Source organism: Ewingella sp. AOP9-I1-14 (genome assembly GCF_052375995.1).
Classification (GTDB): Bacteria; Pseudomonadota; Gammaproteobacteria; order Enterobacterales; family Enterobacteriaceae; genus Ewingella; species Ewingella allii.
In genome coordinates, this window is sequence record NZ_JBQSVA010000006.1 from 169,719 (window position 1) to 223,503 (window position 53,785).

At 54.0% G+C, this 53,785-nt stretch carries 61 protein-coding genes and 1 tRNA gene (2 of these 62 only partly in view); 27 read left to right on the forward strand and 35 right to left on the reverse strand.

Annotation, left to right across the window (positions count from 1 at the left end; all coding sequences use genetic code 11):
* The 4 genes from metC to ACT3RT_RS16955 all read right to left on the reverse strand — a co-directional run.
* A protein-coding gene (metC, locus tag ACT3RT_RS16940; RefSeq protein WP_485902434.1) for a cystathionine beta-lyase crosses the window boundary here: on the reverse strand, positions 1-162 show its 5' portion. The gene continues 1,053 nt to the left of window position 1, outside the view; only the first 162 of its 1,215 coding nucleotides appear in the window; its start codon is at positions 160-162; the stop codon falls past the left edge of the window.
* Positions 163-300: 138 nt separating this feature from the next.
* The gene (locus ACT3RT_RS16945) at positions 301-1,593 is read right to left on the reverse strand and encodes a TRAP transporter large permease (protein ID WP_034793289.1); all 1,293 of its coding nucleotides are present in this window, start codon (positions 1,591-1,593) and stop codon (positions 301-303) included.
* A gap of 25 nt (positions 1,594-1,618) precedes the next feature.
* Positions 1,619-2,131, reverse strand: coding sequence for a TRAP transporter small permease (locus tag ACT3RT_RS16950; RefSeq protein ID WP_485902436.1), 513 nt, complete (start codon positions 2,129-2,131; stop codon positions 1,619-1,621).
* 56 nt (positions 2,132-2,187) lie between these two features.
* Positions 2,188-3,165 carry a TRAP transporter substrate-binding protein gene (locus ACT3RT_RS16955; RefSeq protein ID WP_485902438.1) on the reverse strand — a complete coding sequence of 326 codons (978 nt, stop codon included), beginning with the start codon at positions 3,163-3,165 and terminating at the stop codon, positions 2,188-2,190.
* Positions 3,166-3,636: 471 nt separating this feature from the next.
* Between ACT3RT_RS16955 and exbB the strand changes: the two genes are divergently transcribed.
* Positions 3,637-4,566: a tol-pal system-associated acyl-CoA thioesterase gene (exbB, locus tag ACT3RT_RS16960; protein WP_353504030.1), complete on the forward strand. Its 930-nt coding sequence runs from the start codon at positions 3,637-3,639 to the stop codon at positions 4,564-4,566.
* Positions 4,567-4,572: 6 nt separating this feature from the next.
* Positions 4,573-4,998 carry a TonB system transport protein ExbD gene (gene exbD / locus ACT3RT_RS16965; RefSeq protein WP_496203384.1) on the forward strand — a complete coding sequence of 142 codons (426 nt, stop codon included), beginning with the start codon at positions 4,573-4,575 and terminating at the stop codon, positions 4,996-4,998.
* 67 nt (positions 4,999-5,065) lie between these two features.
* On the opposite strand, the gene ACT3RT_RS16970 is transcribed toward exbD, so the two are convergent.
* The gene (locus tag ACT3RT_RS16970; protein ID WP_441655954.1) at positions 5,066-5,884 is read right to left on the reverse strand and encodes a shikimate 5-dehydrogenase; all 819 of its coding nucleotides are present in this window, start codon (positions 5,882-5,884) and stop codon (positions 5,066-5,068) included.
* 118 nt (positions 5,885-6,002) lie between these two features.
* Here ACT3RT_RS16970 and alkB point away from each other — a divergent pair, with 118 nt between their 5' ends.
* Together alkB and ACT3RT_RS16980 are read left to right on the forward strand one after the other, a co-directional pair.
* Positions 6,003-6,662, forward strand: a complete 660-nt coding sequence (gene alkB / locus ACT3RT_RS16975; protein WP_485902442.1) for a DNA oxidative demethylase AlkB — start codon at positions 6,003-6,005, stop codon at positions 6,660-6,662.
* Positions 6,663-6,746: 84 nt separating this feature from the next.
* Complete coding sequence (locus ACT3RT_RS16980; RefSeq protein ID WP_353503429.1) at positions 6,747-7,226, forward strand: cold-shock protein; 480 nt, start codon at positions 6,747-6,749, stop codon at positions 7,224-7,226.
* A 55-nt stretch (positions 7,227-7,281) separates the two neighbouring features.
* Here the strand turns inward: ACT3RT_RS16980 and ACT3RT_RS16985 are convergent, their stop codons facing one another.
* The 6 genes from ACT3RT_RS16985 to ACT3RT_RS17010 all read right to left on the reverse strand — a co-directional run bounded on the left by ACT3RT_RS16985 (position 7,282) and on the right by ACT3RT_RS17010 (position 13,336).
* Positions 7,282-8,244 (reverse strand): Csu type fimbrial protein, encoded by a 963-nt coding sequence (locus tag ACT3RT_RS16985; RefSeq protein ID WP_353503428.1) that lies wholly within the window; start codon positions 8,242-8,244, stop codon positions 7,282-7,284.
* Entirely contained in the window at positions 8,241-10,814 is a 2,574-nt protein-coding gene (locus tag ACT3RT_RS16990) for a fimbria/pilus outer membrane usher protein (RefSeq protein ID WP_496203385.1), read from the reverse strand. Before ACT3RT_RS16990 ends, ACT3RT_RS16985 begins: the two co-directional genes overlap by 4 nt.
* Positions 10,815-10,831: 17 nt before the next feature.
* On the reverse strand, positions 10,832-11,629 hold the full coding sequence (locus tag ACT3RT_RS16995) for a fimbrial biogenesis chaperone (protein WP_496203386.1): 798 nt from the start codon (positions 11,627-11,629) through the stop codon (positions 10,832-10,834).
* A gap of 18 nt (positions 11,630-11,647) precedes the next feature.
* Positions 11,648-12,190: a Csu type fimbrial protein gene (locus ACT3RT_RS17000; RefSeq protein WP_496203387.1), complete on the reverse strand. Its 543-nt coding sequence runs from the start codon at positions 12,188-12,190 to the stop codon at positions 11,648-11,650.
* A 12-nt stretch (positions 12,191-12,202) separates the two neighbouring features.
* Positions 12,203-12,721: a Csu type fimbrial protein gene (locus tag ACT3RT_RS17005; RefSeq protein ID WP_353503424.1), complete on the reverse strand. Its 519-nt coding sequence runs from the start codon at positions 12,719-12,721 to the stop codon at positions 12,203-12,205.
* A gap of 63 nt (positions 12,722-12,784) precedes the next feature.
* Entirely contained in the window at positions 12,785-13,336 is a 552-nt protein-coding gene (locus ACT3RT_RS17010; protein ID WP_496203388.1) for a Csu type fimbrial protein, read from the reverse strand.
* Between ACT3RT_RS17010 and ACT3RT_RS17015 the strand changes: the two genes are divergently transcribed.
* From ACT3RT_RS17015 to ACT3RT_RS17030, 4 genes are all read left to right on the forward strand, one after another.
* On the forward strand, positions 13,335-13,511 hold the full coding sequence (locus tag ACT3RT_RS17015) for a hypothetical protein (protein ID WP_353503422.1): 177 nt from the start codon (positions 13,335-13,337) through the stop codon (positions 13,509-13,511). The genes ACT3RT_RS17010 and ACT3RT_RS17015 overlap by 2 nt on opposite strands.
* 344 nt (positions 13,512-13,855) lie before the next feature.
* The gene (locus ACT3RT_RS17020) at positions 13,856-14,659 is read left to right on the forward strand and encodes a YdcF family protein (RefSeq protein WP_496203389.1); all 804 of its coding nucleotides are present in this window, start codon (positions 13,856-13,858) and stop codon (positions 14,657-14,659) included.
* A gap of 67 nt (positions 14,660-14,726) precedes the next feature.
* Positions 14,727-15,050 (forward strand): type II toxin-antitoxin system RelE/ParE family toxin, encoded by a 324-nt coding sequence (locus ACT3RT_RS17025; protein ID WP_353503420.1) that lies wholly within the window; start codon positions 14,727-14,729, stop codon positions 15,048-15,050.
* A 4-nt stretch (positions 15,051-15,054) separates the two neighbouring features.
* Positions 15,055-15,405: a helix-turn-helix domain-containing transcriptional regulator gene (locus ACT3RT_RS17030; RefSeq protein ID WP_353503419.1), complete on the forward strand. Its 351-nt coding sequence runs from the start codon at positions 15,055-15,057 to the stop codon at positions 15,403-15,405.
* On the opposite strand, the gene ACT3RT_RS17035 is transcribed toward ACT3RT_RS17030, so the two are convergent.
* The gene (locus ACT3RT_RS17035; RefSeq protein WP_496203390.1) at positions 15,402-16,910 is read right to left on the reverse strand and encodes an MFS transporter; all 1,509 of its coding nucleotides are present in this window, start codon (positions 16,908-16,910) and stop codon (positions 15,402-15,404) included. The two genes, ACT3RT_RS17030 and ACT3RT_RS17035, sit on opposite strands and share 4 nt — an antisense overlap.
* A 116-nt stretch (positions 16,911-17,026) precedes the next feature.
* On the opposite strand from ACT3RT_RS17035, the gene ACT3RT_RS17040 reads away from it, so the two are divergent.
* The 3 genes from ACT3RT_RS17040 (at position 17,027) to ACT3RT_RS17050 (ending at position 19,130) form a co-directional block, all read left to right on the forward strand.
* A complete protein-coding gene (locus ACT3RT_RS17040) occupies positions 17,027-17,911 on the forward strand; it encodes a LysR family transcriptional regulator (RefSeq protein WP_485902454.1) in 885 nt (294 codons plus the stop codon).
* A 178-nt stretch (positions 17,912-18,089) separates the two neighbouring features.
* Positions 18,090-18,614, forward strand: a complete 525-nt coding sequence (locus ACT3RT_RS17045) for a hypothetical protein (protein WP_496203391.1) — start codon at positions 18,090-18,092, stop codon at positions 18,612-18,614.
* A gap of 3 nt (positions 18,615-18,617) precedes the next feature.
* Positions 18,618-19,130 carry a DUF5384 family protein gene (locus tag ACT3RT_RS17050; protein ID WP_485902458.1) on the forward strand — a complete coding sequence of 171 codons (513 nt, stop codon included), beginning with the start codon at positions 18,618-18,620 and terminating at the stop codon, positions 19,128-19,130.
* A gap of 4 nt (positions 19,131-19,134) precedes the next feature.
* Here the strand turns inward: ACT3RT_RS17050 and ACT3RT_RS17055 are convergent, their stop codons facing one another.
* Together ACT3RT_RS17055 and ACT3RT_RS17060 are read right to left on the reverse strand one after the other, a co-directional pair.
* A complete protein-coding gene (locus ACT3RT_RS17055; RefSeq protein ID WP_496203392.1) occupies positions 19,135-20,601 on the reverse strand; it encodes a HAMP domain-containing sensor histidine kinase in 1,467 nt (488 codons plus the stop codon).
* Between the two features lie 3 nt (positions 20,602-20,604).
* Positions 20,605-21,327 (reverse strand): response regulator transcription factor, encoded by a 723-nt coding sequence (locus ACT3RT_RS17060; protein ID WP_353503415.1) that lies wholly within the window; start codon positions 21,325-21,327, stop codon positions 20,605-20,607.
* A gap of 155 nt (positions 21,328-21,482) precedes the next feature.
* Between ACT3RT_RS17060 and ACT3RT_RS17065 the strand changes: the two genes are divergently transcribed.
* From ACT3RT_RS17065 to ACT3RT_RS17075, 3 genes are all read left to right on the forward strand, one after another.
* On the forward strand, positions 21,483-22,124 hold the full coding sequence (locus ACT3RT_RS17065; protein ID WP_485902462.1) for a cytochrome b/b6 domain-containing protein: 642 nt from the start codon (positions 21,483-21,485) through the stop codon (positions 22,122-22,124).
* Between the two features lie 9 nt (positions 22,125-22,133).
* Entirely contained in the window at positions 22,134-22,937 is an 804-nt protein-coding gene (locus ACT3RT_RS17070; RefSeq protein ID WP_485902464.1) for a molybdopterin-dependent oxidoreductase, read from the forward strand.
* 201 nt (positions 22,938-23,138) lie between these two features.
* A complete protein-coding gene (locus ACT3RT_RS17075) occupies positions 23,139-23,432 on the forward strand; it encodes a pentapeptide MXKDX repeat protein (protein ID WP_353503412.1) in 294 nt (97 codons plus the stop codon).
* 81 nt (positions 23,433-23,513) lie between these two features.
* Here ACT3RT_RS17075 and ACT3RT_RS17080 read toward each other — a convergent pair whose 3' ends face one another.
* Genes ACT3RT_RS17080 through ACT3RT_RS17090 form a run of 3 tightly spaced genes read right to left on the reverse strand, consistent with a single transcriptional unit; the run spans position 23,514 to position 26,369 of the window.
* Positions 23,514-24,653, reverse strand: a complete 1,140-nt coding sequence (locus ACT3RT_RS17080) for an aminotransferase class I/II-fold pyridoxal phosphate-dependent enzyme (protein WP_496203393.1) — start codon at positions 24,651-24,653, stop codon at positions 23,514-23,516.
* 42 nt (positions 24,654-24,695) lie between these two features.
* A complete protein-coding gene (locus tag ACT3RT_RS17085) occupies positions 24,696-25,544 on the reverse strand; it encodes an amino acid ABC transporter permease (protein WP_485902468.1) in 849 nt (282 codons plus the stop codon).
* Positions 25,545-25,547: 3 nt separating this feature from the next.
* Entirely contained in the window at positions 25,548-26,369 is an 822-nt protein-coding gene (locus ACT3RT_RS17090; protein WP_353503410.1) for a transporter substrate-binding domain-containing protein, read from the reverse strand.
* 399 nt (positions 26,370-26,768) lie between these two features.
* On the opposite strand from ACT3RT_RS17090, the gene ACT3RT_RS17095 reads away from it, so the two are divergent.
* Positions 26,769-27,422, forward strand: a complete 654-nt coding sequence (locus ACT3RT_RS17095) for a cysteine hydrolase family protein (RefSeq protein WP_496203394.1) — start codon at positions 26,769-26,771, stop codon at positions 27,420-27,422.
* 58 nt (positions 27,423-27,480) lie between these two features.
* Positions 27,481-28,248, forward strand: coding sequence for a nicotinamide riboside transporter PnuC (pnuC, locus tag ACT3RT_RS17100; protein WP_485902474.1), 768 nt, complete (start codon positions 27,481-27,483; stop codon positions 28,246-28,248).
* A 64-nt stretch (positions 28,249-28,312) separates the two neighbouring features.
* Here the strand turns inward: pnuC and ACT3RT_RS17105 are convergent, their stop codons facing one another.
* Together ACT3RT_RS17105 and ACT3RT_RS17110 are read right to left on the reverse strand one after the other, a co-directional pair.
* The gene (locus ACT3RT_RS17105) at positions 28,313-28,498 is read right to left on the reverse strand and encodes a hypothetical protein (protein WP_353503407.1); all 186 of its coding nucleotides are present in this window, start codon (positions 28,496-28,498) and stop codon (positions 28,313-28,315) included.
* 64 nt (positions 28,499-28,562) lie between these two features.
* On the reverse strand, positions 28,563-29,189 hold the full coding sequence (locus tag ACT3RT_RS17110) for a TetR/AcrR family transcriptional regulator (RefSeq protein WP_485902476.1): 627 nt from the start codon (positions 29,187-29,189) through the stop codon (positions 28,563-28,565).
* 110 nt (positions 29,190-29,299) lie between these two features.
* Between ACT3RT_RS17110 and ACT3RT_RS17115 the strand changes: the two genes are divergently transcribed.
* Positions 29,300-30,151: an MBL fold metallo-hydrolase gene (locus ACT3RT_RS17115; RefSeq protein ID WP_485902478.1), complete on the forward strand. Its 852-nt coding sequence runs from the start codon at positions 29,300-29,302 to the stop codon at positions 30,149-30,151.
* 17 nt (positions 30,152-30,168) lie between these two features.
* Here ACT3RT_RS17115 and ACT3RT_RS17120 read toward each other — a convergent pair whose 3' ends face one another.
* Positions 30,169-30,549 (reverse strand): winged helix-turn-helix transcriptional regulator, encoded by a 381-nt coding sequence (locus tag ACT3RT_RS17120; RefSeq protein ID WP_353504029.1) that lies wholly within the window; start codon positions 30,547-30,549, stop codon positions 30,169-30,171.
* 150 nt (positions 30,550-30,699) lie between these two features.
* Here ACT3RT_RS17120 and ACT3RT_RS17125 point away from each other — a divergent pair, with 150 nt between their 5' ends.
* Together ACT3RT_RS17125 and ACT3RT_RS17130 are read left to right on the forward strand one after the other, a co-directional pair.
* Complete coding sequence (locus ACT3RT_RS17125; protein ID WP_485902480.1) at positions 30,700-31,482, forward strand: SDR family oxidoreductase; 783 nt, start codon at positions 30,700-30,702, stop codon at positions 31,480-31,482.
* Between the two features lie 96 nt (positions 31,483-31,578).
* A complete protein-coding gene (locus ACT3RT_RS17130; RefSeq protein WP_496203395.1) occupies positions 31,579-32,034 on the forward strand; it encodes a carboxymuconolactone decarboxylase family protein in 456 nt (151 codons plus the stop codon).
* Between the two features lie 74 nt (positions 32,035-32,108).
* On the opposite strand, the gene ACT3RT_RS17135 is transcribed toward ACT3RT_RS17130, so the two are convergent.
* Positions 32,109-33,125 carry a zinc-dependent alcohol dehydrogenase family protein gene (locus tag ACT3RT_RS17135; RefSeq protein WP_496203396.1) on the reverse strand — a complete coding sequence of 339 codons (1,017 nt, stop codon included), beginning with the start codon at positions 33,123-33,125 and terminating at the stop codon, positions 32,109-32,111.
* A gap of 181 nt (positions 33,126-33,306) precedes the next feature.
* Between ACT3RT_RS17135 and ACT3RT_RS17140 the strand changes: the two genes are divergently transcribed.
* Both ACT3RT_RS17140 and yghU read left to right on the forward strand, forming a co-directional pair.
* Positions 33,307-33,744, forward strand: a complete 438-nt coding sequence (locus tag ACT3RT_RS17140; protein ID WP_353503401.1) for an Lrp/AsnC family transcriptional regulator — start codon at positions 33,307-33,309, stop codon at positions 33,742-33,744.
* A 104-nt stretch (positions 33,745-33,848) separates the two neighbouring features.
* Positions 33,849-34,718 (forward strand): glutathione-dependent disulfide-bond oxidoreductase, encoded by an 870-nt coding sequence (yghU, locus tag ACT3RT_RS17145; RefSeq protein ID WP_396131349.1) that lies wholly within the window; start codon positions 33,849-33,851, stop codon positions 34,716-34,718.
* A 4-nt stretch (positions 34,719-34,722) separates the two neighbouring features.
* Here the strand turns inward: yghU and ACT3RT_RS17150 are convergent, their stop codons facing one another.
* Positions 34,723-35,160: a MarR family winged helix-turn-helix transcriptional regulator gene (locus tag ACT3RT_RS17150; protein ID WP_034793198.1), complete on the reverse strand. Its 438-nt coding sequence runs from the start codon at positions 35,158-35,160 to the stop codon at positions 34,723-34,725.
* Positions 35,161-35,352: 192 nt separating this feature from the next.
* On the opposite strand from ACT3RT_RS17150, the gene ACT3RT_RS17155 reads away from it, so the two are divergent.
* Positions 35,353-36,111 carry an alpha/beta hydrolase gene (locus ACT3RT_RS17155; protein ID WP_396131350.1) on the forward strand — a complete coding sequence of 253 codons (759 nt, stop codon included), beginning with the start codon at positions 35,353-35,355 and terminating at the stop codon, positions 36,109-36,111.
* 80 nt (positions 36,112-36,191) lie between these two features.
* Here the strand turns inward: ACT3RT_RS17155 and ACT3RT_RS17160 are convergent, their stop codons facing one another.
* Positions 36,192-36,857, reverse strand: coding sequence for an O-methyltransferase (locus ACT3RT_RS17160; RefSeq protein WP_496203397.1), 666 nt, complete (start codon positions 36,855-36,857; stop codon positions 36,192-36,194).
* A 93-nt stretch (positions 36,858-36,950) separates the two neighbouring features.
* On the opposite strand from ACT3RT_RS17160, the gene ACT3RT_RS17165 reads away from it, so the two are divergent.
* Positions 36,951-37,580: a TetR family transcriptional regulator gene (locus tag ACT3RT_RS17165; protein WP_496203398.1), complete on the forward strand. Its 630-nt coding sequence runs from the start codon at positions 36,951-36,953 to the stop codon at positions 37,578-37,580.
* Positions 37,581-37,585: 5 nt separating this feature from the next.
* Here the strand turns inward: ACT3RT_RS17165 and yidZ are convergent, their stop codons facing one another.
* From yidZ to ACT3RT_RS17180, 3 genes are all read right to left on the reverse strand, one after another.
* Entirely contained in the window at positions 37,586-38,566 is a 981-nt protein-coding gene (gene yidZ, locus ACT3RT_RS17170) for an HTH-type transcriptional regulator YidZ (RefSeq protein WP_496203399.1), read from the reverse strand.
* Positions 38,541-39,740, reverse strand: coding sequence for an MFS transporter (locus ACT3RT_RS17175; protein WP_496203400.1), 1,200 nt, complete (start codon positions 39,738-39,740; stop codon positions 38,541-38,543). The genes yidZ and ACT3RT_RS17175 overlap by 26 nt, the downstream gene beginning before the upstream one ends.
* A 133-nt stretch (positions 39,741-39,873) precedes the next feature.
* Positions 39,874-40,497: a helix-turn-helix transcriptional regulator gene (locus tag ACT3RT_RS17180; RefSeq protein WP_353503396.1), complete on the reverse strand. Its 624-nt coding sequence runs from the start codon at positions 40,495-40,497 to the stop codon at positions 39,874-39,876.
* Positions 40,498-40,643: 146 nt separating this feature from the next.
* Here ACT3RT_RS17180 and ACT3RT_RS17185 point away from each other — a divergent pair, with 146 nt between their 5' ends.
* On the forward strand, positions 40,644-41,618 hold the full coding sequence (locus ACT3RT_RS17185; protein WP_396131356.1) for a threo-3-hydroxy-L-aspartate ammonia-lyase: 975 nt from the start codon (positions 40,644-40,646) through the stop codon (positions 41,616-41,618).
* A 69-nt stretch (positions 41,619-41,687) separates the two neighbouring features.
* Here ACT3RT_RS17185 and ACT3RT_RS17190 read toward each other — a convergent pair whose 3' ends face one another.
* From ACT3RT_RS17190 to ACT3RT_RS17200, 3 genes are all read right to left on the reverse strand, one after another.
* Positions 41,688-42,365, reverse strand: a complete 678-nt coding sequence (locus tag ACT3RT_RS17190) for a GntR family transcriptional regulator (RefSeq protein WP_353503394.1) — start codon at positions 42,363-42,365, stop codon at positions 41,688-41,690.
* A 122-nt stretch (positions 42,366-42,487) separates the two neighbouring features.
* A complete protein-coding gene (locus tag ACT3RT_RS17195; protein ID WP_496203401.1) occupies positions 42,488-43,681 on the reverse strand; it encodes an enolase C-terminal domain-like protein in 1,194 nt (397 codons plus the stop codon).
* Positions 43,681-45,021, reverse strand: a complete 1,341-nt coding sequence (locus ACT3RT_RS17200; RefSeq protein ID WP_496203402.1) for an MFS transporter — start codon at positions 45,019-45,021, stop codon at positions 43,681-43,683. The genes ACT3RT_RS17195 and ACT3RT_RS17200 overlap by 1 nt, the downstream gene beginning before the upstream one ends.
* 410 nt (positions 45,022-45,431) lie before the next feature.
* On the opposite strand from ACT3RT_RS17200, the gene ACT3RT_RS17205 reads away from it, so the two are divergent.
* Entirely contained in the window at positions 45,432-46,061 is a 630-nt protein-coding gene (locus ACT3RT_RS17205) for a LysE family translocator (protein WP_485902497.1), read from the forward strand.
* Between the two features lie 84 nt (positions 46,062-46,145).
* Here the strand turns inward: ACT3RT_RS17205 and ACT3RT_RS17210 are convergent, their stop codons facing one another.
* Both ACT3RT_RS17210 and ACT3RT_RS17215 read right to left on the reverse strand, forming a co-directional pair.
* A complete protein-coding gene (locus ACT3RT_RS17210; RefSeq protein WP_034793172.1) occupies positions 46,146-46,463 on the reverse strand; it encodes an RcnB family protein in 318 nt (105 codons plus the stop codon).
* A 205-nt stretch (positions 46,464-46,668) separates the two neighbouring features.
* Entirely contained in the window at positions 46,669-46,995 is a 327-nt protein-coding gene (locus tag ACT3RT_RS17215) for a low molecular weight protein tyrosine phosphatase family protein (protein ID WP_485902499.1), read from the reverse strand.
* 482 nt (positions 46,996-47,477) lie between these two features.
* On the opposite strand from ACT3RT_RS17215, the gene ACT3RT_RS17220 reads away from it, so the two are divergent.
* Entirely contained in the window at positions 47,478-48,362 is an 885-nt protein-coding gene (locus ACT3RT_RS17220; RefSeq protein ID WP_496203417.1) for a DMT family transporter, read from the forward strand.
* Between the two features lie 1,052 nt (positions 48,363-49,414).
* Here the strand turns inward: ACT3RT_RS17220 and ACT3RT_RS17225 are convergent.
* The 4 genes from ACT3RT_RS17225 to ACT3RT_RS17240 form a co-directional block, all read right to left on the reverse strand.
* Positions 49,415-49,900 carry a hypothetical protein gene (locus ACT3RT_RS17225; RefSeq protein ID WP_485902501.1) on the reverse strand — a complete coding sequence of 162 codons (486 nt, stop codon included), beginning with the start codon at positions 49,898-49,900 and terminating at the stop codon, positions 49,415-49,417.
* 4 nt (positions 49,901-49,904) lie between these two features.
* Complete coding sequence (locus ACT3RT_RS17230) at positions 49,905-52,145, reverse strand: DUF3289 family protein (protein ID WP_496203403.1); 2,241 nt, start codon at positions 52,143-52,145, stop codon at positions 49,905-49,907.
* A gap of 54 nt (positions 52,146-52,199) precedes the next feature.
* Positions 52,200-52,382, reverse strand: a complete 183-nt coding sequence (locus ACT3RT_RS17235) for a DUF2345 domain-containing protein (RefSeq protein ID WP_485902505.1) — start codon at positions 52,380-52,382, stop codon at positions 52,200-52,202.
* A gap of 571 nt (positions 52,383-52,953) precedes the next feature.
* Positions 52,954-53,029 (reverse strand) — tRNA-Phe (locus ACT3RT_RS17240).
* Positions 53,030-53,693: 664 nt separating this feature from the next.
* On the opposite strand from ACT3RT_RS17240, the gene speF reads away from it, so the two are divergent.
* Positions 53,694-53,785, forward strand: the 5' portion of a protein-coding gene (gene speF, locus ACT3RT_RS17245; protein ID WP_496203404.1) for an ornithine decarboxylase SpeF. It continues 2,071 nt past the right edge of the window; 92 of the gene's 2,163 nt are visible here — the first part of the coding sequence; its start codon is at positions 53,694-53,696; its stop codon lies off the right edge, out of view.

Genomic DNA, 53,785 nt, shown 5'->3' on the forward strand with positions numbered 1-53,785 from the left:
ATGCTTGGTGGCAAACTTCTTCTCTTCTACCGAGTTAAACACCAGAGAAGAGGCGCGCTGGATCACGGCATTGACCGAGCCTAGCGTATATTTTTTGTCGCGCCCGGCGCTGACCAAAGTGGTTTCAATTTTTTTGGAAGAGATGGCTTTCTTAGAAGACATGATGCCTGTTCACCCTGTTAGTGTTTTTAAGCTCGTGCCTCGCGGCACGAGTCTTTTTCTTTAACTTAACATGATGATTAGGCTGGATCAGGTTTTGCCTGCATGTATGAGAAAATTTCAGTCTCTTTGCGACTTGGGCTAGCCCGTATAGACCCCGAACAGCTTCGGCAGCGTCAGGGAAATAGCCGGAATGTAAGTCACCATCATCAACACGGCGAACAGCACCAGATAGAATGGCAGCATGGCTTTCACCACTTTCTCAATGCTCTGTTTACTCACCGCGCTGGCGACAAACAGCACCGACCCTACCGGCGGCGTGATCAGCCCGATCCCCAGATTAACCAGCATGATCATGCCGAAATGCACCGGATCTATGCCCAGCGAGTTGATGACCGGCAGCAATACTGGCGTGAGGATCAGGATGATTGGCGCCATGTCCATCAGCGTGCCGATCAGCAGCAGCATGATGTTGATCCACATAAGAATCACATACTTGTTGTCCGAAATGCTGGTGAAGAACTCTGTGATGCGCATCGGCAGCTGCATGTAGGTCATCACGGCACCAAAGGCAGCAGCAAAACCAATCAAAATCATCACGATACTGACGGTTTTCACCGTGCGGTACATCAGTTTTGGCAGCTCAGACCATTTGTAGTCGCGGTAGATAAACATGGTGACGAAGAAGGACCACAGGCAGGCGATGGCGGCGGATTCGGTGGCGGTGAAAACGCCGCTGAGAATGCCGCCCATGATGATGACCACGGTCATCAGGCCCCACAGGGTGTCGACGAAAATCTTTAACGCCTGCTTAAACGGCACGCGCTCGCCTTTCGGATAGCCCCGTTTATGGGCGAATACCACGCACATCACCATCAGCGTCAGGCTGAGCAGCAGCCCCGGCAGGATACCGGCGATGAACAGCGCGGCAATCGACACCGTGCCGCCCGTCGCCAGCGAGTAAATCACCGAGTTATGGCTGGGCGGCGTTAAAATGGCCTGCACCGAGCCGCTGGCGGTTACCGCCGCGGCGAAGTCGCGCGGATAGCCCTTCTTCTCCATCTCCGGGATCATCACCGAGCCGATAGAGGCCGTGTCGGCCACCGACGAGCCGGAGATCGCGCCGAAGAAGGTGGACGCGACGATATTCACCAGCGACAGCCCGCCGCGAATAAAGCCAACAAATATGTACGCGAAGCTCACCAGACGGCGCGCAATGCCGCCTTCCGCCATGATCGCCCCGGCCAAAATAAAGAACGGAATTGCCAGCAGTGAGAACTTGTTTACGCCGTTGGTCAGTTGGATCATCAAGGCTTCCAGCGGCAGATCGATCCACAGCGCGCCCGCGACGGCGCTCAAACCCACGGCGTAAGCCACCGGCACGCCGATGGCCAGCATTACCCCCAGCGTTAAGAGTAAAATTAATGCATCCACGATGTCGTCTCCAAGAATAGGGCTATCAGGCTTCGGAATTACCCATTTGCACCACCGGACGGTGGCCTTGAGGGCCGGCAAAAATCTGCTCGATGATAAACAGCACGGTGAGCGCAGAGCCTATTGGCAGCGGCAGGTAGGTCTGCCCGGCGGTCAGCAGCGGGAACTCAGCCACCGGCTGATGCCACATTTCGCTGCACAGCAACAGGCTGTACCAGAAGATGAACAGGCTGATCGCCAGCATCATTATGTCGGCCAGCAGGGCGGAGAATTTTTTCAAAGCGGGCGGCAGGCGATCGGTCACCATCGCCACCATGATGTGCGAACCGGCGCGGTACGCCACCGCAGCGCCAACAAAGGTGAAGGTCACCATGCACATAATGGCAATGGGTTCCGGCCATGACAGGGCGCTATTGAGCACGTAGCGGGCAAAAATGCCGATGGGGATAACGGCGACCATAAACAGCAGGGCAATGCCTGCCAGCCACATGGCACAAATGTAGAGAAAGTCCATCAAACGCTGATAGCTAGAAAGCATAAAACCTCCCCAAAGGGTGCGCAAAAAGCGAGGCAGGCGGGCTGCCTCATCTCAAGTTATTGAACGTCGGCAATTTGCTGCATCAGGTCTTCATGACCTTTGCCGAATTCGTCTCGCACCGACTGGGTGGCTTTGAAGTAAGGCTGAGTGTCGATCTCGTAAAACTTCACGTCACCGGCTTTCATTTTTGCCAAAGACTCGTCGTTATAGGTTTTCCACAGCACGCGTTGTTCGTCTTGCGCCTCTTTGGCGAGTTTCAACATCAGCTGTTGATCGTCTTTGGACAGCTTGTCCCACTTCACTTTTGAGTACAGGAACAGCTCAGGAATGATGAAGTGGCGGCTGTAGGTGTAGTTTTTCACTACCGGCAGGTAGTTATGGGCGATGAAAGTCGGCGGGTTGTTCTCCGTGCCGTCAATCACCCCGGTTTGCATGCCGCTGAACACTTCGCTGACGCCCATGGCGACGGGGTTGGCCCCCATGGCTTTCAGGGTGGCCAGCGCAATCGGACTGCCCTGAACGCGGATTTTCATCCCGCGCAGGTCTTCCGGCTTAACCACCGGCTCTTTGGTGATGAGGTTGCGCGTGCCGCCGTCCATCCAGCCGAGGAACACCAGCTTGGAGCTTGGGTTGTTGGTTATCTTATCGCCAATTTCTTTACCGATTTTGCCATCCAGCACCTTGTGCATATGGTCTTCATCGCGGAAGACGTAAGGCAGGGTGAAGACGTTAATCTCAGGCAGAATCGAGGCCACCGGCGTCATGGAGACGCGGATAATGTCCAGCGCGCCGATCTGCGCCTGTTCAATCTCCTGCTTTTCATCACCCAGTACGCCGCCGGGGAAGGTTTTAATTTCCAGTCGGCCATCGGTTTGTTGTTTGAGTTTTTCGCCCATCTTTTGCACGGCGACGACGTTAGGATAGCCCTGCGGATGGACATCCGCAGCTTTAATGGTTTGCGCCAGCAGGCTGTGGCTAAAAACTAGGGTCGCGGAACTCAGGCAAAGGCTGAGAAGTGCTTGCTGCATTTTCATCAGTTTGTCTCCAGGGTACTCAGTAAAAGTGAACATCAAAAAAGAGGGAATTGAATGACCTGCACGAAGACTGCCGGTATCCGGTCTATGTCTTCACAAGCAAGATACCCGATTAGGTTTGTCGGTTATTTGAGCGTTATCACAAAGTGTAAACAGTTTTGAAATGTCATTACTTAATATTTAAAACATTGTTTTAATGTTTGAATCTGGCGGCAGCGTGTTGATTTCGGTGTGGATTTTTTCTGAAAGTGTGAAGTCGGTAAGATTGTGTGGTTTTTAATCGGCCATTTGAAAGCCTTGTTTTTGGTCAAAGACAGCGCCAGCGCTAGGCGCGATAATGTAAATAATAATGAGAACCACTATCAATTCTGGCTTTTAATTTGCTATGATTTGGGGCTGTCTTTACCCATGAATAAACCCTTTAACACTGATTTTTGCTGGAGGCGACGCGTGAAAACGGCTCGCAATAATATGAAAAAAGTGGCGTCAGCTTTGATGTCCTTCGTTTTGGTAGCAGGTCTGAGTGGCACCGCGTTAGCAGCACCTTCTTCTCCTGCGGCCAACGCCGTCACGCAAACGGCTCAGCCTTCTGCAACGAACAGCAACGACGCGCCAACGGCAGTCACTCCGGTTAGCACCTCTTCTGAACCTACCGCCAATACCGCCGCGGTTCCGGTTATCCCGAAAGATCTTTCAGTTCTTGGCATGTATCACCACGCTGACGTCGTAGTGAAGACCGTGATGATTGGTCTGCTACTGGCCTCCGTCGTCACCTGGACGCTGCTGTTCAGCAAGGGCGCGGAAGTGTGGAGTGGCAAACGCCGCCTGCGCCGTGAGTTCTCCGCGCTGGCCGGTGCCCGCACCTTGGACGAAGCCGCTGAAGAAGCCGAAAGCTTCGCAGCTACCAGCATCAGCAGCCAAATGCTGCGTGACGCACAAAACGAGCTTGAGCTTTCTGCCGGTTCTACCGACAACGGCGGCATTAAAGATCGCACCAGCTTCCGCCTTGAGCGCCGTGTTAGCGCCGCGGGCCGCCACATGGGCCGGGGTAACGGTATTCTGGCGACCATCGGGGCGATTTCTCCGTTTGTCGGCCTGTTCGGCACCGTCTGGGGCATCATGAACAGCTTTATCGGTATCGCACAGACGCAAACCACCAACCTCGCGGTTGTGGCACCCGGCATCGCCGAAGCCCTGCTGGCAACGGCGGTTGGTCTGGTCGCGGCAATTCCTGCGGTGGTTATCTACAACATCTTCGCGCGTACCATTGCTTCTTACCGCCACCAAGTGGGTGACGTGGCGGCACAAATTTTACTGTTGCAAGGCCGTGATCTGGACCTGGCCGCGAGCGCGGGCGAAACGCCACGTCCTCAGGCAGACCGCCAGCTGCGCGTAGGGTAATTCATCATGGCCATACGTTTAAATGACGACCTCGACGAAAGCGGTGAAATGCATGACATCAACGTCACGCCTTTTATCGACGTGATGTTGGTGTTGCTGATCATCTTCATGGTGGCCGCACCGTTAGCGACCGTTGATGTGCGCGTCGATTTACCCGCTTCAACCGCCAAGCCTCAGCCGCGCCCTGAAAAGCCGGTGTTCCTGACGGTGAAAGCCGATAAGCAGCTCTATCTGGGCGATGACGTGGTAATCAGCGCCAACCTGACGTCTATGCTTGACCAGCGCACTCAGGGCAACAAGCAAAGCACCATTTTCTTCCAGGCTGATAAGTCGGTGGATTATGAAACGCTGATGAACGTGATGGATACGCTGCGTAAAGCAGGTTATCTGAAGGTCGGTCTGGTGGGCGCCGAGCAGACTGCTGCTCAGTAAGGCTGGATCCGCACCGCCTTAAACCCTCTCCGTAACAAGAGAGGGTTTTTTTATGCCTGTTCGTCTCTTAGCCCCGCGCGTGGGCCGCGGCTTTTTCAATCAGGGCGTCATCCGGCCTTTTGCCGGTATACAGCACAAACTGCTCGACCGCCTGTAATGCCGCGACTTCCGCGCCGGTGATCACCTGCTTGTTCTGCTCGAGCGCGTAGCGAATCAGCGGGGTTTCTACCGGCGATGCCACCACGTCGAACACCACCGAGGCGCGATCAATTACGGATTTGTCGAAAGCCAGCGCGTCGACGTCCGGGCCGCCTTCCATGCCAATTGGCGTGACGTTAACCAGCATATCCACGGCGGCGTCGCCGACCTCGCTTCGCCACTCGTAGCCGTACTCTTTGGCCAGCGCGCGGCCACTTTTCTCGTTGCGAGCAATCACATAGCCCTGGGTGAAGCCGGCATCGCGGATGGCCGCCACCACGGCTTTGCCCATGCCGCCGCTGCCGCGCAGGGCGAACACCGCGTCCTTCGGCACCTGATACTGCTCCAGCAGTTTCGCCACGGCAATGTAGTCAGTGTTGTAAGCCCGCAGGAAGCCGTCGTCATTCACAATGGTATTAACCGATTGAATGGCGGTGGCGGACGGGTCAAGCTCGTCGAGGAAGGGGATGCAGGCCTCTTTGAAGGGCATCGACACCGCGCAGCCGCGAATACCCAGCGCGCGCACGCCCTTCACGGCGGCCTCAATATCTTGGGTTGAGAAGGCTTTATAGATAAAATTCAGATCCAGAGCCTGATACAAATAGTTATGAAAGCGGGTGCCGAAATTGCCGGGGCGGCCCGACAGTGACATACAGAGTTGGGTGTCCTTATTGATTTCGCGAGCCATGATCCTTCCTTATCAGTGATGTTGAAAATGCGTAATGCTTCAACCTTAGCCAAAGCTTCCGACCGCCGCTAGGCTTATCAGGCTATATACTTAATCAATAACGTCATCGGAGGTGAACATGAATTTAGACTTGTTCGATCATCCAGATTTCCACCCACACTGGCGGGAAGAGTTAGCGCCGGGGGCCGTGGTGCTGCGCGGCGGCGCGCTGCGAGACGACACCGCGCTGCTGGCGGAAATCGACAGAATTGCCGGATTGGTGCCTTTCCAATATCGTGCTACGCCGGGCGGCTATGCGATGTCGGTCGCCATGACCAACTGTGGCGAGGTCGGCTGGGTGACTGACCGTCAGGGCTATCGTTACCAAACCACGTCGCCGGAGAGCCAGCAGCCCTGGCCGCCGATGCCCGAGCTGTTCCGCACGCTGGCAGTCGAGGCCGCCGAGCAGGCCGGTTTTGCCGGTTTCGCGCCCGACGCCTGCCTGATCAACCGTTATCAGCCAGGGGCGAAAATGTCGCTGCATCAGGACAAAGACGAGCACGACTTCGGCGCGCCGATTGTGTCGGTGTCGCTGGGATTACCGGCGATATTCCAGTTTGGCGGCATGGAGCGCAGTGATAAGACCCAGCGAGTGACGCTGACTCACGGGGATATCGTGGTATGGGGCGGGCCGTCGCGGCTGCGTTATCACGGCATTTTGCCGTTAAAAGCCGGCGAACATCCGCTTACCGGCGGCTATCGTTTCAATCTTACCTTTAGAAAGGCGGCTGGACGGTAAAGCACAGGACTTTGCACGCATTCTGCATTAAACTGCGCGCTGCAAAAATTGACATGTTGAACGATTAATTAGGCGGTAAGAGCGATGAACGGGACAATCACAACTTGGTTTGAAGATAAAGGTTTCGGCTTTATCAAAGATGAAAACGGCGATAACCGTTATTTCCACGTGATTAAAGTCACCAACCCCGAGCTAATCAAGAAAGACGCCGTGGTGACGTTCGAGCCGACCACCAACAACAAAGGCCTGTCGGCGTTTGCCGTCAAAGTCGAGCCTGAAAGCAAATACATCTTTATTGCCGGTGAGCGCATCAAAATCACCAGCATCAAGTCCTATCTGGCTTACAGCGAAGAAGTCCCTGCCGAATCGCAAATCGACAAAGAGAATGCCGTGCTCTCCGTGGGCCTGTTGATGAACCGCATTCGCCCGAAAGAAGAAGAGAAAAAGGCCACAACGCGCACCCTGAAGAAGCTGGCAATCACCACCTTCCAGAACACCACCTACATCTTCTCGGAAGACGAAATCGACGTCGACGCCACCATGAAGATCCTCAAAGGGCTGTAAGCCCGTAGCAGGCCGTTGCAGCGACATGCGCACCGGCCTGCCATGATTTCCCCCTCTAATAAGTCACCGTCACCAGCACGGTATCGCTATAGGTTCCCGGCGGTGGGTTAGCCTGACTTGGGTTAACCGTCGCGGAGTAAGCCACGTTTTGCGACGCGCCGGTGCCGGTCATTGCGGTATTGGTCGCGGCGGTCCACACCGACGCATCCCCTTTAAAGATTTGATACTGCAAATAGCTGGTCACGCCGTTATTGGTCGAGGACATCTGCCGATACTGCCCGCTGCCCGGTACCGTGCTGGTCAGGTTGACGCTATAAGCCGCGTTCAACGTGCAGCGAATGCTCAGCGAGTTGTTGGTTACTGAGGCAAACCCTGCCGGGAAAGCCGCCGAGCCGAAGTTCACATTTGGCGCATTGTCGATGTAACAGAAGTTGGTCACCGTCATATTCACCGTGACTGTCGTGCTGTCTGCGCCATCGGTATAAACACATAGCCCCAGCACCCCGACGAAGCAAATATGGTAGGTCCAGTTAATCCCCAGCGTATCGCTATAACTTCCCGCCGGTAAATTCACCCCGGTCACCGTGCGCAGGTAAAGTGGCAGCGAGCCGTCGCTGGCGTTGAATAAGCCCAGCAGGCCGAGTAGCGTGGTACTGCTCCAGGTGGTCTGATTGCCAACGTTCACCACCGTGCCGCAGCCATTGTCCTGACAAATCTGATAAGGCAGTTTTACGCCGTTCGGCCCAAGCATTGCTGCCTGATTGCCGACACCGTTGGCTGAGGTTGCAATAGTGGCCGTGACTGTGTTGGTACTTAATAAGGAGAGCAGCGAGCCGGTGCATTTAAAGCCGCTGGTCGCCGTGACCTGTTGCGCGGTACTGCCCGCCACAAAGGAGCTGAGGGTGCCAAAACTCCCCGTGCCGGGACTGCTGGAGCAGGCGGCATAGGCCGCTGGCAGGCCAACGACTAACAGAGCCAGCGCGGCCAGCGCGCGCAGCCCCATCCTGAGTAGATTCATATCTTACCTCCTGACCCTGCGTTGGGATGGCAAACCAGCGGGCCAATTTGCTCAATGCTGTGATGGTTAAGATTCAGGTCAAAGCCAACCCGACAAACCGAATTATCTTCCTGACGAATCACTAACACGTTGTGCTGCTGAAGGTTGCTGAAGTAGACCAGCCCTTCATAGCCGGACACCGTGGTTTGCTGACTGTTTTGCTCGGTAACCAGCGTGCCCAATTTGAGCGGCTCGCCGTGGATATCGTTGATTTTAATGGTGGCCGACAGCTCGCGCTTCACCGGGAACTTCACCACCACGCCGCTGCCTTCGCGCACGGAAATATTGTCCACCACGCGATTCGCCACGGCATCGGCAGGCAGAGGCAGGGTGTCAATTTCCACCTTCGCCGGGTAATAGGAGCTGACGGTTGGGATCAGCAGATGGCCTTTTTTATCGGTTTTTCCCATTTTCTGGTTTTCATACATCACCGGCACGTCGGCGTAATTGTCGGTATCCACCACCATGAAGGCGTCGTTAATCTTGTCCGACAGGAAGAAGTCATTGGCGATAAACACCACCGAGCCGCTCAGATCTGCCCAGTTGGTGTAGTTGCCGCTTTCGCCATACAGCCCGCCCTGCAGAGTGGCGTAGCGCGTTTTCCATGTGGCATCAGCCTGCTGATAGGGGTCGCTGCCGCCGGTATAAGCCAAGTTCCACCCCAGCCCGCCCTCGGTCGGCGCCGTTTTGCTGGCCCCAATCTGCTCGCGGTAGTGGCCGCCGCTGTCACGCTGCAATCCGGCATTGATGCTGGTGTTCATATCCAGCGGGATGATGAACTGAAGCTGGGCGCTGTAGCCGCTGTCGCTGAGGGTTTTATTCAGTGACAGGAACATGCTCGACTGCCCCCACAGCGAGCGGCTGTAAGAGAGGTTGAGCAGCCGCGTATGGCTCTGGTCATAGGCTTCCACGTCGTAATAACCCACCCCCACCGTGCCGCTGGACTGGCCGAAAGGCGAGGTGCTGAAAGTCACCTGATCGGCCCGGCGGCTCAGGCTGGTATCACTGGTGTAAGAGGTTAAATCCTGATAGCCCGGCGTGCGCGACGAGCGCAGCGCCGAAAGGCTAAACAGGGTGGAATAGTAGGAGTAGCCGACCGTATATTGGTTGCCGCTTTTCTCGTCGGTAACGCGGGTGGGGTCCTTCGGATTGGTGATTTCGCCGTTGTTATTGGGTATGCCGCCAATAACATTGTTCGCCGGATTATTGCCATTGATATCAAACTCACCGAGGGTGCGCGGCGCGTGGTTGGCCTGACTCTGGCTGCCAGAAACGCTGAGCGTCCCCCAGTGCCCGACCGCCAAATCAGCTCCAATGCCGCCTAATGCCAGCCCGTTGGTTGCCTCACCGTGGCTGGAGAGCGTCAGGTAATTGGTAATGCCGTAGCGATAAATGCCGCTGAAAGCCGCGTCGGAGTAGTCGCCGCTGCTGATACCATAATTTTGCCTGACCGCGCCGAGGGATAAGTCGAAATCAGACAACCCGCTGCGCAGCAGGGTGTTGGAAACATAAAACGGCACGCTGGTGGAAACCTGTCGCCCAAGGGCGTCGGTGGTGACCACCGTGGCCTCGCCCGCGCCGTTGATATAAGGCACGTTGGTCAGGGTGAAGGGGCCGGAATTCAGATTATTGGTGCTGGCCTTAAAACCGTTAAGGAACAGGTCGACGGTGGTCGGCACGGCGGCGGTCCCGCTATATTGCAGCAGCGGATAGGTCACCAAGTCCGGGCGCACGCCGAAGTTGCGGCTGACGCGCAGCCCGCCCATGCGCGCCGAGTTGCTCCAGGTCAGCGAGTTACTCACGAAGTCACCCACCTGATAGCTGATCAAGCTCTGCTCGTCCGAGTAGCGCCAGTAGGTGTCATAGCGGATATAGCCGTCGGAGGTTGAACTCTCCGAGAATCCCTCCGGCGTGTCCATATTGTAGCGCCAGGTGCCGGTGTTGGTCAGAATTCCCACGTCGCTGAACAGCCGCTGCTCCATCCAGGTGGCGATGGATCGCGGCCCTTCGTGCGGGTCAGTGTAGTAAGAGTCATAGTTGAACAGCAGGCCGTTGCTGCTCTGCGACGGCGTATAGCTCAGTAGGCTGTCGCCGCGAATATTTTGCTGCGGCAACCACGCATCGGGTACCTTCAACACCAGCTGCTGGCTGGCCGAGTTGTACTCGGTTTTCACCTCTGGCAGCGCGCTGACGTTGACTAAGCCTTGCTGCTGGCCGTTGAGATGCACGTGATTTTTCGCCAGCACCCCGGACTCGACGAACCACGCGTTGTCGCGAAAAATCACCGGCACCACCTGATTATCCGTCTGACCATTGACCATGATCGCCAGATAATAGGTCGCCTCAACCTGAGTTGGCAGGGCGCGCGGCGCGGCGGGCAAGGCGTCATACTCTGCCCCCTGTCCCGCCATGGGCAGCAGCAGCAGGCTCATGCCGCTGGCGAAGATCAGCGTCATGCCGTGGCGCGCCGTTCGGCACGCCATTTGGTAAGCCAATAGCCCCGTACTCAGGGCGAAACCTCTGGTTTCCATGCGTTGCGGCTCCGGCATTATTCGCCGCGCGGGATCACAATAGGTTCAGCGTTATCAGCGATTTGCGCATTGAGCTGCCCGCCGGGGATCATGCCCGCAGGCACCGGCCAGCGCATCTCTTGACCCGGCAACACATAGCCCATAAAGCCGGTGGTCATGGCTTTGACGCCGCGTTTGGCGTCGCCGGTCATTGACCAGAAGACGTTGCTCAGGCGGGCGTGAACCACGCCAGTATTGCGAATTCTCAGGAAAGACTTACCGCCGCCGCTCTCAATGCTCCATTTGAGAACTGGCTTGGTGGCATCCGCCAGATTGCGTTTGATATCCGCGCGTTCGTTGGTCCAGATGCCTTCGCCGTCGAGAAACAGCGGCAGCAAATAGCGCATTTGTAGCTGCAAACCGACCACGGCTTTCTCTTTACCCTGCTCGGAAGGCTGCAATGGCGAAGGAATTTCGTCGATGATGATGCGAAACGCTTTCTCGGTATTAGCCGGAACGGGGGTGTTGCGAATCAAACGAATCAGCTGGCGTTGGCCGGGAGCGACGGTGGCGAAGGGCGGGCTGGCGACCACGTCATTCTGATCCGCATAGCGCTCGTTGAAGTTTTCCTGTTTCCACGCCAGCACCCGGACCTGCAGCGAGACGGGCGCCGCGCCGCGATTTTCCAGCCACAGCGCCGAGCCGTTTTGGTCCGATTCAATAATTTGATACACCGGCCACACCAGTACCGAACTGGCCGCCCGGCTGGGGGCAGCCCCAAAAAACAGGCCAAGTGAAACCAAGCTAATCAGTGCGCGTAATAATGTTTGATACATAGTTCATTTCCTGATGGTTCAATACGTTAGGGTGACAGTGACCGTATCGCTATAGGTTCCCGCTGAGGGTAATGGGGTCACGGCAAATAATCGTGCATACACCGGATAGGTTTGGGTTGTGGCCGGGAAGTTGCTGATGGTGCGAGCCAGCGTGCCGGTGCCCCACACTTGGCTTCGTCCCGAATCTTGATACAGCTGATAGCCCAACTTTTGGGCCGCATTGCTGGTGTTCGCCATAAAGCGACCCGTTGAGGTGCCGCCATTAACGCCATAATCGATAGCGATAGTGACGTTGGCGCCGGTGGTGCAGGTCACGACGATGCTGCCTGTCCCGCTGGCGCTGGTGACGTCAACGTTATTGGTGATGGAAGACATCGAGCCAAAATTGATGGTGCCGAGGTTGGTGATTGGCGTAGCAAGTGAATTACCAAAGGCGCAGCCACTGACAATGGTGGCATTGACGGTAAAAGATGAGTTTGCCGTTGCCGCCTGAGCCTTGGGGTAAGCCAAAACGCAGAGCAGCAGCAGTAGGTGATAAGGGGTTGAAGACCTACTGATCATAGTCGGCCTCCGTTACCAACTGACCGTAACATTGACCGTGTCTTGATAGGTGCCCGCGGCTGGCGTGGTTTGTACCGGCACTCGTCCATAAACGGTATGCCACTGATCGGCACCATTGCCGACGTCGCTCAGGCCGGTGGTGTTGTCCCAAATAGTGGCAAAAGTCGCGCTGGTATAGAGGTTATAAAGTACCTTCAGCGCGGCGTTGCTGGTATTAACCATATTGCGGCTGTTCACATTGCCACTGTTGCCGCCGTCCATCAGGATTTTGTAGCTCAGGCCGTTGATACAATTGACGCGAATCGAGCCCGCCAGCTGGGCGCTAGTGGCGCTGATAATGTTGCTCAGACTGGCATAATTGCCAAAGCTCAAGGTGCCGTAAGTGGTTGAACCGCCAGTGGTTGTCCCTGCGCTACAGGCAGGAAGCAGCGTCGCCGTGACGCCAATCGTTGCCGCATGACTGGTTGGCAGTAGAGCGGGCATCAGGAGCATACAGCGAAAGGGCAGCAACAACAGCGCCTTGATATCCATGGTCTTTCCTTCCTTGAATGGCAGTAGGTTCAGGGCCGAAAGCGGCCCTGACTCATTAAGCTATTACCAGGAAATCGTGGCGACGACGGTATCGTTATAGGTTCCAGCCGGAGGAGTTGTGCCGCCAGCGCCCGTTTGGTCGCCAGGTAACACGCGGCCATAGATCGGGATATTCTGCGCGGTAGTTCCTGTGGTTAGGGTAATCGGCGTATTGATGCCAATCTCAGTAGTACGCGCTGCATCAGAATAGAGGCGATAGGAGATTTTGTTGGCATCAAAGGTCATTGCGCGCACTGCGCCGGTTGCTGCCAGCCCGCCATTGAGTGAAAGTGTTGGTGTCAGGCCAGTACTACAGGTGATAGTGACCGCGCTGCCGTTGGTGCCAGTGACCGTGCCATTGATAATGCTGGTTAAATCGGCGTAGTTACCAAAGTTCAAAGTACCCCACTGGTTGGTGCCGCCTGAAGTGGAGCCGTTACCAACAGTACAACCAGTGCTGATGATTAGTTGAACACCGACCTGACCTATCAGTGTGCCTGCTGCCTGCGCACCCAGAGGAAGGGTGAATAATGCCGCAGTGATTAAACCCAGTAATGATTGATTTTTGACGTCCATGATGACTCCCAATAACAACGAACTCATGCTGTATGTGCATGCAAAGGCGTTTGCATGTGTAATTTCTCTGGCGGCAACAACAGAAAAAAAAGGAAAAAGTCATCAGGTCAAAGCTTTGCTGGCATCTCACTTTTGGAGATTTATCACTGAGTTTTTCAGTGTTTATGATGAATAAATGAGCAAATCTTTCTTTTGAATCATGAGAAGTTTCTTATAGTTGAGTTAAATATAAGTTAATAAATTTAACTTAAGGAGAAGTTTTTAGCACTTTTAGCAAAAAGCTCAAAAATGCTGAAATTAATAATGTTTTGGGATTTAATTCTTATAATTAAATTAATGTGGATTTAAATTCTTACTGATAACACTAATTTGATTTATGTAATCCTAATTTACTGCAAATATTTTTATGGATTTTGATGTCTTTACTGACCTAAACATCAGTAATTCAGCTGTTTATCGTTAAATTTTACTTTCTGATAACATCAGAGCTTGCCCTTTTTATCACCAAACGAGAGTTTTATGCCCTTAGCTGAATCGTATCCAGCCAGTCGACTGGCTGACATTAATGCAATGGCGCAATTTTTAGCTTTTGATCAAACAGAGGGGGCTTCTCCCAGCGAGCTGGCGCGCTTTCAGGCACCTTTACTTATCCTGCTTGGCAACGCAATTTTGCCGGTCGCCGAGGGCGCTTTTGCCGCGCTCGCCAGCGGTGCTGTGAGTAAAATTCTGATCGCGGGAGGGATTGGTCATTCGACCGAGTTGCTTTATCAGGCGGTAAAAAATCATCCAAGGTACGCGTCCATTGCCACCAAAGGGCGCAGCGAGGCGGAAATTCTGCAAGATATCGCCATCAATTTCTTCGCCATTGAGCCAGCCAAGCTCCTGTTGGAGACGCGTTCAACTAACTGCGGCGACAACGCCACTCAGGCCCGACGGGTGTTGGATCTGGCGGGTGACGGCTCATCGCGCATTATCCTGACGCAAGATCCGCTGATGCAGCGGCGCACCGACGCCAGCTTCCGTAAAGTCTGGCAGGACCGGCCAGAGGTGGAATTTATTAACTGGCCGACCTTCGTGCCGCAGCTCGACAAGCTGGCAGAAGAGCTCCACTACGCAGGCGAAACGCAGCACAGCCTGTGGTCATGGCCGCGCTTCGCTTCGCTGCTATTGGGCGAGATCCCCCGCCTGCGCAATACTCCGCAAGGCTACGGCCCGCGCGGCAAAGACTTTATCGCCGCCGTCGACATCTCCCCCGAATTGGAAGAAGCCTACGCGCGACTGCTCCCTCTATTGGGGGAAAGTCATGGGGATCGGTCGTTTTAAATACAGTTAGTTGTAGTTTTGTCTTTTATAAGAGACAATCCCGTCAGGTTTAGTGATGGGGACAGGGATGTACACAACTGAACATTATCAGGATAGAAACAAGAAACAGCCGTTCAAAATTTGGATGGATAAACTCAGGAAGAAGGATCTTCGCGCCGCGGCAAAAATTGACGTTGCCTTGGACCGTGCTCAGGCCGGTAACTTTGGTGTGCATAAATTTGAGCGCGATGGGGTATGGGAGATTAAGATCGATTATGCGGCGGGATACCGGATTTATTACTCGATAGAGAACGGAAAAATCATCTTACTTCTCGCGGGTGGAACGAAGAAGAACCAAAACGCAGATATCGATAAAGCAGTGAAATACTTAGCTGATTATCAGACGAGGTAAAATCATGGTTTCAAACAAAAAAACGGCAGTTGCCCCAGAGGCAGTACCGCCATCAGTCAGCCGTGATGCGGAGATCATTGCTACACTTCGTGCCGATCCCGCCTATGCCGAAATTTATCTTCAGACAGCTTTAGAAGAGATCTATGAAGTTGGCGGCGTGGCGGCCTTTCTCACCGCACTGCGTCGCGTCATTGAAGCTCGCGGCGGCGTCACCGAAATCGCTAAAAAATCCGGCATCACGCGGCAACATATCTACAAGGCGCTGTCTGAAAATGGCAATCCAACCATCGGTACGCTAACTGAAATCACTCGAGCGGCGGGAGTCAGACTGACCCCCGCGCAACATGCTAATTAAGTGGGTTGTTCCGCCATTGTTTCTTTCCCCGCCATCGCCACCATCACCACGACGGCAGACAGCAGGGTGATCGCCGCCAGGCTTAGCAGGACGTGATGCAGGGCGGCGGCGTAAATCTGTTGCAGTTGGGCGGCGCTGGCCTGCGGCAACAGGCGGAGGGCCTGGGTTAAATCGCCGGTTGCCAGACGCTGGCTGGCGTCACTTAAGATCGGGCCTGAGAAGTGCTGGCTCAATCCACCCTGTGCGAAAGCGGCGAGAAGGGCGCCGACGGTTGCCAGCGAAAGCCCTTCGCCCGCCACGCGGGTGGTGCTGAAAATCCCCGTCGCCATGCCCGCGCGCTCCTTGGGAACCACGCTGACCGACAGCCCGTCCATCAATCCCCAAGGCACGCCAACCCCCAAACCAATCACCAGCATCGGCAGGATCATCTGCCCGGCGTTTTGCGCCTCGACGGCAAGACTCAACCACCACAGCCCAAAGGTGGCGACCAGCAAACCGGCGGTGCACAAAAGGCCGGGACTCACCCAGCGCGTCAGGCCGGCGGCGATCAGCGGCACGGCCAGCATCGGCAGGGAGAGCGCCATCATCATTAACCCGGCCTGCTCCTCGCTCATCCGCATGATGCCGATAAACTGCATCGGCAGAATGACCAGCAGCACCACAAAACAGAATCCGGTAGCCAGCGGCAGTGCCTGAACGCCAATAAAACGTGGGAAGCGGAACAGCGACAGGTCGAGCATCGGGTTGCGCACGCGCAGCTCAACCCAGATAAACAGCGCTAGCAGCAGTGCGGCGCCAGCCAGCAAACCCAGCACTTGCGGGCTTTGCAGGCCATATTGCGGAATAGCCATCAGCGCCCAGGTCAGTAAAGCCAGCATCGAAGTGAAGGTCAACGTGCCGGGCCAGTCGATGCCGGTGGCGTTAGGGTTGCGCGACTCATGCATTCTCGACGCGCCGGTTAACAGGGCCAGCAGGGCAATCACCGTGGCGGAAATAAATACCGAGCGCCAGCCGAGGTGGGCTATTAGCAGGCCCGCCAGAAAAGGCCCAAAGGCCAGACCGACGCCAAAACTGGTGCCGAGCAGGCTGAATGCGCGGGTGCGCGCCGGGCCATCAAACTCTTGCGCCAAAGCCGCCGAGCCTCCTGCCAGTGCGGCCGCCGCCGCCACACCCTGCGCGCCGCGCAGTAGATCAATCCACAGCAGGCTGCTGCTAAAGCTTTGCAACAAAGAGAGCAGGGCAAAGCCCGCGACACCAATCACAAACACTTTTTTGCGGCCAAACTCATCGGCCAGGGTGCCCGCCGCCATCAAAAAGCAGCCGAAGCTGAGCATAAAGGCGTTGGTTATCCAGCTTAGCGCCTGCGCGCTGCCGCCCAGCTCGCGGGCAATCGCCGGGGTTGCTACCGCGCCGCTGACAAAGTTGAGTGGCAAAATCAGCGCTGCCAGGCAGACGGTAAACAACACGCTTAGCTGGCCGCTCTTGGTTTGGTTAGATGGACTCATGGCTTTCTCCGAAGATGAATAGTCCAAGGATGATAAAATGTCTGCAATTTTGCCGAAATGGGCTTAAAGTCCGTAGATTGCGGACAAAATAGCTCTAATTACCTCGCGGAGTGAAGATGGAAAACCTAAACGGCATGTTGGCATTCGTGCGTGCGGCGCAGCATCAAAGCTTCGCGGCGGCGGGCGAGATCATGGGGATCTCGGCTTCGGCGATAGGTAAAAGCGTGGCGCGGCTGGAGGCAAAGCTCGGCGTGCGGCTGTTTAACCGCAGCACGCGGCGCATTAGCCTGACTGACGAAGGCCAGCTATTTTTCGAGCGTTGTCAGCAAATCGTGGCGCAGATGGAGGAGGCCGAGCAGGAGTTATCGCGGGTTTCGGCCGAGCCGCGCGGTAAGTTGCGGGTGAGCATGCCGGCGATTGGCTATCGCATGCTGTTGCCGCACTTGGCGGAATTTATGCAGTGTTATCCGCAGGTTGAGCTGGAGCTGGACTTCAGCGATCGCATGGTAGACCTGATTGCCGAAGGTATCGACGTCGCGGTGCGCAGCGGCGAACTGCCGACCTCGCAATTGATGTCGCGCCGCCTCGGGCCTTTCCATTTTGTTATCGTCGGCAGCCAGGACTATTTTGCCAGAAACCCCGAACCCCATAGCCCGCGGGACTTGGCCCGGCACGCCTGCCTGCGCTACCGTTTTCCGGGCAGCGGGCAGATCCAGCCGTGGGATATCCGCAGTGACATGGCGCTAGAGCTGCCGGTGGTGGTGAGCAGTAACAACCTCGAGGCACTGATTCAGGCCGTGCTACACGGCGTCGGCATTGCCTATATTCCCGAGTTTCTGGTGCGCGAACAGCTCAAAACCGGGGTGCTGAAATCCGTTCTCAATGACTATTTATATGACGACGGCAAGTTTTCCATTGTCTGGCCAAGCAGTCGTCATATGTTGCCCAAGGTCCGCGTATTTATCGATTTCCTGACTGAGAAACAGATTTTGGTGGAGTAATAAATAGATTCAGATAATTCTGAAGTATATTGTGAAGGTAATGCCAGTGAAGAAGTGGCTTATTTTCGGTAATAATGGAAATAACGTTAAGAAAACGTAAGAGCGATTACAATTCCTGACTTTATATTTTACCGCCTCGGCGTATTCTCTCCCTTAACAACATACACAGGGAAAGGTTATGCCACTTCAACGCAGCTTAGTAGCGAGCACTTTGCTCTCTATGTTATTTCTCTATGGCTGTCAGTCTGATGCGAATAATTATCAGGCTGACGTTTTTACTACTTCACAACTTAATACCCGACAAGAAGCAAAAACGATAAATATTATTTCCGTAATGCCCGCTAAGGTCGTGGTGGATAACACGGATAATAGGAATACGGCAGTCACCGTAGGTTTGATCATAGGCGCAGTAGCAGGGGGTGTGGTCGGGGCTGCCTTGGGCTCTACCTCCGATGGTGCGATTGCCGGCGGTGTGTTGGTCGGCGGCGCCGTGGGCGCATTAACGGGTACCTCAGTCAACGATAAAAAATATGTAGAAGGCGTATCGTTAACCTATAAAGATGACACGCGAATTTATACCTCTGTACAAATGGGATATGCCTGTCAATTCTCTCCGGGCCTAGCAATGGTTATTTCCACTAAGAGCAATGAAACTCGTATTCAGCCGAATAACGTGTGCGCGAATAGTATGAGTAAGGAATAGACCATGAAGAATATCCTATTGTTTGGGTTTATTTTCGTTACCGCATTCCCCCTTATTTCTCACGCGGCGACATTACAACAACAATTATCTGATGTCGCGCAAGCTGAACAGCAGGGGCAATCAGAGGAGCAGGCGCGTTGGGAATATTATCAGCAGGAGCGGGAATACCATTACGAGCAATATATCAAAGAGCGCAACCGCAGAATTGCGGCGGCAAATGCCCGTGCTCACGCGCGTGAGGTTGAGCGCCTGAAAGATAAAGCGAGGGATCAGGCTTATCAGGATCAGCTTCGACAGCTGCAGGTTGAAAAAGGTAAGCTTGAAGTTCAGCAGTTAGCGGGACGAACCCAGCGTAATGATGAGTTTCTTACACAGGATTTGAAAAAGCAGGCAGCTGAAACCGATGTGATTCAGTCACAGGCTGATGCCAACCGTAAAAATGCCGAGGGAAACAAGGCTTTGATGACCAGCCAAGGGAAAGCGCTGGAAGCCAAAGCCGGTAAATGGTTTAACTAACCGACTAAATCGGCACCGCGAACTGGAAGCTTGCGCCGCTGTGTGGCTGGTCGAGCAGTTCAATATCGCTGCCGTGCAGTTGCAAAATGCGGCGCACAATCATCAGGCCGAGGCCACCCGCGCGGTGCTTATTGGTGCTGAGAATCGAAGGCCGCACAAACAGGTTGGCCTTTAACTCTGGCGCAATGCCAGGCCCGCTGTCATTCACCTGCACCATCACTTCATGGGCCTGTTTCCACAGGCGAACATGGATGGTGCCGCCCTCCGGCGTGTGGCGCAGGGCGTTGTCTAGCAGGTTGGTCAGCACCCGTTCAATCATCCCCAGGTCGGCATTCACTAGCGGAATATCCGGCATGATGTCGGCATTGAGTTTCTGGCCGCGCGCTTCGGCGGCGAGTTCGAATTTCTGGAACACGTCCTGCACCAGTTCGCACAGTGAGAACGGCTCTTTCTGCGGCTTCACCACGCCATATTCCAGCCTTGCCAGCTCGAACAGCTCCTGCGCCAGACGCCCCACCTTGCGGCTTTGGGCGAGGGCGATGTCGAGATAGCGCTGGCGCTCGTCGCTGCTCAGGCGGTCGGCCTTCATCGACAAGGTTTCCAGATAGCCGTGCAGCGAGGTCAGCGGGGTGCGCAGGTCGTGGGAAATATTAGCGATAAACTCGCGGCGCTGTTGGTCCTGCGCAGTCAGACTCTGCCACTGCTGATCAATGCGTTTTGCCAGCCCGACAAACGCCTGTTGCAGCTGCGCCACTTCATCTTTCGGCTGGCCGACCGGCGGCTGGGTTTTGGCCAGAGCCTGAATCGCCTCCATGCCGCCATCGTCCAGCGTGGCGATTTGCGCGGTGAGTTTACGCACCGGGCGAGTCACCCAGCGGAAAGCCAGCGCCCCGGCCAGCAGGCCAAACAGCACCACCATCCCCATGGATCGCAGTGCCATATAAATGGCCGACTGGAACTCCGCCTTACTGGCCAACGCCCGGTAGTCGTCGCCCTGCAGCACAATGTAGACATAGCCTTTGAGCACGCCATTGGACGTCAGCGGCGCGGCGCTAAACACCTGCCGCTGGTCGGTGGTGCGCGGGTTGTCGCCATATACCGGCATGGTTTTGCCGTTAAGCAGCTCGTGCACCGGGGTTAAATCTATCTTCTGGCGCAGCAATTTTCCCGCAGGGGCGGCGTTGCCGACGATATCACCTTCGCTGTCGAGCAGATAAACCTCGACGCTCGGGTTCACCGCCATCAGCTGATTAAAAAGGTTATGTACCGCGTTAGGATCTAACCCGTTTTGGCTCAGCAGCGGGTTATTGGCGGCAATCTGCGTGGCTAGATTGGCAGACAAACGTTGAATCGTCGCCTGACTGAATCTGTCGCTCGAGCGTACCTGCATCACGCCGGAAATCAGCGAGCAGGCCACCAGCAGCAGAATAAAAACCAGGGTGAGTCGTTGCGAAAGCGTCATTTTACTCATGATTTATCCTTGCGCGTCTTCCGCTGACGACGTGAATTTATAGCCTTTTCCCCAGACGGTCAGGATGCGCTCTGGCTCAGCCGGGTTGCTCTCAATCTTGATGCGCAGTCGGTTGATATGGGTATTCACCGTGTGTTCATAACCCTCGTGCTGATAGCCCCACACCTGATTGAGCAGGCTCAGGCGCGAGAACACCTTGCCGGGATTTTTGGCGAAGAAGTAGAGCAGGTCGAACTCGCGCGGCGTCAGTTCCACCGTCTGCTGGTTCAACGCCACTTCGCGGGCAATAGGGTCAATGACTAACCCGGAGAAGCTCAGGGTCCCGGCGTCCATCTTCATATTGCGGCTCATGGCTTCCTGACGGCGGAACAGCGCTTTGACTCGCGCCACCAGCTCCAGCATAGAGAAGGGTTTCGCCAGATAGTCGTCGGCCCCCAGCTCCAGCCCCAGCACGCGATGCACTTCGCTGGAACGGGCGCTGATGATGATGATCGGCGTGTAGCGCGTCATGTTGCGGGCGCGGCGGCAAATCTCTAGCCCGTCAACGCCGGGCAGCATCAGGTCCAGAATCAGCGCGTCCCAGCCCCCTTTCTCTAAATGCGCTACGCCCAGATTGCCATCGGCGGCGTGGGTTATCTCATAGCCTTCATCGCGTAAATGCAGATTGAGCAGCTCGGCGATGTTGCTGTCGTCTTCCACGATCAAAATCTTTTTGGGTTTTTCCATCTCTGTCGAGCCTGCGGGGAGGGGAGGGTATGAGTAGCAGTCTACACAAGCGGCTTACTCAGAGTTATCACATTTTATTTAACTTTGCGTGAGGTCTTGGGGAACAAATCCGCTCAATACTGGCTTCATCGACAGGGCGAGTGAGAAACATAAACATGACGCTACATACCGACTTTTCACCGCAGAGTGAGCCGCAGAAAAACCAGGCCAAGCCAGAGATTGTCCACCCATTGTGGCTGCGTCTGTGCCACTGGCTGAATGCGTTGGCAGTGCTGATTATGGTTACCAGCGGTTGGCAAATTTATAACGCCTCGCCACTGTTTGATTTTGAATTTTCCCGCAGCCTGACCCTCGGCGGTTGGCTGGGCGGCGGCCTACAGTGGCACTTCGCCGGTATGTGGCTGTTCGGCTTTAACGGCGCGTTTTACCTGCTGATGAATATCGTCACGGGCCGGATGAAACGCAAATTCTGGCCGCTGACTCCGAGTGGCGTGCTGCGAGAATTAAGCGCGGCGCTGCGCGGCAAGCTGGCTCACGCCGACTTGCGTCACTACAACATGGTGCAGCGCGCGGCCTATGTCTTCGTGATGCTTGACGGCATCGTGCTGGTGCTGTCAGGGCTGGTGGTGTGGAAGTCGGTGCAGTTTCCCCTGCTCAGAGAGTTGCTGGGGGGTTTTGACACGGCCCGCGTGGTGCATTTTTTTGCGATGGCTTCGCTGATGGGATTTGTTGCCGTGCATTTGGTGATGGTGGCGCTGGTGCCGAAAACCCTGCTGGCGATGCTGCGCGGACGCTGAGGAAAGGTCATGAAGAACATTTTTAAAAAGAGCATCAAGCAGATTTTCACGCCTTCAGACACTCAGGTCATCGTGCAGGAGGCGCAGAAACAGATTATTCGCCACCTCGACGCCCCATCGCGCCGTCGTTTTTTGCAGCAAGGGCTGACGCTGGGCGGTATGGCGATGCTGACCGGCTGCGATATCAGCGATAACGCCGGGGTTGAGAAAGCTTTGAATACCGTCTCCACCTTTAATGACCGGGTGCAGGGCTGGCTTTTTGGCTCGACCCGACTGGCCCCGGTTTATGCCGAATCGATGATAACCCGGCCTTTCCCGTTCAACGCGTTTTACGCCGAGGACGACGCCCCCGAGGTGGATGGCAATGCCTATCGCCTGAAAATCGCCGGGCTGGCGCTGGATAAACGCGAATGGTCACTGGCGACGCTGTACCAAATGGCACAGGTCAGTCAGGTCACTCGCCACATCTGCGTCGAAGGCTGGAGTGCAATTGGTAAATGGGGCGGGGTGCCGTTTGGCGATTTCCTGCGACTGATTGGCGCCGACCTGACGGCGGAGTATGTCAGCTTTAAGTGTGCTGACGAGTATTACACCAGTATCGACATGGCAACCGCGCTGCACCCGCAGACCCTGCTGGCGCTGACTTACGACGGGCAAATCCTGCCGCGTAAATACGGTTTCCCGATGAAATTGCGTATGCCAACCAAGCTTGGCTACAAGAATCCAAAGCATATTGAAGTGATTGAAATTACCAATAAGTTCACCGGAGGTTATTGGGAGGATCAAGGCTACAACTGGTACGGCGGGAGTTAAAAAAGGCCTATTTTATTTGCCATTTTGAACCCGGGCAGTGCTCAAAATCCTCACGTACTACGTGTACGCTCCGGTTTTTCCGCGCTGGCCGTGTCCAAACTGGCTGCAACAATAACGGCCTTCGGCCCGAGTTAATTAATAAGAAGTTGAACGTGAACCTTACCTGCACAACTGTGCAACTACTTTAAAAAAGGAAATACCATGAAAAAGCTGATGACTGTTCTGATGTTCTCTACCGTAATGATGGGTTTCGCTGGCGTGACTCAGGCTGCTGACTCTATGTCTAAAGACACCATGGGCAAGATGTCCCACGACTGCATGAAGAAAGACAGCATGGGTAAAGACGCTATGGGCAAAGATTCCATGGGGAAAGATTCGATGGGCAAAGACTGTATGTCTAAAGATCACATGAAAAAAGACAGCATGGGTAAAGATTCCATGAGCAAAGATTCAATGGGTAAAGATGGCATGAAAAAAGACGCGATGAGCCAGTAAGTCCGCGTCTAACATGATACCGCTCTCCTGTGTCTGAGCGTTTCATCTCGGCCCGCCGTTCTCCGGCGGGCTTGGCTTTTTTTACTGCTTCGGTTTATCCAGCCATTCGCCCCACACTTCCAGCGCTTTACTCAGATTCGCTCGGCCAAAGCCGATACGCAGAAAATCTTCTGAAACGGCCGTTAATTCAGACGCATAGGTCACGGATGGAATGGTCATCACGCCGGTTTCCTCCACCAGACGCGTGGCGAACTGCTCCGCTCCCTCCGGCCCTTTATAACGCACGAAGGCCAGCACTCCGGCTTTCGGGGGAGCCAGCTCGAAAAGCTGTGGATAGCGCGCCAAAAAGTCGGTCAACTGGCCTAACTGCTCGCGGGAGCGTTGCATCACGCGTTGTAGAATGGCCTCGCGGGCATTGAGCGCGATGGTGGTCAGCATCTCGCCCGGCAGGGAGTTGCAGATGGATAAATACTGCTTCATGCGTTCCAGCTTCAGCAGCCATTCCGCGTCCTGACAGGCCACCCAGCCAATGCGCAGGCCGGGCAGGCCATAGGCTTTTGAGGTGACATTCAGAGAAATGCCGCGCTCATAAATGTCCGCCACCTGTGGCAGACGGTCGGCGATATCAAACTCGGTCAGCCGATAAACTTCGTCAGAAAACAGCCAGATACCGCGCTCGCGGCACAGTTCAACCAGTTCGTCTAGCTGCTGGCGGCCGATCAGCGCGCCGGTCGGGTTATGCGGGAAGTTAATCACCAGCGCCTTAGTGTTAGGGCGCAGGGCAGCGCGAACATCCCCCACGTCCAGCGCCCAGCCTTGGTCGGCGTTCAGCGCCACGCCGCTCACCGCACAGCGCGACATCGCCACGCTCTCCAAAGACTGGTAGTTCGGCGTGATGACAATGGCGTGATCGTCGGCGTCCAGCAGCGCGTGGAAGCTGGCGTAAATCGCCTCATCGGCACCGGCAAAGCTAATAATGTTTTCCGCCGTGGCCTGATCGTAGGTCGAGGCAATCGCCGTCAGTAGTTCAGGCGTACCGCGCAATGGCGGGTAGTCGAGGATCGCCTCAAGCACCGGCTGGCGGTGCTGCTCCCCGGCAAGGGCGAACAGCTGCTCGATGCTCATGGACTCAGGGTAAGACGAGGAGAGCGGGAAACGCACCGCGTGCTCCAGCTTCGACAAATAGGAGATCAAACGGAAATCTTGTGGAAAGCGCGACATGGCGTACCTGCAACGATGTTAGACCGTGTTTAACGGCGATGTTTAGCGGCGATAACCTTGGCCGAAACGGCGCTCGAGGCGGCTTTGGATCAGCTCGAACACAATCGACATAATCCAGTAAATCGCGGCGGCGGTCGCCAGCATTTCCATATAGCGATAGGTGCTGCGCCCGTAAGACTGCGCAAGGAAATTCAGCTCCCACAGGCCCATCAGCGACACCAGCGACGAATCTTTCAGCATGGAAATAAACATCGAACCGGCGGGAGGAATGATGATGCGCAGGGCCTGTGGCGCGGTGACGTGCACCGCGACGGTCCACGGCGACAGCCCGAGCGCCATCGCGGCCTCTTTCTGCCCGCGCGGCACGGAGAGCACGCCGCTACGAATGGTTTCCGCCAGATAGGCCCCGTAGTTCAGCGACAGCGCGATAATCCCCGAGCTGAGCGCGCCCAGCACAATCCCGGCCTGTGGCAGCGCCAGATAGATGATCAACACCTGCACCAGCAGCGGGGTGCCGCGAAACAGCGAGGCATAGAAAGTCGCGCAGCCAAAGGCCACGGCGTTATCTGACATGCGCCCTAATGCGGTGATTAACCCCAATAATAGGCAGAAAAACATTGAACAGGCGGTGATCAGCAGGGTTAGCGCCGCGCCCTGAATAAAGCCGTCCGGCGACAGGCGCAGGCCGAGCAGGAACGGCAGCTTCTGCTCAATCAAATCCCACTGTAGCCCCATCTTGCCGAACAGGCTGAACAGCAGGCTAAGCAGCACCAGCCAGGTGATCAGCGTTTTAATTTTGAAGGCGCGCGGCGTGGCCGACAGGCTGGCATCGGCCAGCGCCGGGTTAGATTTGTCCGCCACGATAGGTTTCACGTCAGGGAGCTGCGCCATCCGTTACGGCTCCTCTTTGGTGATGTCTTCGCCCAGCCAGTGCTGAGAAATCTTCGCCAAAGTGCCGTCGTCGCGCAGTGATTTTATGGTATCCGCCACTTTCTTATCCCACTCAGGATCGCCCTTGTCGGTAGCGACCCAGTTAGGCTCGGCGTACAGCTCGGTGACGATTTTAAACAAATCAGGGTTACGTTTGATGCGCGAATTGGCAGTGGCAAGGTCAGAGACGATGGCGTCAAGACGCACGCCCGGTCCCAAGGCTAAATTCTGGAAAGCCACTTCTTCATCGCTGGGAATGGCCTGCACATTATTGAAGGGGAAATCGATCGGCTTCGCGCCGGGGATCACCAGCGTTTTTTGCAGGTAAGTTTCGTAGCTGGAACCCATGCCGATGCCGACTTTTCTGTTGCTCAGGTCGGCGGCTGACTTGATGCGGTCATCTTTCTTATTCACTACCAACACTGCCGGTGAGCTGTAATAAGGCGTCGGGAAGTCGAGCACTTTGGCGCGCTCGGTGTTTGGCGTCATCGAGCAAATACAGGTATCCCAGCGCCCGCGCCAATTGCCGCCAATAATGGTTTCCCAGCCCGGCGCGGTGATTTCTGCCTTCACACCCATGCGTGCAGCCACGGCTTTAGCGACATCCACGTCAAAACCCGCCAGCTGGTTGTTATCATCGATAAAGCCAAATGGCGGGTAGTCATTAACAATCACATTGCGCAGCACGCCGGTTTTAGTGACGCGATCTAAGGTCGCGCCAGCGTGGGTAACAGTAGAAAAAAGCGTAGTGGCAAGCAGAGTGGCAACCAGAGCGGATAGGCGCATGACGTGGCTTTCCTTACATAACCTGAGTGGATGAATGTTAATAGATTGTCAGATTACGTTTTGGACGTATAGATGTCCAGTTTCAAATAGTGCAGTGGTTTCCCAGCCATGGATAAGCCGCTGCACGCCCCAAAATGAGGCAATGGTATTATAAAGGTGCGACGCCGATTGCCCTCGAAAAATGAAGATTTGCCCTAAGCCAAATAACGGCCGTGGCCATTTTAAAAGTATCTTAAAAGTATTGGAAAAATCACTTCTACGCCGCCTTTCATCAATTTTTCTTATTTCTAAGCCCTAAATTGACACAATTCCTGCCCTTTAGTCGCTGCTGGCATGCTCCTTGCTCATGTTCTTAATTAAATACATCTCAAAAGAAGATTTTTAATCAGGGGATACACCATGCCATTGCAGCTGCTTCCAAAAATCAATAAACCCGCGCTGATCATTGTGGATATGCAAAACGATTTTATTCGTCAGGGCGCGCCCTTTGAAGTGCCGGGCGGGCGGGAGACTATCGCGCCGCAGCAGCGCCTGCTCCAGCATTTTCGGGAGGGCGGCTACCCGGTGATTTTTCTGCAATGGGTCAGCGTGGAAAACGACGCGTGGCGCAGGCTGGAGAGCAAATTCAGCTGGACCTCTTTCCTCGACGAGCAAACCAAAGCCTGTCGCGTAGGGCACCTGCGCCGCTATGAAGACAGTGAGGTCGAGCTGGATTGTGCAGATATCATCGCTGAACTGGCACCCATCCATGGCGAAATCATCGTGCCGAAGCACGGCTTTGGCGGCTTCTACGGCACCACTCTTCAGCAGCATCTCTCCGAGCTTGGCGTTGATACGCTGGTGGTCACCGGCGTGGTGGCTGAGTGCTGCGTCGAAGATACCGTGCGTGAAGCGCTGTATCACCATTACACCTCTATCGTGGTCTCCGACGCCGTGGAGTCCATGAGCGCGCCGCGCAAAATCGAGTGTTTGGCCGTGTTAGATGAAAACTATGGCTGGGTCGCCGAGTCGGGCGAGGTCATTGATTATTTAAGTTCCGCCAACGCCTATTAATAGTTTTACAACTTGCTCGTTAACTTCATAAAAACAAAGAAAATACAGGAGTCGCACCATGCTTTCCTATTTCAGCATTCACAACATCATGGTTAATATCCCGCTCGGCAAAGACGGCTATCAATTATCTTGGATCGAGGCGATTGGCACGCTGTTTGGCTTGATCAACATCTGGCTCGCCAGCCGCGAGAAGACCATCAACTACCTGTTTGGCCTGTTAAACGTCACCCTGTTTACGGCGATCTTTTTCCAAATCCAGCTTTACGCCAGCATGATGCTGCAAGTGTTCTTCTTCGTCGCCAACGTGGTTGGCTGGGTGATTTGGTACAAAGACGATAAAAAAGAGGCACCGGCGATCAAGATCCGCTGGATGTCGCTCAACAGCTTTGTGCTGACGGCGGTGGTCAGCGTGCTGTTTATCCTGCTGATGACCTTCAACATTGACGGTATTTTCTCGTGGCTGACCGGCGTTGCCTTCGCGCTGCTGTCCAAAATGGGCGTCAACGCCGCCGCGCCGCAGCTGTTGCCGGACGCCTGGCCGTTGGCGGATTCCACCATTCTGGTGCTGTCGATCGTGGCGACGGTATTGATGATTAAAAAGTATGTGGAGAACTGGATCATCTGGTGCGCGCTGGATGTCATCAGCGTGGCGCTGTACGCGGTGCAAGGGGTGTATGTGATGTCGATTGAATACGCGATTTTGATTGGCATCGCGGCGTTTGGCTCATGGTCGTGGATCAAATCGGCGAAAGAGCACGGCTCGCGGCCGCTGCGCCCGGCCTCTTCAAGCCCGCTCGCCGAGGGGCTGGTTTCCGAGAAAGTTTGAGCATGCTAAAAAACAAAACCCGCCATCTGGCGGGTTTTTTAATGCTGGCGCAAATGGAGGAATATCACTCCGCCACTTTCTTGTCGCCTTTGATAAGCTTGCGCGCCGCGGCTAATGCATCATTGTCCGGCGTCGCGGGTTTAGCTTTATTCAAGGCGCTGCTCAACTTGGAACGGCCCCAAAGATCAAAGCCGTCGTCCTCTTGCAAATGGTCGAAGATCGACGGGGCTGGCTGCTTTTTATTGCTCATCGGCTATCTCTGTATAGTGCGAAATTCCTGCAAGCATAGCGTTTTCTGCGACCAATAAACAAACCTAGCCCAGCAAATGCCCAAAAACAAACTGCTTAAACTCCAGCAAAGGCGAGTCGTTCTTCTCCACTCGCATGCGCAGCAGCGCGCCTTCCCAAGAATTTAGAATGAAGTCACTCAGTGACTTGGCGGACAAATTACTGTCGAGCTGCCCTAGGCGCTGAGCGTCCAGCAGGCAATTTTCAATCACCTGACACCAGGCGGCGAACTGCTCCACCAGGCGCAGGCGAATGGCTTCGCTGTGGTCGGCGATTTCGGCGCTGAGATTGCCCATCAGGCAGCCTTTACTGAACTTGTTGTCGCGAAAAGCCACGATCAGGCTGTCGAAATAGGCCTCCAGCCGAGCCAGCGGCGCCAGCTCGGCATTGCCGAACGCGCTATCCAGTCTGGCCTGCGCGCGCTCGAAATAGGCATCCACCACCGAGGCGCCAAAGGTCTCTTTGCTGTCGAAATGGTTGTAGAAAGAGCCTTTCGGCACGCCCGCCTGCTCAACGATGCTCTGAATGCCCGTCGCGGCAAAGCCTTCGCGATGGAAGGTTTGCAGCCCGGCCTGAACTAGATTGGTGCGGGTATTCAGGTTGGGCTTCGGCCCACGGCGGCCTCTCTTATCAGCTTCAGCAGGGCTGTTCATCGTTGTTCTCCAATTGTCTTGACAATATAAACCGACCGGTCATATTTTATTTATAGCCGTTACGCCTTCGACTGTCAATTGATACCCCTCTTCACTACGGAGCAAGCACCATGAGCAAACCCGCCCTGAAATGGGATGTTTTAACCATTAAACGCCCTGGCCTAAGCCGGGATATTCCTGCCGGCCTCGAGTCGCTGATGTGGGTCGCTAATTCAGCCACGCTGATTTATGGCGAGAAAGACGCCGTGCTGGTCGATACCTTCCTGACCAAAGAGCAGTCGCAAACGCTGTTGGACTGGGTGATTGCCAGCGGCAAAAACCTCACCACGATCTACATCACCCACGGCCACGGTGACCACTTCTTCGGGCTGGCCCCGCTCTTGGAACACTTCCCGCAGGCCCGCGCGGTGGCGGCTCCGGCCATTGTTAAGGCGATGCATGCCCACCTTGCTCCGGCTTCGGTGGACGGTTTCTGGCGCAAGCTGTTTCCGGGTGAAATCGACGACCGGCTGATTGCCGCCGAGCCGCTGAGCAGCGACGAGTTCGAGCTGGAAGGGCACAAGCTGTTGGTGGTGCATACTGGCCGCACGGATACTGCGGAATCGACCAGCCTGTATGTCCCTTCCCTCGAGTTAATCGTGGCGGGTGACGTGGTATACAACGGCATTCACCCTTTTCTTGGGGAGACGGATAAGCAGAGTCGGCTGGAGTGGATTGCCGCGCTGGACACCCTTGCGGCGCTCAAGCCAGCTTATGTAGTGGCGGGTCATAAAGTGCCGGAAAACGACGACGCCCCGGAGAATATTGCCAAAACCAAACAGTATTTGCTGGACTTCAATCGCCTCGCCGAAGAAACCGACAGCGCCGGAGAGCTTTATCAGGCCATGCTGGCGATCTACCCAACTCGCGTGAATCCCGGCTCCTTGTGGAAAGCATCCCAGTTGACTAAGCCCATGCCGTGATCCAGCTGCAGGCCGCGCTAGTCCGCCGCCTGCGCTTCACGCAGTGCCGCCCAATTCAGCAAAGCGTCGAGCACCGGACAGAGGTCTTGCCCCCATTCCGTCAGCGAGTATTCCACTCGCGGCGGGACTTCGGGGTAGACGATGCGTTTGACGATGCCGTCACTTTCCAACTGACGCAGTTGCTGAATCAGCATCTTTTGCGAGACCGCGGGGATTGCCCGTTCAAGATCGGAGAAGCGCAGCACCCGGCCGCCGAAAAGTTGAAACAGAATGAGCAGTTTCCACCGCCCATCCAGCAGTTTAATCACCTTTTCGACGCCGATGGCGGCTGTTTCACGGGTGTACTTGTGGCCCTGGCCCTGCGGCGGGGGCGCGCTGTTTTCATTTATCGTTGTCATTTTTTTATAGTAAATAATATTGGCGCTTTTCGCCTTTAAATTCAAAAAACTTACTTTTAAGTATGTACCCGACTTAATTGTATGTACTTGTTATCAATATATTTTACCGCGATGCTTAGCTGGAAATGAACATCCACTGAGGGCATCAACATGAGTTTTGAATTAGGTTTGGCGGGCGCGAGAGTTTTGGTTACCGGCGGCACCAAGGGCGTGGGCGAAGCCGTGGTGCAAGTTTTGCGAGAAGTGGGCGCGAAAGTGATTACCACCGCGCGGGATGTCTCCCAAGCCGCGAGGGCTGATGTGCACTATATCGCCGCCGACGTCAGCACCGCGCAGGGCTGCGCCGAGGTCGCTGCCGCCACCTTAAAGCAGCTTGGCGGGATCGACGTGCTGGTTAACGTGGTGGGCGGCTCAACTGCGCCGGGCGGCGGTTTTGCCGCGCTGGATGACGAGCAGTGGCTGTCCGAGCTAAATCTCAATCTGCTGTCGGCGGTGCGGCTCGATCGCGCTCTGCTGCCAGAGATGCTCAAACAGGGCGCCGGGGTGATTGTCCACGTCACCTCTATTCAGCATCAGCTGCCGCTGCCGGAATCCACTACTGCCTATGCGGCGGCGAAAGCGGCGCTGTCCACTTACAGTAAAAGTCTGTCGAAAGAGGTGACGCCGCAGGGCGTGCGCGTGGTGCGCGTCTCGCCGGGCTGGGTGGAAACCACCGCCGCGGTGGCGATGGCCGAGCGCCTCGCCGAGCAGGCGGGCACGGATTACGAGGGCGGTAAGCAGATCATTATGGACTCTCTGGGAGGAATTCCGCTGGGACGACCGGCTAAACCGCGCGAGGTGGCCGACCTGATTGCCTTCGTGGTGTCGCCACGTGCGGCATCCATCAGCGGCACCGAGTTCGTTATTGACGGGGGCACCATCCCCACCGCCTAATCATGGTCTGGAATAATAGACACTTTATGGCGCTTTCGATGCAGGCCAAGATTCTTCATTCTGGTGTTCTCAAAACGACAACACTAAGGAAGTATCATGACTCAACGTATCGACTACGCCAAAGCCTCCCCAGAGGGTTATAAAGCCTTTGGCGCCGTGTACTCAACGCTGCTGAAAGGCAGCTTGCCGAAGGCGCTGATTGACTTGGTTTACCTGCGCGTTTCCCAAATCAACGGCTGTGCGTTCTGTATTGATATGCACTCCCGCGACCTGCTGAAGTCGGGTTTATCGGTGGAAAAGCTGGTGCTGGTCCCGGTATGGCATGAGGCGGGCGCCGTGTTCACTGCCCGCGAGCGCGTGGCGCTGAGCTGGGCGGAAAGCGTCACTCGCGTTAGCGAAACCGGCGTGCCGGATGACGACTATGCGGCGGCCATCGCCGAGTTTAGCGAGCAGGAGCTGGCCGATCTCACTTATGCCGTTGGGCTGATGAACGCCTTCAACCGTTTTGGCGTAGCTTTCCGCGCCACACCGGCCGCTGCCGCCAAGGCCTAAAGCCGTTCCTGTGTCAGGATCACCCTCAAGCAAAGCAGCGGCCTAAACCGCTGCTTTTTTTATTATTGATGAAGTTAGAAGGTGATGCAGACTTTACCCAAGTGCTGGCCAGATTGCAGGTGCAGGAAGGCCTCGCGGCTGTTCTCAAAGCGATAAATACTGTCTACCACTGGCACAATCTGCCGGGCGCTAAACCAGTTGAGCATGGCTTCAAGCATTTCGCGTGAGCCGGTCTCGATCCCCTCAATGCGCAGGTTTTTGAAGAATACCTGTGACACGTTGAAGGTCGCTTCTAGGCCGCCGGTCAGGCCGACGATGCAAATGACGCCATAATGCGCCGCGGCCTTCACTGAGTGGTGCAACGTTGAGGCGCCGCCGATATCCACTGTGACATCGGCCCCTTTGCCCCCCGTTAATGCCAGAACATCCTGGCTCCATTCCGGCCGCTGCTGATAGTTCACCGTGGCGTGCGCGCCCATGGCTTTGAGGCGTTCAATCTTTGCATCTGAGCCTGACGTCGCCAGAACTCTAGCTCCCGCAGCCAAGCCTATCTGTAAGGCGAACAGGGAAACACCGCCGGTTCCCTGAACCAGCAGCGTGCTGTCCGGGCCGAGTTTGCCGGCGCGCTGCAAGGCATGCCATGCGGTGAGCCCGGCGGTCGGGAAGGTGGCGGCCTGAGCGTCGGTCAAATAGTCAGGCGCCAGAACCAGCGACTCGGCATTCAGCACGCGATACTCGGCCAGTACGCCGTCTACCGCCACACCGCCCAGTGAGCCTCTGGAGTTTTCCTCGGTCATCGGCCCGGCGATCCAATTGGGCAAAATGGTGGTGATGACGCGATCGCCAACGGCGAAACGGGTCACGCCTTCGCCCACTTCAACCACCCGTCCTGCTCCGTCGGAACCCGGCACGCGGCCCGGCGTTGGTCGCCAGTGCCCGTTACCCGTGGCGACCAGCAAATCACGGAAATTGAGCGAAACCGCGCCCATCTTCACCATCACCTCGCCGGGGCCGGGCGATGCCGGTTTCTGGCGTTCGACAATGCGTAAATCATCCAGCTGGTAGCTGTCGGCAATCTCAAGCTGTTTCATTTTTCATCCCGTAATTTGTTATTTATAAAGAGAGTCGATGGAGATTATTATCTTCACAAAAGGGGCGGCATAATATGCAGATAGCAAGGCGAGATGGACTCAAAGATTATTTAAGTAAGGTTATTTGGCTATGAATCCTTTTTATTAAAAATAAGCGGGTTTGGTATAAGGCAAAGGAAAAATGAATATTGATAAAATCGACCGATTGCTCTTAAAACTGCTGGCGCAGGACGCGAGACTGTCGATTAAATCCCTTAGCGAGCAGGTGGGGTTATCGGCTCCGGCAACCGCCGAGCGGGTACGCAGGCTGGAAGAAAATCATATTATTGAAGGGTTTAGTATCACCATCAATCTTGAAGCACTGGGCTATCCGCTGATGGCGATAGTGCGCGTTAAGCCGCTAGCTGGGCAGTTACACTATGTGCAGAAGCTGATTCAGCAGATGCCAGAATGCAGCGAGTGCGACAAAGTCACCGGCGAAGATTGCTTCGTGATGCGCCTACAGGTCCGGTCAATGCAGCATCTCGATGAGATCCTGGATCCTATCGCCGACTATGCGCAGTGCAACACGTCGCTGGTTAAAGCCACGCCGGTAAAGCGCCGCCTGCCCCCTCTTTAATCACCTTGCGGGTGAGCACTAACTAAATAGATCAACTGCCATCATCAAGGCTATGCTCAATCTTGATGAACACCAATGAATCCTATTACAGAGGGCAGTGATCCATGTCGGAAAATAACTATCAGCCTCCAAAGGTTTGGGTATGGAATCAACAAGATGGCGGTAACTGGTCGAAGATAAATCGCCCGATTGCTGGTCCAACGCACGAGAAAGTGTTGCCAATCGGCAAGCACCCGTTGCAGCTCTATTCGCTGGGTACGCCAAACGGCCAGAAGGTGACGATTTTACTGGAAGAGCTGTTGGCACTGGGCGTGACCGAGGCGGAATATGACGCGCACCTGATTCGCATTGGCGAAGGCGATCAGTTCTCCAGCGGCTTTGTGGAAGTGAATCCGAACTCGAAAATTCCGGCGCTGTTTGATCACTCGGCAACGCCGCCGATCCGCGTTTTTGAATCTGGCGCGATCCTGTTGTATCTGGCAGAGAAGTTCGGCCATTTCTTGCCAAAAGAGATTGCTGCGCGCACTGAAACCCTAAACTGGTTGTTCTGGTTGCAAGGCTCTGCGCCTTATCTGGGCGGAGGTTTCGGCCATTTCTACAACTATGCGCCGTTCAAAATCGAATACGCCATCAACCGCTTTACCATGGAAGCGAAACGCCAGCTCGACGTGCTGGATCGCCAGTTAGCCAACCATCGCTTTATTGCGGGTGACGAGTATTCGATTGCGGATATTGCGATTTGGCCGTGGTACGGCAGCCTGGCACAGGGCGGCTTGTACGACGCCGCTGAGTTCCTCGATCTTAAATCCTACAAGCACTTCCAGCGCTGGGCCGAAGAAGTGGCCAACCGCCCGGCAGTGAAACGCGGGCGCAAGGTAAACCGCACCTTCGGTGACCCGGCAGACCAACTCCACGAGCGCCATGACGCCTCGGATTTTGATCTGCGTACTGAAGATAAACGCCAGCCTAAATAGAGACTTAGCCGTTGCGCTGCGCGATATTGTCGCGCAGCGCAACGATCTCCTGATTCAGCCGCTGTAACTCTTTCAACTCCAGATTCGAACTGCAAAACAGCGTTTCGGACAGGCGAATCGACTCTTCTTCCAGCTGCTTTCCTTTGTCCGTGATGGAAATCATCACCTGACGCTCATCCTGCGGATTGCGCACGCGCTCAATAAAACCTTCATTTTCCAAACGCTTAAGTAACGGTGTCAGGGTACTGGTTTCCAGCGCCAGGGTGTCACCAATGCCGCCAATAGACTGTTTCCCCTGTTCCCAAAGTACGTTTAGCACCAGATATTGCGGGTAGGTCACGCCCATGGCATCAAGCAGGGGCTTATACAGCCGCTTGATGGCGATGGAAGTGGAATAGATGGAATAACAAAGCTGCTCCGCCAGGCGGGGACGATGTGTCACGGGGTGCTCCTTTAGCGTCGGTCTTGGCAACATCATACCATTGTGGGTAAATAATTATCTATCGCGATAACAAATAGCTTGACACCTAAGCCAATGCTGATAGTTTTAACTTCAATTTAGTTATCGCGATAAACAATATTGCGATAACTAAATAGATATCCCTTATCCAACCCTAAAATGAAGGAAATCATCATGTTGAAGAAAACCCTGACGACTCTGGCAGCTGGTCTGGCACTGGCTTTTGCGGCACAGAGCGCGGCATTCGCCGAGCCGGTGAAAAATATCGTGTTGGTCCACGGCGCTTTCGCGGATGGTTCTGGCTGGCAGGCCGTAACCAAAATCTTGGACAAGGCTGGTTATCACGTGTCGATTGTGCAAGAACCGCAAACCTCGCTGGCCGATGACGTCGCCGCGACACGCCGCATTTTGGGCCAGCAGACGGGGAAATCTTTGCTGGTAGGGCATAGCTACGGTGGTTTTATCATTAGCGAAGCAGGGCAGGACCCGTCAGTCGCCGGGCTGGTGTATATCGCCGCTTTCCAACCCGAAAAAGGCGAAACGCTGGCGGGCCTGTCGGCAAAAATTCCGCAAGCCACTCAAGGCATTGCACAAACCAGCGACCACTTCTTATACCTGAAACCTGAGGTCTACCACGCCGACTTCGCCGCCGACCTGCCAGCCGCACAAGCCAACTTTATGGCCCGCTCTCAGGTGATGCCAGCTGCCGCTATCTTTGGCACCCCAGCTGCCGAACCGGCCTGGAAAACCAAACCAAGCTGGGCTTTAGTCGCCACGCAGGACCGCGCCATCAACCCAGATCTGGAACGCTTCATGGCAAAACGCGCCGACAGTAAAGTGGTGGAAGTGAAAGCCAGCCACGCCGTCTTCGCCTCACAGCCGCAAAAAGTCGCCGAGCTGATCGAGAAAGCTGCGCAGAGCTTGTCGAAGTAATTGGGGTGATTTAGCTTTCCCAAGGCCCCAAACAAAAAGCCCCAACTCTGGGGCTTTTTTGTGTCTTTACGCTGATGCCATCACCCTAGGCGCATCGATAATTCGACGTCGTCGGCGAAGGGGACGGAGAGATATCCGCTGTTCTCGGCGCGGATGTAGGTGAGGAACTCCGGGCTGTCTTCGGCGTCGTCGGCGATGATCAGCGAGCCCGGTTTCAGGCGGCTTTCCACCAGATTTAGGATATCCGGATAAAGTGCTTTGGCGCCGTCGAGCAGCAGCATGTCGATGCTTTCAGGCAGGTCAGCGCTCAGAGTTTGCAGCGCGTCGCCTTGACGGATATCTACCAAATCGCTGACCCCGCCAGCTTGCAGGTTTTCTCTGGCGCGCATCACTTTCGAAGATTCGAATTCGCTGGTGATCAGCAAGCCGCCGCCGTTGTCGCGCAGCGCGGCCGCGAGGTGCAAGGTGGAAATGCCAAACGACGTGCCGAATTCAACGATATTTTTGGCCTTGCTCGAGCGCGCCAGCATGTAGAGCAGCGCGCCGGTTTCGCGCGATACTGCAAGAGGGAAATCCTTCAGCATACTGTACAGATTGACGTATTCGGTTTTGCTTTGCTTGAGGCGTTTTCGCTCGTCGTCAGACATGTTGAGCAGCGCCGGATCGACTGCCGGTAAGTTTTCTCGCGCCTCGGCAAATAAGCGATCAAGTAGGGGGGCCAGTGGGGCGGAAGTCAGAGTATTCATGGCTTATTTCCAGTCTGAGATTGAGTGCGACGTTGCACGCCACTATAATATGACGAATTATTCGCATTTAACTATTCGCATTCCGAGGCCCCGATGACTGAACGCCGCGCCCCACAAATTTCATCAAGAAAACAACCACTTCAGGCGAGGTCGGCCGAGCTGGTGGCGACTATTCTGTCGGCGGCTACTCAGGTTCTGGCGAAGGAAGGGGCGCAGCGTTTCACTACCGCGCGGGTGGCGGAGAAGGCCGGGGTGAGCATCGGCTCGCTCTACCAATATTTCCCCAATAAGGCGGCGATTCTGTTCCGTTTGCAGCGCGACGAGTGGCAGCAGACCACCGATATGCTGCGCAGTATCTTGAATGATGATGAGAAAACGCCGTTACAGCGGCTGCGCAACTTGGTCCACGCTTTTATTCATTCGGAGTGCGAAGAGGCGGAAATGCGCGTGGCGCTCAATGACGCCGCGCCGCTGTATCGTGATGCGCCAGAGGCGCAGGAAGTGAGGGTGAAAGGGGACGCCATCGTCGACGTTTTCATGCAAAAAGCCTTGCCCGACGCCACCCCGCAGACGCGCGCACTGGCGGGCGACCTGATCACCAACGCGCTCAGCGCCACGGGTAAGCAGTTCTCCGAAAGCCCGCGCACAGCCGCAGAAATCGACACTTACGCCAATGCCATGGCCGACATGTTCTGCGCTTATCTGGCTAGCCTGCAAAAATAGCGCGGCTACCAGAGGTGGCCGGAGCCGAACTCGCCCGAGTCATACAGGCTGCGAATGGTGTGCTTCAGCCATTTCAGCTTCGAGCTGTAAGCATTGCGTTTATGCCAAATCATGGTGAAAGGGATTATCAGCTTGTCCTGATGCGCTTTGGCGAGGGGAATGGGCCGGGTGACCAGGCCTAAATTCAGCTGTTGGGCGTAGCGCCCGCAATAGCTCGGCGCGGTCGCCAGCATGGTATGGCCGGGCTGGGCCGCCATAAACAGCGACTGCTCGAAGCTCGGCAGGGTCAGCGACACGCTGCGCTGTGTGCCCATCTCTTGCAACACATTGTCCAACGCCCAGATCTCGCTATGTTCCCAAAAAACGCCGATATGCGCGTATTGCAGGAAGGTTTCCAGATTCCACTCTTGCTGCAAGGCCGGGTGATCCTCACGCAGATAGACCACCGGCAGGTCGCTGAATAACACTTCGAAATTGACGAAGTTGGGCAGTAAATGCAGCGACTCTCTGGAAAGTGGATGGCTCTCCCGCCCGGTGAAGCCAATGTCCGCCTCGCCGCGAATAATCGCCTCCAGCGAACCGTCATCCCAGTTTCGTACCTTGATTTTGGCCTCGGGATACTGGGCATAAATTCGCTGCGAAAGCTGGTTGAACATCAGCAGCATCAGCGGCGACTCTATCACTAACTCAAATTTCACCCCGCGTGGGATCTCATGGCCCTGCTTATCGGCAATCAGCCCGCAGAGCAGCAGCCAGTCCGCCAGTTCCGCCTCCATGCTCAGTGCCAGCGGCGTAGGCTCCAGCCCCTGTGGCGTTTTGATAAACAGCCGATCATCAAACCAGGTTCTGAGTTTATTCAGCGACTTACTGACGGTTGAAGGGGTGACGTTAAGCCTCTTCGCTGTTCTGGAGACGCTTTTTTCCTGTAGCAGCAATTGCAGGATAAACCGTAAGTTGAGATCAAGTCGCGCCAGAGACTTCTTCATGTGGTTTCGCCTGAGGGGAAGTAGGCACCCATAATATGAGGGCCGCGCTGAAAGCTCCACCGGCGATGAGGATCACCAGCAGCATGTTGAGTGCCTGAACCCCCAGCGCGCCCATCAGCCAGATATAAAGTGCCGACGTACAGACCTGCGTGATGCCTAGCAGCGAACTTGCCATGCCTGCCCGCAGCCTGAAAGGGCTGAGGGCCTGACTCATGGTCACGCCAAAACCCAGTGAGAACGCGGCGCAAATCAGCACAAAGCCCAGCAGCTCGGCGCGCACCGGCACTAAGGCTTTTTGCGCTGCCAATAGCACCACGGCTGCACTGACGAACAGCACTTGCGCGGTCAGCATCAGGTGCTTCTCTTTGAAGCGCGACAGCCAGTAAGGCGTTGAAAAAGCGGAAATCATGCTCACTAGCGCGGTCAGCGCCATCACCAGTGAGTACTGGCCGCGACTAAATCCTAGTTGTTCCATGACTAAAAAAGGTGAGGCGTTCACATAAGTCAGAATGATGGTGATGCCCAGCGTGGTGATAATTAACCGGCTGATAAAAAAGCGCTGGTTGAAATTTTCATTTGAAACCGGCTTCTGGCGTGGCGCATCGGCTTTGGCGGTGGCTCTTTCTGGCAGCGACTCGGTGAGCACCAGCGCGCAGAGCAGAAACACCAACAGCCCCATTGCGGCCATAGTGAAGAACAGGCTGTGCCACGGAAATTTCAGCATAATCAGGTAGCCGACCACCGGCGCAATAACCGGAATAATGCAGGTCACCCCGTTAATGACAGACAGCACTTTGGCGCGGCGGCGGTCGTCGAGGGTGTCGCGCAAAATCGCAAAAGCCACTACATAGCACGAGCCTGCGCCAATCCCCTGAATAAACCGGGTGAGCAAAAATATCTCACTGCTGGTCGCCATGCCCCCAGCCAGCGAGGCCAGCATAAAGACCAGCGAGCCAAAGAGTGTAAGGGGTTTACGCCCGTAGCGGTCTGCTAAACCTCCGGCAATCAGCATGGTGGCGGCCATGCCTGCCAGATAAACCGAAAAGGCGATATGCAATTGCGGCTCGGTAGCATGTAAATCCTGAGCAATTTGCGGCAGGCCGACCAAATAGAGGTCAATCCCCGTGGGATAGAGTAAAACCAGAGCAAAACTACAGAGCAAAAATCTAAGCATAGTGACCTCACAACAACGTTGTGGGGAAGATAGAGAGGGGAGCGGCTGGCGGCTAGTGGCTTTTACGACAACGGGTTTTTCCATTGGCGACATAGGTTAAGCGCGGCGAAGAATCAGCTCATTTGCCGATAGCTTACTCTTTGGCGTACAGATAAATCGAGGCGCGGGACACCCCCAAATGCTGCGCCACGGTATCCATTGATTTTTTCACTTCCAGCAGGCCATTTTCCTGCAACTCGCGCATCAGCAGTTTGCGTTCGGCGGTTTTCAGCGCGCGCGGCGTGGAGGCCAGCCGGGCAGCAAACTTATCGATATATTGCCGAATAGCCTCGGTGCCCGCCGGTCCCAGCGTCTCGCTCACGCTGTCAGTCGCGATGCTGGTGAACTGCGCCAGCGCGCTCTGCATGCCGCGAAACAGCGTCATATCGACGTTGATGCAGAGCGCGGCGATGTACTTCCCTTGCGGATCTTTAATGCCGATCGAGGTGCTTTTCGCTGGCCTGCCATCCGCGAATTTATTGGCGTAATTGGTGATAAGGCTCGGGTAATCGGGGGAAGCGATACGCGCCAGCCCCATCTCGGTGGTAGGTTCGCCAACCTGTCGGCCGGACAAATTATTGTGTACCGCAATGATCGAATGCTGCGGGTCGCGAAGATCGTGCAGCACCACTTCGGCAAAGGGCGCAAAGGTTTCTCCTAGCCCTGCGGCTACCGCGTTGAGCTGGTCGAGCAGCCACTTCTCTGACGATCCTGACATAATTTTTCTCTTGGTTTCCGGCCGAGCTGGGCTGATAAGTTATCTATAATTAGATTTTTCGTCAAACTTACAGGTTACAGATATAGACGTTATGTCTAATTTTATATATTTTGTCATTTCATCCCGCTGACCCTAGGTAGAGAAAAATGAGTGATGTTGCCTTGCCTGTTTATGCTGATGTTGCTGCCGCTGCCCACCGAATCGAACCCTATGTGAGAAAAACCCCGGTCATGACATCGCGCACCGCCGATGAAGAGCTGGGAGCCAAGCTGTTCTTCAAATGTGAAAACTACCAGCACATGGGCGCTTTTAAATTTCGTGGCGCGATGAACGCCCTGTTACAGTTTAGCGATGAGCAGAAGCGGGCGGGCGTGGTGGCGTTTTCATCGGGCAACCACGCGCAGGCCATCGCGCTGTGTGCCAGAATGCTGGGGATCCCTGCGACCATTTTGATGCCGAAGGACGCGCCGCAGGCCAAAATCTCTGCCACCGAGGGCTATGGCGGCAAGGTGGTGTTGTTTGATCGTTATACCGAAGATCGCGAGCAGATCGGCCGCGATCTGGCGCAAAAGCACGGCCTGACGCTGATCCCGCCTTACGACCATCCGCACATAATTGCCGGGCAGGGCACGGCGGCCAAGGAGCTTTTCGAGGAAGTGGGCGAGCTGGACGCGCTGTTTGTCTGTCTGGGCGGCGGCGGTTTGCTCTCCGGCTCGGCGCTGGCTGCGCGGGCGCTTTCACCAAATTGCCGGGTCTACGGAGTCGAGCCGCTGGCGGGTAATGACGGTCAGCAGTCGTTTCGCAGCGGCAAGCGGGTGAAGATTGAAACGCCGAAAACCATTGCCGATGGCGTGCAGACGCAGCAACTGGGCCATCAAACTTTTGAAATCATTCGCCGCAACGTGGATGACGTGCTGACCGTCACCGATGAGCAACTGGTGCAATCCATGCACTTCTTCGCCGAGCGGATGAAGATGGTGGTAGAGCCGACCGGCTGTCTGGGCCATGCCGCCGCGCGCACGGTGAAAGAGCAGCTTGCAGGTAAACGAGTCGGGGTGATCATCAGCGGCGGCAATGTGGATATCGCTCGCTACTGTCAGCTGTTGGCCGGGGTTAACTGAGGCTAATTCGACATTGATGAGCAAAAAAAGCGCTGAACCCAGCGCTTTTTTTGTCTCTTCAGGACAGCCTCAATACTTCTGCTGGAACATGCGCAGCAGGCCGCCGACGTGCCAGCGCAGGTGCTGCTCGGCGTCGGCGTCTCGCCCTTCGCGCAGCATGGCGACGAAATCCTCATGATCTTTTTGCGAACCCGACAGCTCCTCAGTGGTTTTCGCGAGGCGATTGAGCAGGGCACGGATGCGATTGATGATGTTGTGGTAGGCGTAAATCAGTTCCTGATTCTGGCTGAACTCAATCAGGGCCATGTGGAAGCCAGCGTCGGCGGCACGGAAGCTGTCTGGATCGCCATTTAGCGCTTTGTTGCCGAGCTTAAGCTGCTTTTCCAGCGCGGCAATTAAGCCTTCGCGGTCGCGCGCCAGCGCAATGCCTAAAGCACCGGACTCTAAAATCTCGCGCATTTTGCAGGTTTGCTGCATCTCTTGTTCATTGAACTGGAAAACGTAGGTGCCGCGCTGGGGAATGATTTGCACCAAACGCTCGGTTTCCAGCTTTTGCAGGGCTTCGCGCACCGGGGTGCGGCTCACTTGCAGCTTACTGGCAATGTCGTTTTCGGAAATCAGCGTGCCTAATTCAATTTCACCATTGACGATCAGCTCGCGGATTTGGTCCGCCATCCTGAGTGCTAGCGACTGCGGGCGAACGATTTTTTTCATGGTCCAACTGGCGGCGCTTTTCCCTGTACTCATGACGTGGTGTGCCTTAACAACAAGAATCCGAAGAGGAAGAAATACTTACATGCTTGCTTCTTATATGCAAGTTTACCCCGGCCAATATGGGCGCTAGCACCGGCCAACGCCCACATGTCAGATTAAGCGGGGAAAATCAGCGTCTCTTTGTGAATATTCTCACGGTTCAGCGCCATGCCCATCCCCGGCGTTTCCGGCACGCGAATCACGCCGTTTTCCGGCACTAATGGGGATTGCAGGAAGTGCTGGTGGATGTCATTCCACTTCACCAAATACTCCTGAAACGGCGTGTGGATTGGCGATTGGGTGACGGTGAAATGCGCCGTGGCGATGGTCGAATGGCCGTGCGGCACCATCTGTAGATCATGCATAGTGGCCGCCGCGGCGATCTTCAGCGTCTCGGACAGCCCGCCGCACCAGTAGATATCGGGCTGGATAATATCCAACACCTGAGCGTCGAAAAAGCGTTTGAAGCCCCAGCGGGTGTACTCGTGCTCGGCGCCGGCCATCGGGATACTCAGTTTGTCTTTCAGACGGCGCATGCTGTCGAGGCGGTCGGCCATCACGCACTCTTCCAGCCAGCGCGGGCGATACTGCTCGATAGCCTGCGCCAGCTCCATCACGTAAGTGACATCCATCGACTGCCAGCAGTCGAACATCAAATCATAGTCTTCTCCCACCGCATCGCGCAGCGTTTTGACCAGCTCAATGTTCTGTTTCAGCCCTTCGCGACCGCTCATGCTGCCGTGGCGAAAGAACCACTTCTGCCCGCAATAACCCAGCGATTTGTAGTATTGCGCGCGTTCGCGCACCAGCCCGAGATCTTGCACCGAGAAGCCGAGCATGGAGGCGTAAACCGGAATGCTTTCCCGCGCCGATCCGCCGAGCAGGCGATACACCGGCTGCTGCATCCACTTGGCGCGCAGGTCCCACAGGGCGCAGTCCACGGTGCTGATAGCCATCATCGCTTCACCCTGACGGCCATGCACCAGCGCGCGATGCATCTGATCCCACAGGCGCTCACTGTCGCGCGGATCCTGGCCAATCAGCAGGCGGCGCAGGTGGCTGGCGATGATCGAAGCAATAGAGCGCGGAATCGGCCCGGCCAGCCCGTCGACGCCTTCATCCGTTGCGATCTCCAGATAAACGGTGCTAATAGCAAAGCCGTCTTTAAGCTGCTCGCCCCCCTCGTGGTCATCGCGCACGCGGTAGTCGGCATAGATATCCAGCGGGCGAGCCAGCCGATCCTCCCAGATTGGGCCTTCTGTGGGTAAGACGCCTTCTAGCTGGCGCAAACGCACATCAATAATCTTCATCAACAGACTCCTTTTGGACTTTTCAATTTTTCAGCGTTAGGACTTTCATCGCGCTGGGAAGGGGTTTTCCACAGGCGGACAATCAGGGTGAGGGTCAGCACGGAGAGCAGCGCCATGGCCGCCAGCCAGAAGAACCCTGCGTTGTAATTGCCGGTTTTGTCGCGAATGGTGCCGATGATCCACGGGTTGATCACGCTGGAAAGGTTGCCGAGCGAGTTAATCATCGCGATACCGCCCGCCGCGACCGAGGCGGAAAGGAACTGCGAAGGCAGCGACCAGAACACCGGCATCGCGCCGAAGAAGCCGAACGCCGCGCCGCACAGGAAGGCCATGCGCACCAGCGGTTCGCTGAAGTAACCCGCGCCCAGCAGGCCAAACATGGAAATAAACAGCGCCAGATAGTTGGCTAACAGCCTTGAGCCGGGGCGGTCAGAAAGCTTGCCGAGCAGCAAAATGCCCGCCAGCCCAAACACATAAGGAATGATGGTGACGAAACCCGTCTGGATATGGCTCAGGCCGGTTTCGCTCACAATACTTGGCAGGAAGGTGCTGATCGCGCCGTTCAGGTTGGTCAGCCCGTAATAGGCCAGACAGAACAGCAAAACGCGCGGACTAAACAGCATTTTCAATAAGTTACCGTGCTTACGCGGCGGCAGCAGGTTGCGCTCCGCCGCCAGCGTCGTCAGCAGCCACTGCTTCTCATCTGCGGCTAAAAATTTGGCGTCTTCCGGGCGATTGGGCAGGGTGAATAGCACCACAAAGGCCAGCACAATGGCCGGTAAGGCTTCCAGCAGGAACATCCACTGCCAGCCTTTCAGCCCCAGCAGGCCGTGCATTTCCAGCAGCATGCTGGAAATAGGCGTGCCGATGATCAGCGCCACCGGAATACTGGCCATAAAGGAGGAGACGATGCGCCCGCGCCACGCAGCCGGGAACCAGAGTGTCAGGTAGAAGACGATGCCCGGGAAGAACCCGGCTTCTGCCGCACCCAGCAGGGCGCGCATCACGTACAGGCTGTTGTCATTCCAGACGAACATATGCGCGCCAGAGATGATCCCCCAAGTGAACATAATGCGGGCTATCCACCAGCGCGCGCCGACCTTCTCCAACGCCAGATTGGAAGGCAGCTCAAGCAGGATGTAGGGGATAAAGAACATCCCGGCCGCCAGCCCGAAGGTCGCTGCCGTCAGCCCGATGTCGGCATTCATGGTCAGGGCCGCGATACCAATGTTGGCGCGGTCGATAATGGCGATGAGGTATCCGGCGACCAGTATCGGCAGGAGCCGCCAGGAGAGTTTTCTAATAACCTGTTTTTCCATGGAAGAATCAGCAAGTTGCATGTTCATTACCCTTATTTTTAGGATTCTTAATTGATCCACATCTTGTATGTGAGGTACTTGCATACAAGTTTGAATAATGAACACAGATCGCTGAAGGATCAACGGGCAAAGTTGCAGATTTAGAGCTGAAAGGATTTAGCAGAAATTTAGTGAAATGGGCTGAGAGCACAAGCCTGTAGAGGCGCTGAAGGGCATGACGTTCGATTCGCACTTATTACATTCGCGGCCGGAACATATCCTGCTTATCAGCCAATTAACGGGCGCGAATCGGCGAATTACAATATCTTCATAATCCTAAACAATTGCTTATTTCCTATCCTTTATTGTCAGGGTAATGTTATCAACGAGTACCTGTTTACGTAGCACAAACACGTGACGTATTAATCGGAAAATTAGGGTGAATAATAATAATGAACAGTTATCTGACGGTGGCGGCCATTGCAGGGACAATCAGTATCGGGGCGATGAGCCCGGGGCCAAGCTTTGTTTATGTCGCGCAAAACGCGATTGCGAAATCTCGTAAACACGGGCTGGCGACAGCGCTGGGGACGGGGACCGGCGCGGCGATTTTCGCCATCATCGCGCTCTTAGGGTTGCAGGCATTTTTACTCGCCGTGCCGCTGGCATACTGGGGATTGAAGGTGTTTGGCGGGCTGTATTTGCTCTATCTGGCCTATAAAATCCTTAAACATTCTAAAGATCCTATGGTGGTGGAAACGGCTATCGCGGGGCAGTCTAAGCCACGCTATTTGAAGACCTTCCGCGACGGATTATTTACTCAGTTAAGTAACCCTAAAACGGCGGTAGTCTTTGCCAGTATCTTCACCGCGCTGCTGCCCGCGCACATTCCGGCTTACTATTATGTTGTTCTGCCTTTGGTCTCTTTTATTATCGATGCGGGCTGGTACTCCTTTGTGGCTTATGTTTTGTCGGTTGAGAAATCGCAAAAAGCCTATATTAAATTTAAGACTTTGATTGACCGCGTTGCGGGAACCGTTCTGCTGCTTTTAGGGTTAAAGCTGATCATTTCCAGCAAATAAATCCAAGATGAATAGCAGAATTAAAACAAAAAAGGCCGCCGAGTGATGCTCACTCAGGCGGCCTTTTTGTATTGATATCAGGGCTTACTGGAAGAAAATATCGCCCGATTCCGCTTTGGTAATGGTACCGTCAGAATTGGTGATAAGCGCGTAATTACCGCCGATATAGGTCCAGTGAGTGTCTGGCGTCGGCGCTGGCAGATTGCGCTTTTGCCATTCAACAATTTCATAAGGCTTGGTGCGGTAAAGCGCCGGCACTTTGCTGCCGATCGAGTATTGAATTGAGTCGCTGAAGAACGATTGGATCTCATGTGAGTTTGACGCGGCGTTGGCGGCCTGAGCGGACAACAGCGTGAAAGACAAAGCAGAAGCCGATAACAAAACCCATTTAGAAAGACGCATAGTGTATCCCGTTTAAAACCATTAACCTTGGCAATAGTCATTCGTGAAGCCGTGCTTCATCTGTAGACAGGATAATAGCGAGAAAAGCACCTCAGGACGGGGCGTTTAATTGTGTCGAAATGCAAATGCTGGTGGTGAGAGCTATCTAGTCGAGCAAAATGAAAAGCCGCCAGCTAGCCTAAAAAAGGGAGCTGGAGGATTAGTATTACTCAAGGCCGAGACGATGACTGACAGTTTCTTTCACGATACTGACCAACTCGGGATCCATGTACTGATAATCGTAAGGAATATCTAATACATGGACCGACTTGTGCTCAAGAAAACGAGGAAAATCAGCGACAAGACGACTCTTATGTTTCTGCTCCATGGTAAAAACCACGTCAGCCCACTTCAGCATGTCTGCCGTTACGCTTTTTTTGGCGTTACGGCTGGTTCCGGCGGACTTCACCGATAGACCAGGGTAATTACGCCAAACCTGTTCAGCTGTCGGGCTGCGCCATTGATCCCGGCTACAGATGAAAAGAATATTCATAGTTACCTTAAATCTCATCCTTGGCATTCAGTAATCGCTGAGCCTTGGTTATTCGTGGATATTCAATGCCTAACTGAGCTGCACGCGCCAATTTTATTGAACGTATGGGGGAATTAACTGGCTGGGCAAGGGCAATATTCTCGGCAAACAATATATGTTACAGGTGAATTACTTTAATCCACAGGTCATCGCCGCCCTCAATCACGCACAATAACGTTTCAGTCGTCACCGATTCCCTGTTCTGGCCGAAGGGGAAATTATCCTCTTCGGCTGGGTTCACGCCTTACCTTCTCGCCACTCCTTTTTTGCGACTCGACTATTATTTCCAGCTTGAGACAAAGTTTTGAGGCTTATTACGGTAAGTCAGTGTGTTATCGGGAATAATGAATCTCACCTGCGTGATGGACGCGCCGCTGAAACTGGCTAAAGGAAAGGATGTGAACAGTAACGTTTCTCTATTTACCAATAAGAAATTTGTCTGGATGGGGGCTGCGTTTTGTTGTTTGCTGTGGGGCAGTGCTTACCCGGCGATTAAAAACGGTTATGAAATTTTCCAGATAGCGACGGACGATTTGCCGGGCAAAATTGTCTTTGCGGGTTACCGTTTCATCATTGCGGGCCTGCTGCTGCTGGCATTTGCTTTTTTACAGGGCAAACCTATTGCGCGTTTATCTCGCCATCAGTATTCACAGCTTGCCATACTGGGCGTGACGCAAACCGCGCTGCAATACATCTTCTTCTATATTGGGCTGGCCTACACCACGGGTGTTAAAGGCTCGATTATGAATGCCACCGGCACCTTCTTCAGCGTGCTGCTGGCGCACTTTATTTATCAGAATGACAAACTCAGCATCAACAAGGTGGTGGGCTGCGTACTGGGCTTTGCCGGGGTTATGGTGGTGAACTTCAACAGCCAGCTGATGGATTTTAGTTTTAGCTGGATGGGCGACGGCTTCGTGGTATTAGCGGCATTTATCCTCTCTGCCGCCTCGCTCTACGGCAAACGCATCTCGCAAACCACCGATCCGACTGTGATGACCGGCTGGCAGCTGGGCATTGGCGGCGTGGTGTTGACGCTGGGCGGCTATGCCTGCGGCGGCACGCTAGAGTTTCACGGTTGGGAATCAGCTGCGATCCTCGGCTATCTGGCGCTGTTATCCTCCATCGCCTTCGCGCTGTGGAGCCTGTTACTCAAGCATAACCGCGTCGGGATGATTGCCCCGTTTAACTTCTTAATCCCCGTCTCCGGCGCCGTACTCTCGTCGATTTTCCTGCAAGAAAGCATCTTCGAATGGCGCTACGCCATCGCGCTGGTGCTAGTGTGCTTTGGGATTTGGCGAGTGAACGTGGTGCGTCAGCACCGATGAACAGCGCTTGCGCTGGCCCCGAAGGGGTGAGTCTCAGGATGAGACGAATAATCGAACCAAGGACAAGGGGGGATTTTCAAAACTCGTGCTTAAATTGGTCGTAATTTAAACAAATTATGGTTAATTTGTCGTGCTTTCTTGCGTTCTTCAACAAGTTGCTCAGGTGTCGAGATAAGAACAGGCAGTATATGTTTCCATTGCCCTATAACCTCGAAGTCGAAGTGAATCGCCACGGGTTCATAGCTCCCTCCTGAATCTGTGATATCCTATGACTAATTAAATTGCTTTAGACTTAGTTAATGATTAATTTCCATGTTTACCTGCATCAATTATTTATTATGTCTAATTAATAATTAAATCTATTTATGATGCAACATGAAAGGCGCTCTCTCTCAATGTGTTATATTAATAACAATTAGCTTATGGTATTTAGTTGCGATATTTTTTCATTTTTTTCAAAGCATCCAGATGATGGGATAAACATAAGAATTGTTTTCAGCAGTGGTAAATGCTTAACGCCACCCATTGAAAATCGAACAGAAAAACGGGAAGTTTTAGATAAGGCGTTGGTACACAAGGAGTTCGCGGATCTCCGGCGCAGGGAAATAACGATAATGTTACTGGGAAATGACGGAAGACTCTGACCGTTGATGGCAATACATAGCATTCTTGAGAAAATGAAACCGTAACTATAGTCGATTATATTCATGAGCGTGTTTTTTCATCGAATAATCATTTTAAATAAAAATAACAGAAAAAGCACAATTAAATTTATTGTATTGATGATTCCCAATTCAAGACTTTTTCTTATCATTGCTATATAACAGCACAAGATAAAAAGCACTACAGAAACAATGGGCAAAGTTAAGGCATAAATTAAGTAAAAATAGTTTTGCATAGGATCTTTAAGTACATATCCTGTTATGAAAAAAAATGATGCCATTGCAATATATAGCTGCGATAAGGAAAATACAATTTTAGAAAAAGTTAGCATGATTGTAAGTTATTCCTGTTATTGTCAGGAAAGGGGATGTCTAGCGATGCTAGGCGAATTAATTTCTGTGGCCAATGAATCTAATGTAGATTGGTTTACCGTTAATCTCTCCTGTGATATCACTACCTAAAGTAGATACCCTCAGCCCAACATAAAATAAACGATCTTCCCATGAAATACATCCTCCGATTGAGCCATTCAAGCAAATTTCATTATCGGCTATCCAAAATTTAACATCTCCGCTATGTTTGATATGTCCAATATTGTTTTTAACAAAAAGAACATCATCACACTCATCTGTAAAGGGATTCCATTTTTCGATAATTTCTTTGCTATTTTTTTGCCAGAACTTTTTTTGTGAATAATGAGAAAGTGGCACATTATCAACTAAAATAACAGTGGACTTGCAATCCTTATCCCAAATTTCGCTGTGCTCTGTAGTCTGATAAACTTTATTTATATGTCCTTGACGCATGTAGAAGGTATAGGACATATAAAATGCAACAAAAAAGAATGTAATGACAATCACTTTAAAAATTTTCATTCTGTTATCCTTCTATCCAACAACTGAATTTTGATTCATTGATGAAAGGCTTAAATCCATAACTTCTGTATCGCTGAAGAATAAACCAAGAACAAAACCAAGGAGAAAGTTCGAAGATTTTCCCATTTAAATCAGCAATATCCAATCCGAAATGATCCTGAATCTGAAATGTTAATCGTGCTTTAAAAGTCTTACGATGAAATCCACCAGTTTCAGTTTCCATAATTTCGAAATCATCAAGATATATCTTCGTTGAGTATGTATCATGGATGGTTATACCCAAGCCGTTGAACCAATCAAAATCTGTGAATTTTGGAAGAGTAACTTGCTCCGCAATGTCTGATGTAATTTTATTAATATCATTACTTTTAAAAATTTTATATTCATTGCCATGAAATATTTTCTGCATAATTTTTTTAATTACATCAACGCATTCTTTAGTAGTTTTATGCTCCAGAAATGCCTTGTTCAGCAATCCGTGTTGCATTATCCCACCTTCATTTTTTCTGAATTTTTCAAGCATGATCTTGATAAGGGGGGCATACTCACCACTTGCAGTCCAGAAAGCCATGCTGTCCATGCTGGCGAAGTGCTCATCCACTGTTTTGTTAAAATTAAACAGGTTGATCTTAAATTCTTCACCAAATACGTTTACCCGGTTCAGCTTCCCCTGCGCCAGTATCTGATCTTTGGATAAATCCCCGTAACGCATATCGTCAGCAGTAAAATCATTCATCATATTTTTTGTACTATAGATGAGTCGACGCTCTGCTTTTTGTAGCTGGATCATCAGGCCGCGAGGGTCGAAATGCCAGACCAGACCCGTTAGCTCCTTCTGAGTATCCACAGGGAGTTTATCGAAAAACGACAGCGCCTTCGCATGCTCCTTCAGCTCGGTGTAGCTCTTCTCACTCATGGGTTCAGGCAGCGAGTCATTCGGTGCTTTCAGCCATGAAAAACGTGTATCGAACGACGCAAAATCCCACTCAAGAGGGAATTTACAGACAAACCGGGTAAAGTCGGTATCCTGCTTTTCCCGTGCTTTCTTCATTGTGGCGGAATTGCACTGACCGTCTGGAGTTGCGTCATCATCAATAAGTGCCCAACCCGCCCAGTCAGGGAAATCGGCATCGGTCCAGGCATTCACCGTCGGAGAGGAGACATCCACCCATCCTTCATCGCGTAGGTAGGCCACACGTACCCACTCACTGTAGGTTTTATGTCCGCCGACTGTTGGTGTGGGTTCGCAGATATAGTCCACAGCGATGGCTGTTTCCCCGACAGGCTGGTAATTATCACTGACCTTAATCAGAGTCCGCGTTTTAGTACCTTCATGGATAACATAGAGTGCTTCTGTGGTGACGCAGCAAGGGTGGGCTGACAGCCCATAGGGTGTGCTCCCTTCATAAATAGCGGTACCTTCAGGAAGAAAGAAATAGCGATTGCCATAAGTCGGTTTTGCTCTGCCCGGCTCGCTGACATCAAGGCGACCGTAGTCGCGGCCACACAATATCTTCAGCATCTCGGAAGAGCAGCACATCTGAAAATGGTAGGCGTTGCGCCCGCTGACCATGCCGGTGGTGCCAATGACTTGGCCCCGTCTGACGCGCACTCCCGCTTTATCCTGAATTTCGGGACGTACCTGCTTCATGTGCATGGTCAGCGAATAAAACACGCACGCTACAGGCTCTTCACCAATGAGTATTTCATGGCGAATAAGTACACATCCGTTATCCGTTGGGCCATCGTAATTCAGCGGTTTTGTATCACGTTTCTCCGTGAGCGCAGGATAGCTGGCATAAACCACCACACCGTCAGCAACGGCTCTCAGAGGATTGGTTATAGCGCCGGCATCGGTATGGGGAATATGGATGCCACCGTGCCATGACTCCACCCCATTTACCGGAAAACCACGACGCGGGTCGACAGGCATCGTCCGCATGACCCATGCGGCATACTCTTCATTATTCTGGCGGGGAAACAGAATGGGCGGTGATATGTGCATCAGTGCATTCCTTGCATATGCAAATGAAAACGTGTTCAGAGCTGGAGGCAGGTCTGCCACTTTATAGTAAGAAGGCAAATCTACGGACATCGAGGCTGATGCTCCAAGATACGTGCGCTTCACTTTACGTACATAGTTCCCTGTGGTGCCATATTCTATTTTTCCTGCTCCAATTCTCAGGTAGCTGCCACCACCGATAAGTCTGAAGCGTTTCTTCCTTGCAAACAGGATATCACCCACTGCTGTTATGCTCAGTTACTGCTCTGCAAAAAGTCGCATATTGCCGTTGTATGCCTAGATATCCACCGGCCCTTCATCACTGATGAGGCTGAGTTTTCCGGTACGGGCGAACAAGCCGATTTTTTTCCCGGCCAGCAGGGTGGTGTTCTCCATAGAGCCCGTACTGATATCACCGCCAGCATTCATCACGATGTTTCTCGCCGCAGTGAATTTCAGGGCGTGCATAATTAAATCCATCAGCGGGACACCTTCCAGGGGGAGTGCAGAGCACAGCCAGTTAACACATGTAGCAAACAGGGGTTATTGTCTAATGTATGAACAGCTCAGACAATGATTTTTTGATAAACATCCTGAAAATCAGAATATTGACGCAACTGGGGGGGGCAGTCTTTTCAGTGCCGGACGGATCAGACAATGACTGGATAAGGTCATATGTTGATGAATACACTGGGGGGAGAATAATAAGCACCGGCAGTTTGCCGCCTGTCAAACGTTGGTAGCGAGAACTGGAAGCAGGAATTCCTAAGACTGGATAGAAGAGTGGGATTGTGGGGGCTAGGTTCAGCACGACCAGAAATCCACCGGAGCCCAAAGCAAAAAACCAGCTGTTAAGCTGGTTTCTCTAAAGATGGTGCCGGACTCGGACTCGGACTCGGACTCGGACTCGGTGCGCTAGCGCCGATGAACAGCGCTTGCGCTGGCCCCGAAGGGGTGAGTCTCAGGATGAGACGAATAATCGAACGCAGTTCGATGGAGAGTCCAAACGCCAGAAAGCAAAAAACCAGCCATAGGCTGGTTTCTTTAAAGATGGTGCCCGGACTCGGAATCGAACCAAGGACACGGGGATTTTCAATCCCCTGCTCTACCGACTGAGCTATCCGGGCAACGGGGCGCATTAAACCGTATTGGGCCTACGTCGTCAACGGCTTTTTTGCGTAAGCGTTAATCGAATCATCCGAATGGTGTTTTTTAATCCAATCCGACTTGGTTCGCCGCCAAGGGTGTGAAAACTCTGGGTTAGCGCCTTAGGAAATTCAGTCAAATGAATAGCTTAAAAATGTTGCATTTTGAGAGGAATTTGGCGACTTATCCAGCTTGAAACAGGGGGGGAATAGTGACATTATTGCGCCGATTTCTACGCTAAGAACTTTCCTTTTTCGCGACAGCTCATGAGGGTTGCGGCATGACCGGTTTATCACATCGCGCTTCCTGCAAGCGTCACCCATCGCTGATGAACTCCTCCGGGCGTGGTGAACGTCGCGTTCGCCGTTTTTCTACTTCAGAAGTTCCTTCCATGCGGTAAGGCTACCTTGCTTGCTGTTAGGCATGATTAAAAACAGAGTGTTCTCTGGTTTTACTGATGTCTACCAGACGTGGCTGAGCCTGACCTTCGAACCGTAATCCCTTTGCCTGCTGGCATCGCACTCGCTCGACATCACGCTTACGCACACGTCACTTTGCCGGGCTGGATCTTTGCGTCTCGATGTAAGAACCCGCCCATTGCCGTGCCGATTGGCACACCCTCTTACTTAACCGTTTGAGAGTCCTATGAAACTTTTAAAACTTGCAGCAAGTGCCTCCGTGGCCCCTTACATTGAGTCGCACCGCGCGGTGGTGGATCTGCGCCGTGCTGACTACGC

What these genes read in the sequence shown, in the direction of transcription:
- ACT3RT_RS16950 (WP_485902436.1), bottom strand. Translation starts at nt 2,131, where the DNA reads ATGCTTTCTAGCTATCAGCGTTTGATGGACTTTCTCTACATTTGTGCC.
- ACT3RT_RS16955 (WP_485902438.1), bottom strand. Translation starts at nt 3,165, where the DNA reads ATGAAAATGCAGCAAGCACTTCTCAGCCTTTGCCTGAGTTCCGCGACC.
- exbB (WP_353504030.1), top strand. Translation starts at nt 3,637, where the DNA reads ATGAAAAAAGTGGCGTCAGCTTTGATGTCCTTCGTTTTGGTAGCAGGT.
- exbD (WP_496203384.1), top strand. Translation starts at nt 4,573, where the DNA reads ATGGCCATACGTTTAAATGACGACCTCGACGAAAGCGGTGAAATGCAT.
- ACT3RT_RS16970 (WP_441655954.1), bottom strand. Translation starts at nt 5,884, where the DNA reads ATGGCTCGCGAAATCAATAAGGACACCCAACTCTGTATGTCACTGTCG.
- alkB (WP_485902442.1), top strand. Translation starts at nt 6,003, where the DNA reads ATGAATTTAGACTTGTTCGATCATCCAGATTTCCACCCACACTGGCGG.
- ACT3RT_RS16980 (WP_353503429.1), top strand. Translation starts at nt 6,747, where the DNA reads ATGAACGGGACAATCACAACTTGGTTTGAAGATAAAGGTTTCGGCTTT.
- ACT3RT_RS16985 (WP_353503428.1), bottom strand. Translation starts at nt 8,244, where the DNA reads ATGAATCTACTCAGGATGGGGCTGCGCGCGCTGGCCGCGCTGGCTCTG.
- ACT3RT_RS16990 (WP_496203385.1), bottom strand. Translation starts at nt 10,814, where the DNA reads ATGGAAACCAGAGGTTTCGCCCTGAGTACGGGGCTATTGGCTTACCAA.
- ACT3RT_RS16995 (WP_496203386.1), bottom strand. Translation starts at nt 11,629, where the DNA reads ATGTATCAAACATTATTACGCGCACTGATTAGCTTGGTTTCACTTGGC.
- ACT3RT_RS17000 (WP_496203387.1), bottom strand. Translation starts at nt 12,190, where the DNA reads ATGATCAGTAGGTCTTCAACCCCTTATCACCTACTGCTGCTGCTCTGC.
- ACT3RT_RS17005 (WP_353503424.1), bottom strand. Translation starts at nt 12,721, where the DNA reads ATGGATATCAAGGCGCTGTTGTTGCTGCCCTTTCGCTGTATGCTCCTG.
- ACT3RT_RS17015 (WP_353503422.1), top strand. Translation starts at nt 13,335, where the DNA reads ATGATGACTCCCAATAACAACGAACTCATGCTGTATGTGCATGCAAAG.
- ACT3RT_RS17010 (WP_496203388.1), bottom strand. Translation starts at nt 13,336, where the DNA reads ATGGACGTCAAAAATCAATCATTACTGGGTTTAATCACTGCGGCATTA.
- ACT3RT_RS17020 (WP_496203389.1), top strand. Translation starts at nt 13,856, where the DNA reads ATGCCCTTAGCTGAATCGTATCCAGCCAGTCGACTGGCTGACATTAAT.
- ACT3RT_RS17025 (WP_353503420.1), top strand. Translation starts at nt 14,727, where the DNA reads ATGTACACAACTGAACATTATCAGGATAGAAACAAGAAACAGCCGTTC.
- ACT3RT_RS17030 (WP_353503419.1), top strand. Translation starts at nt 15,055, where the DNA reads ATGGTTTCAAACAAAAAAACGGCAGTTGCCCCAGAGGCAGTACCGCCA.
- ACT3RT_RS17035 (WP_496203390.1), bottom strand. Translation starts at nt 16,910, where the DNA reads ATGAGTCCATCTAACCAAACCAAGAGCGGCCAGCTAAGCGTGTTGTTT.
- ACT3RT_RS17040 (WP_485902454.1), top strand. Translation starts at nt 17,027, where the DNA reads ATGGAAAACCTAAACGGCATGTTGGCATTCGTGCGTGCGGCGCAGCAT.
- ACT3RT_RS17045 (WP_496203391.1), top strand. Translation starts at nt 18,090, where the DNA reads ATGCCACTTCAACGCAGCTTAGTAGCGAGCACTTTGCTCTCTATGTTA.
- ACT3RT_RS17050 (WP_485902458.1), top strand. Translation starts at nt 18,618, where the DNA reads ATGAAGAATATCCTATTGTTTGGGTTTATTTTCGTTACCGCATTCCCC.
- ACT3RT_RS17055 (WP_496203392.1), bottom strand. Translation starts at nt 20,601, where the DNA reads ATGAGTAAAATGACGCTTTCGCAACGACTCACCCTGGTTTTTATTCTG.
- ACT3RT_RS17060 (WP_353503415.1), bottom strand. Translation starts at nt 21,327, where the DNA reads ATGGAAAAACCCAAAAAGATTTTGATCGTGGAAGACGACAGCAACATC.
- ACT3RT_RS17065 (WP_485902462.1), top strand. Translation starts at nt 21,483, where the DNA reads ATGACGCTACATACCGACTTTTCACCGCAGAGTGAGCCGCAGAAAAAC.
- ACT3RT_RS17070 (WP_485902464.1), top strand. Translation starts at nt 22,134, where the DNA reads ATGAAGAACATTTTTAAAAAGAGCATCAAGCAGATTTTCACGCCTTCA.
- ACT3RT_RS17075 (WP_353503412.1), top strand. Translation starts at nt 23,139, where the DNA reads ATGAAAAAGCTGATGACTGTTCTGATGTTCTCTACCGTAATGATGGGT.
- ACT3RT_RS17080 (WP_496203393.1), bottom strand. Translation starts at nt 24,653, where the DNA reads ATGTCGCGCTTTCCACAAGATTTCCGTTTGATCTCCTATTTGTCGAAG.
- ACT3RT_RS17085 (WP_485902468.1), bottom strand. Translation starts at nt 25,544, where the DNA reads ATGGCGCAGCTCCCTGACGTGAAACCTATCGTGGCGGACAAATCTAAC.
- ACT3RT_RS17090 (WP_353503410.1), bottom strand. Translation starts at nt 26,369, where the DNA reads ATGCGCCTATCCGCTCTGGTTGCCACTCTGCTTGCCACTACGCTTTTT.
- ACT3RT_RS17095 (WP_496203394.1), top strand. Translation starts at nt 26,769, where the DNA reads ATGCCATTGCAGCTGCTTCCAAAAATCAATAAACCCGCGCTGATCATT.
- pnuC (WP_485902474.1), top strand. Translation starts at nt 27,481, where the DNA reads ATGCTTTCCTATTTCAGCATTCACAACATCATGGTTAATATCCCGCTC.
- ACT3RT_RS17105 (WP_353503407.1), bottom strand. Translation starts at nt 28,498, where the DNA reads ATGAGCAATAAAAAGCAGCCAGCCCCGTCGATCTTCGACCATTTGCAA.
- ACT3RT_RS17110 (WP_485902476.1), bottom strand. Translation starts at nt 29,189, where the DNA reads ATGAACAGCCCTGCTGAAGCTGATAAGAGAGGCCGCCGTGGGCCGAAG.
- ACT3RT_RS17115 (WP_485902478.1), top strand. Translation starts at nt 29,300, where the DNA reads ATGAGCAAACCCGCCCTGAAATGGGATGTTTTAACCATTAAACGCCCT.
- ACT3RT_RS17120 (WP_353504029.1), bottom strand. Translation starts at nt 30,549, where the DNA reads ATGACAACGATAAATGAAAACAGCGCGCCCCCGCCGCAGGGCCAGGGC.
- ACT3RT_RS17125 (WP_485902480.1), top strand. Translation starts at nt 30,700, where the DNA reads ATGAGTTTTGAATTAGGTTTGGCGGGCGCGAGAGTTTTGGTTACCGGC.
- ACT3RT_RS17130 (WP_496203395.1), top strand. Translation starts at nt 31,579, where the DNA reads ATGACTCAACGTATCGACTACGCCAAAGCCTCCCCAGAGGGTTATAAA.
- ACT3RT_RS17135 (WP_496203396.1), bottom strand. Translation starts at nt 33,125, where the DNA reads ATGAAACAGCTTGAGATTGCCGACAGCTACCAGCTGGATGATTTACGC.
- ACT3RT_RS17140 (WP_353503401.1), top strand. Translation starts at nt 33,307, where the DNA reads ATGAATATTGATAAAATCGACCGATTGCTCTTAAAACTGCTGGCGCAG.
- yghU (WP_396131349.1), top strand. Translation starts at nt 33,849, where the DNA reads ATGTCGGAAAATAACTATCAGCCTCCAAAGGTTTGGGTATGGAATCAA.
- ACT3RT_RS17155 (WP_396131350.1), top strand. Translation starts at nt 35,353, where the DNA reads ATGTTGAAGAAAACCCTGACGACTCTGGCAGCTGGTCTGGCACTGGCT.
- ACT3RT_RS17160 (WP_496203397.1), bottom strand. Translation starts at nt 36,857, where the DNA reads ATGAATACTCTGACTTCCGCCCCACTGGCCCCCCTACTTGATCGCTTA.
- ACT3RT_RS17165 (WP_496203398.1), top strand. Translation starts at nt 36,951, where the DNA reads ATGACTGAACGCCGCGCCCCACAAATTTCATCAAGAAAACAACCACTT.
- yidZ (WP_496203399.1), bottom strand. Translation starts at nt 38,566, where the DNA reads ATGAAGAAGTCTCTGGCGCGACTTGATCTCAACTTACGGTTTATCCTG.
- ACT3RT_RS17175 (WP_496203400.1), bottom strand. Translation starts at nt 39,740, where the DNA reads ATGCTTAGATTTTTGCTCTGTAGTTTTGCTCTGGTTTTACTCTATCCC.
- ACT3RT_RS17180 (WP_353503396.1), bottom strand. Translation starts at nt 40,497, where the DNA reads ATGTCAGGATCGTCAGAGAAGTGGCTGCTCGACCAGCTCAACGCGGTA.
- ACT3RT_RS17185 (WP_396131356.1), top strand. Translation starts at nt 40,644, where the DNA reads ATGAGTGATGTTGCCTTGCCTGTTTATGCTGATGTTGCTGCCGCTGCC.
- ACT3RT_RS17190 (WP_353503394.1), bottom strand. Translation starts at nt 42,365, where the DNA reads ATGAGTACAGGGAAAAGCGCCGCCAGTTGGACCATGAAAAAAATCGTT.
- ACT3RT_RS17195 (WP_496203401.1), bottom strand. Translation starts at nt 43,681, where the DNA reads ATGAAGATTATTGATGTGCGTTTGCGCCAGCTAGAAGGCGTCTTACCC.
- ACT3RT_RS17200 (WP_496203402.1), bottom strand. Translation starts at nt 45,021, where the DNA reads ATGCAACTTGCTGATTCTTCCATGGAAAAACAGGTTATTAGAAAACTC.
- ACT3RT_RS17205 (WP_485902497.1), top strand. Translation starts at nt 45,432, where the DNA reads ATGAACAGTTATCTGACGGTGGCGGCCATTGCAGGGACAATCAGTATC.
- ACT3RT_RS17210 (WP_034793172.1), bottom strand. Translation starts at nt 46,463, where the DNA reads ATGCGTCTTTCTAAATGGGTTTTGTTATCGGCTTCTGCTTTGTCTTTC.
- ACT3RT_RS17215 (WP_485902499.1), bottom strand. Translation starts at nt 46,995, where the DNA reads ATGAATATTCTTTTCATCTGTAGCCGGGATCAATGGCGCAGCCCGACA.
- ACT3RT_RS17220 (WP_496203417.1), top strand. Translation starts at nt 47,478, where the DNA reads ATGGGGGCTGCGTTTTGTTGTTTGCTGTGGGGCAGTGCTTACCCGGCG.
- ACT3RT_RS17225 (WP_485902501.1), bottom strand. Translation starts at nt 49,900, where the DNA reads ATGAAAATTTTTAAAGTGATTGTCATTACATTCTTTTTTGTTGCATTT.
- ACT3RT_RS17235 (WP_485902505.1), bottom strand. Translation starts at nt 52,382, where the DNA reads ATGGATTTAATTATGCACGCCCTGAAATTCACTGCGGCGAGAAACATC.